The organism is bacterium, assembly GCA_035703895.1.
Lineage (GTDB): Bacteria > Sysuimicrobiota > Sysuimicrobiia > Sysuimicrobiales > Segetimicrobiaceae > Segetimicrobium.
Window position 1 is genome coordinate 1 of record DASSXJ010000058.1, and the last position, 48,584, is coordinate 48,584.

Annotated in this window: 43 protein-coding genes, 2 pseudogenes and 1 riboswitch; of the genes and pseudogenes, 29 read left to right on the forward strand and 16 right to left on the reverse strand. The window is 63.6% G+C overall.

Annotated elements, in window-relative coordinates; genetic code table 11:
• The first annotated feature begins 845 nt into the window (after positions 1–845).
• The 14 genes and pseudogenes from VFP86_04105 to VFP86_04170 all read left to right on the forward strand — a co-directional run bounded on the left by VFP86_04105 (position 846) and on the right by VFP86_04170 (position 15,915).
• The gene (locus tag VFP86_04105; protein HET8998808.1) at positions 846–1,145 is read left to right on the forward strand and encodes a metal-sensitive transcriptional regulator; all 300 of its coding nucleotides are present in this window, start codon (positions 846–848) and stop codon (positions 1,143–1,145) included.
• A gap of 5 nt (positions 1,146–1,150) precedes the next feature.
• The gene (locus tag VFP86_04110; GenBank protein ID HET8998809.1) at positions 1,151–3,964 is read left to right on the forward strand and encodes a heavy metal translocating P-type ATPase; all 2,814 of its coding nucleotides are present in this window, start codon (positions 1,151–1,153) and stop codon (positions 3,962–3,964) included.
• Positions 3,965–3,999: 35 nt separating this feature from the next.
• Entirely contained in the window at positions 4,000–4,221 is a 222-nt protein-coding gene (locus tag VFP86_04115; GenBank protein ID HET8998810.1) for a heavy-metal-associated domain-containing protein, read from the forward strand.
• A 43-nt stretch (positions 4,222–4,264) separates the two neighbouring features.
• Positions 4,265–5,779 carry an ABC transporter substrate-binding protein gene (locus VFP86_04120; GenBank protein HET8998811.1) on the forward strand — a complete coding sequence of 505 codons (1,515 nt, stop codon included), beginning with the start codon at positions 4,265–4,267 and terminating at the stop codon, positions 5,777–5,779.
• A gap of 24 nt (positions 5,780–5,803) precedes the next feature.
• The gene (locus VFP86_04125; GenBank protein HET8998812.1) at positions 5,804–6,751 is read left to right on the forward strand and encodes an ABC transporter permease; all 948 of its coding nucleotides are present in this window, start codon (positions 5,804–5,806) and stop codon (positions 6,749–6,751) included.
• 30 nt (positions 6,752–6,781) lie between these two features.
• Positions 6,782–7,663 carry an ABC transporter permease gene (locus tag VFP86_04130; protein HET8998813.1) on the forward strand — a complete coding sequence of 294 codons (882 nt, stop codon included), beginning with the start codon at positions 6,782–6,784 and terminating at the stop codon, positions 7,661–7,663.
• A complete protein-coding gene (locus VFP86_04135) occupies positions 7,660–9,714 on the forward strand; it encodes an ABC transporter ATP-binding protein (GenBank protein HET8998814.1) in 2,055 nt (684 codons plus the stop codon). Before VFP86_04130 ends, VFP86_04135 begins: the two co-directional genes overlap by 4 nt.
• Before the next feature lie 23 nt (positions 9,715–9,737).
• The gene (locus tag VFP86_04140; GenBank protein ID HET8998815.1) at positions 9,738–10,400 is read left to right on the forward strand and encodes a haloacid dehalogenase type II; all 663 of its coding nucleotides are present in this window, start codon (positions 9,738–9,740) and stop codon (positions 10,398–10,400) included.
• Positions 10,397–11,710, forward strand: coding sequence for an FAD-binding oxidoreductase (locus VFP86_04145; protein HET8998816.1), 1,314 nt, complete (start codon positions 10,397–10,399; stop codon positions 11,708–11,710). Before VFP86_04140 ends, VFP86_04145 begins: the two co-directional genes overlap by 4 nt.
• A gap of 2 nt (positions 11,711–11,712) precedes the next feature.
• Complete coding sequence (locus VFP86_04150) at positions 11,713–12,474, forward strand: nitroreductase family protein (protein ID HET8998817.1); 762 nt, start codon at positions 11,713–11,715, stop codon at positions 12,472–12,474.
• Positions 12,475–12,802: 328 nt separating this feature from the next.
• Positions 12,803–13,960: pseudogene (locus tag VFP86_04155) on the forward strand (FAD-binding oxidoreductase).
• A gap of 17 nt (positions 13,961–13,977) precedes the next feature.
• Positions 13,978–14,313 (forward strand): (2Fe-2S)-binding protein, encoded by a 336-nt coding sequence (locus tag VFP86_04160; protein ID HET8998818.1) that lies wholly within the window; start codon positions 13,978–13,980, stop codon positions 14,311–14,313.
• Entirely contained in the window at positions 14,313–15,548 is a 1,236-nt protein-coding gene (locus tag VFP86_04165) for an FAD-dependent oxidoreductase (GenBank protein ID HET8998819.1), read from the forward strand. Before VFP86_04160 ends, VFP86_04165 begins: the two co-directional genes overlap by 1 nt.
• A 178-nt stretch (positions 15,549–15,726) precedes the next feature.
• Positions 15,727–15,915, forward strand: a complete 189-nt coding sequence (locus VFP86_04170; protein HET8998820.1) for a hypothetical protein — start codon at positions 15,727–15,729, stop codon at positions 15,913–15,915.
• A 170-nt stretch (positions 15,916–16,085) separates the two neighbouring features.
• Here the strand turns inward: VFP86_04170 and VFP86_04175 are convergent, their stop codons facing one another.
• The 5 genes from VFP86_04175 to VFP86_04195 all read right to left on the reverse strand — a co-directional run bounded on the left by VFP86_04175 (position 16,086) and on the right by VFP86_04195 (position 24,703).
• Entirely contained in the window at positions 16,086–18,701 is a 2,616-nt protein-coding gene (locus VFP86_04175; GenBank protein ID HET8998821.1) for a galactose oxidase-like domain-containing protein, read from the reverse strand.
• Between the two features lie 83 nt (positions 18,702–18,784).
• Positions 18,785–19,210: a hypothetical protein gene (locus VFP86_04180; protein ID HET8998822.1), complete on the reverse strand. Its 426-nt coding sequence runs from the start codon at positions 19,208–19,210 to the stop codon at positions 18,785–18,787.
• A gap of 357 nt (positions 19,211–19,567) precedes the next feature.
• Positions 19,568–21,607 carry a M64 family metallopeptidase gene (locus VFP86_04185; protein HET8998823.1) on the reverse strand — a complete coding sequence of 680 codons (2,040 nt, stop codon included), beginning with the start codon at positions 21,605–21,607 and terminating at the stop codon, positions 19,568–19,570.
• A gap of 328 nt (positions 21,608–21,935) precedes the next feature.
• Positions 21,936–22,014, reverse strand: a riboswitch (cyclic di-GMP riboswitch).
• Positions 22,015–22,482: 468 nt separating this feature from the next.
• On the reverse strand, positions 22,483–23,985 hold the full coding sequence (gene argH / locus VFP86_04190; protein ID HET8998824.1) for an argininosuccinate lyase: 1,503 nt from the start codon (positions 23,983–23,985) through the stop codon (positions 22,483–22,485).
• Between the two features lie 28 nt (positions 23,986–24,013).
• The gene (locus tag VFP86_04195) at positions 24,014–24,703 is read right to left on the reverse strand and encodes a GntR family transcriptional regulator (protein HET8998825.1); all 690 of its coding nucleotides are present in this window, start codon (positions 24,701–24,703) and stop codon (positions 24,014–24,016) included.
• Positions 24,704–24,793: 90 nt separating this feature from the next.
• On the opposite strand from VFP86_04195, the gene ilvE reads away from it, so the two are divergent.
• The 4 genes from ilvE to VFP86_04215 are packed head-to-tail and all read left to right on the forward strand — an operon-like array spanning position 24,794 to position 28,017.
• Positions 24,794–25,690: a branched-chain-amino-acid transaminase gene (ilvE, locus tag VFP86_04200; GenBank protein HET8998826.1), complete on the forward strand. Its 897-nt coding sequence runs from the start codon at positions 24,794–24,796 to the stop codon at positions 25,688–25,690.
• Between the two features lie 43 nt (positions 25,691–25,733).
• Positions 25,734–26,579: a transporter substrate-binding domain-containing protein gene (locus VFP86_04205; protein HET8998827.1), complete on the forward strand. Its 846-nt coding sequence runs from the start codon at positions 25,734–25,736 to the stop codon at positions 26,577–26,579.
• 17 nt (positions 26,580–26,596) lie between these two features.
• Positions 26,597–27,241 carry an amino acid ABC transporter permease gene (locus VFP86_04210; protein HET8998828.1) on the forward strand — a complete coding sequence of 215 codons (645 nt, stop codon included), beginning with the start codon at positions 26,597–26,599 and terminating at the stop codon, positions 27,239–27,241.
• A gap of 2 nt (positions 27,242–27,243) precedes the next feature.
• Positions 27,244–28,017, forward strand: coding sequence for an amino acid ABC transporter ATP-binding protein (locus tag VFP86_04215; GenBank protein ID HET8998829.1), 774 nt, complete (start codon positions 27,244–27,246; stop codon positions 28,015–28,017).
• 56 nt (positions 28,018–28,073) lie between these two features.
• Here the strand turns inward: VFP86_04215 and VFP86_04220 are convergent, their stop codons facing one another.
• Entirely contained in the window at positions 28,074–28,250 is a 177-nt protein-coding gene (locus VFP86_04220; protein HET8998830.1) for a hypothetical protein, read from the reverse strand.
• 24 nt (positions 28,251–28,274) lie between these two features.
• On the opposite strand from VFP86_04220, the gene VFP86_04225 reads away from it, so the two are divergent.
• The 4 genes from VFP86_04225 to VFP86_04240 all read left to right on the forward strand — a co-directional run bounded on the left by VFP86_04225 (position 28,275) and on the right by VFP86_04240 (position 30,035).
• Positions 28,275–28,610, forward strand: a complete 336-nt coding sequence (locus tag VFP86_04225) for a hypothetical protein (protein ID HET8998831.1) — start codon at positions 28,275–28,277, stop codon at positions 28,608–28,610.
• 190 nt (positions 28,611–28,800) lie between these two features.
• Positions 28,801–28,944 carry a hypothetical protein gene (locus tag VFP86_04230; GenBank protein HET8998832.1) on the forward strand — a complete coding sequence of 48 codons (144 nt, stop codon included), beginning with the start codon at positions 28,801–28,803 and terminating at the stop codon, positions 28,942–28,944.
• Between the two features lie 24 nt (positions 28,945–28,968).
• Entirely contained in the window at positions 28,969–29,358 is a 390-nt protein-coding gene (locus VFP86_04235) for a hypothetical protein (protein HET8998833.1), read from the forward strand.
• 203 nt (positions 29,359–29,561) lie between these two features.
• Complete coding sequence (locus VFP86_04240; protein HET8998834.1) at positions 29,562–30,035, forward strand: tyrosine-type recombinase/integrase; 474 nt, start codon at positions 29,562–29,564, stop codon at positions 30,033–30,035.
• Positions 30,036–30,283: 248 nt separating this feature from the next.
• On the opposite strand, the gene VFP86_04245 is transcribed toward VFP86_04240, so the two are convergent.
• The 3 genes from VFP86_04245 to VFP86_04255 form a co-directional block, all read right to left on the reverse strand.
• A complete protein-coding gene (locus tag VFP86_04245; protein ID HET8998835.1) occupies positions 30,284–30,505 on the reverse strand; it encodes a hypothetical protein in 222 nt (73 codons plus the stop codon).
• Positions 30,506–30,596: 91 nt separating this feature from the next.
• On the reverse strand, positions 30,597–33,638 hold the full coding sequence (locus VFP86_04250; GenBank protein HET8998836.1) for a galactose oxidase-like domain-containing protein: 3,042 nt from the start codon (positions 33,636–33,638) through the stop codon (positions 30,597–30,599).
• A gap of 347 nt (positions 33,639–33,985) precedes the next feature.
• Positions 33,986–34,705 (reverse strand): hypothetical protein, encoded by a 720-nt coding sequence (locus VFP86_04255; GenBank protein HET8998837.1) that lies wholly within the window; start codon positions 34,703–34,705, stop codon positions 33,986–33,988.
• Between the two features lie 395 nt (positions 34,706–35,100).
• Between VFP86_04255 and VFP86_04260 the strand changes: the two are divergent.
• Positions 35,101–36,134, forward strand: a pseudogene (locus tag VFP86_04260) (IS1380 family transposase).
• Positions 36,135–36,147: 13 nt separating this feature from the next.
• Positions 36,148–36,429 carry a transposase gene (locus VFP86_04265; GenBank protein ID HET8998838.1) on the forward strand — a complete coding sequence of 94 codons (282 nt, stop codon included), beginning with the start codon at positions 36,148–36,150 and terminating at the stop codon, positions 36,427–36,429.
• Positions 36,430–39,425: 2,996 nt separating this feature from the next.
• Here VFP86_04265 and VFP86_04270 read toward each other — a convergent pair.
• The gene (locus tag VFP86_04270; GenBank protein ID HET8998839.1) at positions 39,426–39,779 is read right to left on the reverse strand and encodes a hypothetical protein; all 354 of its coding nucleotides are present in this window, start codon (positions 39,777–39,779) and stop codon (positions 39,426–39,428) included.
• A 262-nt stretch (positions 39,780–40,041) separates the two neighbouring features.
• Here VFP86_04270 and VFP86_04275 point away from each other — a divergent pair, with 262 nt between their 5' ends.
• The 5 genes from VFP86_04275 to VFP86_04295 all read left to right on the forward strand — a co-directional run bounded on the left by VFP86_04275 (position 40,042) and on the right by VFP86_04295 (position 42,711).
• Complete coding sequence (locus tag VFP86_04275) at positions 40,042–40,443, forward strand: tetratricopeptide repeat protein (GenBank protein HET8998840.1); 402 nt, start codon at positions 40,042–40,044, stop codon at positions 40,441–40,443.
• A gap of 295 nt (positions 40,444–40,738) precedes the next feature.
• On the forward strand, positions 40,739–41,074 hold the full coding sequence (locus tag VFP86_04280) for a LuxR C-terminal-related transcriptional regulator (GenBank protein ID HET8998841.1): 336 nt from the start codon (positions 40,739–40,741) through the stop codon (positions 41,072–41,074).
• Positions 41,075–41,767: 693 nt separating this feature from the next.
• Positions 41,768–42,031, forward strand: a complete 264-nt coding sequence (locus VFP86_04285; protein ID HET8998842.1) for a hypothetical protein — start codon at positions 41,768–41,770, stop codon at positions 42,029–42,031.
• Between the two features lie 133 nt (positions 42,032–42,164).
• Entirely contained in the window at positions 42,165–42,374 is a 210-nt protein-coding gene (locus tag VFP86_04290; protein HET8998843.1) for a CsbD family protein, read from the forward strand.
• Between the two features lie 67 nt (positions 42,375–42,441).
• Positions 42,442–42,711 carry a hypothetical protein gene (locus VFP86_04295; protein HET8998844.1) on the forward strand — a complete coding sequence of 90 codons (270 nt, stop codon included), beginning with the start codon at positions 42,442–42,444 and terminating at the stop codon, positions 42,709–42,711.
• 141 nt (positions 42,712–42,852) lie between these two features.
• Here the strand turns inward: VFP86_04295 and VFP86_04300 are convergent, their stop codons facing one another.
• The 6 genes from VFP86_04300 to VFP86_04325 all read right to left on the reverse strand — a co-directional run.
• Positions 42,853–43,080, reverse strand: coding sequence for a LuxR C-terminal-related transcriptional regulator (locus VFP86_04300; protein HET8998845.1), 228 nt, complete (start codon positions 43,078–43,080; stop codon positions 42,853–42,855).
• 92 nt (positions 43,081–43,172) lie between these two features.
• Positions 43,173–43,694, reverse strand: a complete 522-nt coding sequence (gene rimI, locus VFP86_04305; protein ID HET8998846.1) for a ribosomal protein S18-alanine N-acetyltransferase — start codon at positions 43,692–43,694, stop codon at positions 43,173–43,175.
• A gap of 222 nt (positions 43,695–43,916) precedes the next feature.
• A complete protein-coding gene (ftsH, locus tag VFP86_04310; GenBank protein HET8998847.1) occupies positions 43,917–45,734 on the reverse strand; it encodes an ATP-dependent zinc metalloprotease FtsH in 1,818 nt (605 codons plus the stop codon).
• 7 nt (positions 45,735–45,741) lie between these two features.
• Entirely contained in the window at positions 45,742–46,419 is a 678-nt protein-coding gene (locus VFP86_04315) for a CBS domain-containing protein (protein ID HET8998848.1), read from the reverse strand.
• A 414-nt stretch (positions 46,420–46,833) separates the two neighbouring features.
• On the reverse strand, positions 46,834–46,983 hold the full coding sequence (locus VFP86_04320) for a hypothetical protein (GenBank protein ID HET8998849.1): 150 nt from the start codon (positions 46,981–46,983) through the stop codon (positions 46,834–46,836).
• A 244-nt stretch (positions 46,984–47,227) separates the two neighbouring features.
• On the reverse strand, positions 47,228–48,584 hold a 1,357-nt coding region (locus tag VFP86_04325; protein ID HET8998850.1), incomplete at its 5' end, for an acetate--CoA ligase family protein.

Sequence of the window (48,584 nt, forward strand, 5' to 3'; positions counted from 1 at the left end):
GTACGGAGCGAGCGCAAGAGGCGCCGGGCATGCCGTCGCTCGGCGCCTCTTGAGTTGATCCGCCTTTTTAGCTATCTTCTTAGTCCATTCGGGCCCATCGAAGGAGGTTGGGTGGGCGGGTCCGCATTGGCCAACAGTTGCGTACCCCCGGACGCAGGAGTGAGCCACAAGACACAGGAGACGCTGGAAGAAAGACGAACCGTGCACGGGATGTAAAACACGGAGGGGCAAGGGTCCTGGTGGGCCTCGCAGTCTTCAAAACTGTATTCTCCGTGCGCCATCTTAAGACGAGAATCACCGCAAAGCATTGTCAGACTTGCCTCACAGATGGACGCCAGAAAGCGAGCCCGCCGGCCTGCACTTGATTTGCACTCATTTTGCACATGTTCCAGAACTTCGGAGCCATCAGATCTGAGCTTCCATGAGCGAGGCAGTCGCTAATAGAACGTGTCCTGCGTGCCTCCAGAGGCTCTTGAAAGAGCTCCAGGGGCAGGAGGGGAGGGAAGGTGGCTGCCCAAGTTCTTATAGCGACCCAGGCCCATTTTGGGCGCTGCCTCCGGACCAGACGTCGTCGAAGTTGCGGGTTCGATTTCCGCCGCCTCCAGCTTCCCCGCGGACACCTGCTTCTCCGAGGCCCGGACCACACTGGCTCACTCCTCCACCCCCAGCGCCGGAGAGGCTCACACCGAGGCGACCAGGTTCATCGCGCACCGTCCGGCGCTCAGGCCGGTCGTCGCACTGCCTTGTGGGCGACCGCCTCCGGGTGGGGCCATCTCTTTTGACACGCCGCCAGCGAATGGGTAAACTGGGATTGCAACCCCCCCTATGGGGGGAGGGAGGCGGGCATGCCGAGGACTGTCACAGGAATCGATCCCAAGAGCAAGGAGAAGATCCTGGGGCGGCTGCGCAGCATCGAAGGACACATGGGCGCGGTGATCCGGATGGTCGAAGCAGATCGGTATTGTATGGATGTGCTCAAACAGACCCGGGCGATCCAGAGCGCCATCAGCCGGGCCAACGCGCTCCTGCTCGAGCGCCACCTCAACCACTGCGTCAGCTCGGCCATCCGCTCAGACGATGCCGGGGAGCGCGAGCGTGTGATCTCCGAACTGCTCGAGATCTTCGAGAATGGCCGGCCGAGCTAGATAACATGGCACCTGTAACGCAACAGCTCGGCATCAAGGGTATGACCTGCGCGTCCTGCGTCCGGCGGGTCGAGAAGGCCTTGTCCAAGGTGGCGGGCGTGCGGGAGGCCAGCGTGAACCTGGCCACCGAGACCGCGACTGTTGCGTACGACCAGTCGGTGACCGCTCCCGAGCAACTGCAAAGGGCGGTTGAGCAGGCGGGCTACAAGGTCGACGCGCGGCCCGCGGCACCAGCCTCGACGCAGCCCGGGGCGGGGCAGGGGCCTCCCGGGGCTGCGTCGACGGCGCTGCCGGCAAGCGACCCGCGCGAACAAGATCGGCAGCGCGAGCTCGATGACCTCCGGCAGAAGTGGCTGGTGAGTCTCCTCTTGGGCCTCGGCATGATGGCCGTCATGTACCTCCCGTTCCACGTGGAGATGGAGCTCCTCGCCCCGGCCCTCCTCATCGCGGCCACGGTCGTCCAGTTCTGGGCCGGCGCCGTCTTCTACACAACCGCGTGGGCGGCCGCCAGGCACGGTAGCGCGGAGATGAACACGCTCGTTGCGATGGGCACGAGCGTCGCCTTCGGTTACAGCGCGTTCGTCACGCTGTGGCCGCGTCTGGCCGAGCGCTGGGGGTTCCCGCCCCATCTCTACTATGAGACGGCGGTAATTATCATCGCCCTGGTCCTCCTGGGCCGGTGGATGGAGGCGCGCGCCATGCGGCAGACGAGCGCCGCGATCAAGGCCCTCATGGGCCTCCAGGCCAGGACCGCGCGCGTCGTCCGGGACGAGATCGAGCAGGATATCCCGGTCGATGCCGTGCAGGTTGGCGATCTCGTCCGCGTCCGTCCGGGTGAGAAGGTGCCGGTGGACGGCGCCGTCGTCGAGGGTGGCTCGGCTGTGGACGAAAGCATGCTTACCGGCGAGAGCCTGCCCGTGGACAAAGGCCCGGGCGACACCGTCATCGGTGCAACCCTCAACACAACGGGCTCGTTTGTCTTCCTCGCCACGAAGGTCGGCAAGGATACCACGCTCGCGCAGATCGTCCGGTTGGTCGAGGAGGCCCAGGGCTCCAAGGCCCCGATCCAGCGGCTGGCCGACACCATCTCGGGCTACTTCGTCCCCGCGGTGCTCGCGATTGCGTCCTTGACGTTCGCTGGCTGGCTCGCCCTCGGGCCCGAGCCACGCCTCATGCTCGCCCTGCAGGCGGCGATCGCGGTCCTCATCATCGCGTGCCCGTGCGCCTTGGGTCTCGCCACGCCGACGGCGATCATGGTTGGCACCGGCAAGGCCGCCGAGCAGGGCATCCTGATCCGCGGCGGCAAGGCACTGGAGCAGGCGCGCCGGATCACGGCGATCATCCTGGACAAGACAGGCACGCTGACCCGCGGAAGACCACGGGTCACTCACATCGTCCCGCTCAACGGCCTCGGGGAGTCCGACTTGCTGCGGCTCGCCGCGAGCGTAGAGGTCGGTTCCGAGCACCCGCTCGGCGTGGCGGTCGTCGCCCGCGCGAAGGAGCTAGGGGTGCCGCTCCCCTCGCACGAGCGCTTCCAGTCGCTGACGGGCCAGGGCGTCCAGGCGGTGGTGGAGGGACGCGAGGTCGTGTTGGGCAACCGCGCGCTGATGCAGGAGCGCGGCATCGCCGAGGACGGGTTCGCCGCCGCGGTCGCGCGGTTGTCCGCCAACGGGGAGACGCCGCTCTATGTCGCTGTGGACGGGCAGGGGGCCGGCGTAATCGGAATGGCGGACACGCTCAAGCCTGAATCGCGCGAGGCGGTGGCGCAGCTCCGCGCGCTGGGGCTCGAGGTCTGGATGCTGACGGGCGACATCCGAGCTACTGCCGAGGCGATCGCCAAGCAGGCGGGCATCGACGCTGAGCAGGTGCTGGCTGAAGTGCGGCCGGACGAGAAGGCCGACGTCGTCCGCCGGCTCCAGGGAGGCGGCAAGGTCGTCGCGATGGTAGGCGACGGCATCAACGACGCTCCGGCGCTCGCGCAGGCCGACCTCGGCATCGCGGTCGGCACCGGGACGGACGTCGCGATGGCCGCATCGGACATCACACTCATCGGCGGAGACCTCCGCAGCATCGTGACCGCGATCGCCCTGTCCCGCAAGACCGTGGGCGTGATCAAGCAGGGGCTCGTCTGGGCGTTCGGCTACAACATTGTCCTCATACCGGTCGCGGTCGGCGCGCTCTACCCGTTCTTCCATGTCCTGCTGAGTCCGGTGCTCGCGGCGGCGGCGATGGCGATGAGTAGCGTGAGCGTCGTCACCAACGCGCTCCGGTTGCGCCGCTTCCGCCGGCCCGCGAGCGTGGACGAGATCCTGCACCCGCCTCTCCGCGCACGCGTTGCCGAGTATGCGTACCTCGCCGCGATCGCGGCGTTGGCCCTGGCCGTCGGAGCCGCGGCGCTCATGCTGACGGGGCGGGGGACCGCCGCTGGCACGGCGATGACCTCGGCCGGCGCGGGACCCGCCAAGCCATCGGACCGGACGATCGCCGTCAAGGCGACCGACGGGCTGCGGTTCGTCCCAGGGACCATCACGGTGCGGGCCGATGAGACCGTGGCCTTCGTCGTCACGAACACCGGCCGCCTTCCACATGAGTTCGTCATCGGTACGGCAGCGATCCAGGACACGCACGAGCGCGAGATGGCCAGCGGAATGCACATGACTATGGGCGATGAGGCCGCGTTCAGCCTCGACTTGCCCGTCGGGCAGACGCGCACGCTGGTCTACAGGTTTCGCACGCCCGGCGTGCTGCTGTACAGCTGCCACGTCCTCGGCCACTACGCCGGCGGCATGCGCGGCACCATCACCGTGAAGAACCGGTAGCCACTCGAGAGGCTGCGAGAACAGGAGGAGCGATCATGCGAAGGGTCGTCTTGAGCGTCCCGGGTATTTCCTGCGAGCACTGCGAACGCGTCGTCAGCGGCGCCCTCACCCCGTTGCAGGGTGTCCGGAGCGTCAAGGTCAACATCCCGGCAGCGCAGGTGGAGGTCGAGTACGACGAGGTGAAGGCCGACGTCGAGCGGATGAAACAGGTACTGGCGGACGAGGATTATCCGGTGCAGGCGGTGGTGGAACGGTAAGGGACTGTTGATGCCTGCACTGATGCGTCGAGAGGAGCGTGTCATGAGGAGGATGCTGGTCCTGCTCGTCGCGGTTCTGATGTTCATTACGTCTTGGGCATCGGCGGCCTCGCCGCCGCTCAAGCGGATCACGGTCGCCGAGTCGACCGAGGTCCGACCGTCCCACGCGTGGGCGCTGGAGACCGACGACGCGGAGCACCTTTCGCGGACGAGTGTGTGCGAAACGCTGGTGAAGATCGACGTCGACGGACGGCTTACCCCCGGCCTCGCCGAATCCTGGCAACGGACCGACCAGACGACCTGGCAATTCAAGCTGCGCTCAGGCGTGAAGTTTCAAAACGGGGAACCGTTCAATGCTCAGGCGGTCATCACCGCGCTGAATCATATCCGAAGCGTGCCGACCCTCCCCCGAGGCTTCACGGCCAATACCATCACGTCCGTCAATGCGGCAGGGGATATGGCGGTGGTCATTCGCACGGGCGCTCCGGATACGCTGCTGCCCAACCGGTTGTTCTCGTACAACACCTGCATCCTCGCGCCGTCGGCCTACAAAGCGGGGGCGCAGCCGAATCCGCTGGGCACCGGCACGGGTCCGTTTGTCCTCACGCAGGCGGCCCAAGACGTCTTGAAGCTCATGAAAAACAAGAACTATTGGGGTGGCCCCGTGACCATCGATGAGGCCACTTGGCTGTTCGTGCCCGACGGCGTCGTGCGGGCAGGGATGGTGCGAACCGGTGAGGCCGATATTGCGAACAACGTCCCAGTGTCTCAGGTCCCATTGCTCGAGAAGGACGCGAGAGTCACCGTGATGAGGTCACCGGATCCCCGCACGGTTACCTTTTACTTCAATGTCAGCCGGCGGCCCTTTACCGACGTGCGCGTCCGCCGCGCGATACAGTACGCGATCGACAAGAAGGCGATTGTGAACAGCATCCTCGAGGGCATCGGCCAGCCCGCTGTTGGGCCCTTTGCGCCCACCGAGAAAACGTGGTTGAATTCGCGGCTCAAGGGGTATCCGTACGACCCGCAGCGGGCGAAGACACTACTGGCCGAGGCGGGCTACAAGCCGGGCGACCTGAAGTTCGCCCTGTTGACCTACCCGAGCCGAGCGGAGCTACCGCCGACGGCGGAAGCGATCCAGAAGATGCTGAAAGACGTCGGGATTGTTGCCGATTTGCAGGTGAAGCCTCTCGTCGATGAAGATGCCGTCGCCGGAAAATTCGACACACTGTTGCTCTCGCGCGGTCATCTCGTCGACGTCTACGATCCGGAAGGGTTCCTGACCGCGGACTACTCCTGCAAGGGGACGTACAATATCAGTCAGTATTGCAACCCGAGGGTTGACGCCTTTCTCGCACAAGTCAGGGACGCGCGTGTCCCCGAGGCGCGGTACAATCTGTACCGGCAGATCCAATCCGTCCTCGTCGATGACGAGGCCGTCAGCGTGTTCGTGTACCATCCGATCACGATCGTCGCCCATGACAAAAAGGTGCTCAACTACAGGCAGTATCCGCTTACCCGGTACATCTTGACCCCAACGCTGGACATCGCCCGGTAGGCCGCGGGACGGAGTGTTCGCCTGATGTGCGGTCTGGTGGTCCGACGGCTGGCCGTCTTGCCGATACTGTTGATGTTCGTGTCGCTATTGGTCTTTTTCTTGCCGCGCCTGGCCGGCGTGGATCCGACGTTTGCTATTCTGCATGCTCGCGTACCGGATCGCAACCCGGACCCCGAGGTGCTCCAACGAATCCGCGTGGAGCTCGGCTTGGATCGCCCGATGCCGTTCAGGTTTCTCAACTGGCTCGAGCGTCTTGGGCGCGGTGATTTGGGCTACTCCTACGTGACTCGGCAGCCCGTGGCCGGGCTGCTCCGCGAAGGTCTGTCCGTCACCGCGACACTCGTGGGCCTGTGCCTCGCCCTGGCGGTTGCCGTGGCGATTCCGCTCGGCGTCGTCGCGGCGGTCCGGCCGGGTAAATGGCTGGACAACCTCATTGCGATCGCGTCTCAGGTCGGGGTCGCCGTGCCCGAATACTGGATCGCGCTACTGCTGATCCTCCTATTTGCGCAGAGGTTGGGCTGGCTGCCGTCGGCCGGCTGGCGCGGTCCGGCTTACATGATCATGCCGGTCCTGACACTGGCGTTCCGCCCCATCGCGTACTTCGCATGGGCCACGCGGGCTGCCGTCATCGAGGCGATGAAGATGGACTATATCCGGGCGGCCAGGGCGCGCGGCCTGACCCGGACGCAAACCATTTGGGTACACGCGTTGCGGAACGCCCTGATTCCCGTCGTCACGCTGGTGGCGCTATGGTTGGCCGGCATGTTGGGCGGATCCGTGATCGTGGAGGTCATCTTTGGGATTCCCGGGATCGGGTTGGTGCTCTACAGTGCCGTGCTGGCGACCGACCTGCCACTGATCCAAGCGGGTTTGGTGTTTCTGATCAGTCTGGCGGTGGTGATCAATACGCTGGCGGATCTCGCGTACGTCGCGCTCAACCCGGCGATCCGGCTGGCCCGGCCGCAACCCTAATATGATGGAGCGTGATCGGACGTGAGCGCGATGGCCGGCTACCCCGCCGCGGTGCGCCCGGATGCGGAGATGGGATTGCGCAACGTCCCGCGGCGGTCCTGGCACGCGGCGGCCGTCGCAGGCCTCGGGATCTTTTGTCTCGTCGTGGTCGTCACGGTGGGCGCCCCGCTGCTCGCGCGCTACGATCCTATCGACCAGGTTCTTCGCGATGCCTTCCAGCCGGCATCGGCGGCACATTGGCTCGGGACGGATCGGTTGGGACGGGACCTGTTTGCCCGGATCGCGTACGGTGGACGTTTCCCGTTGGCCATCACGCTTGTCGCCGTCTCGGTGTCTGCCGTTTTCGGCACGCTGATCGGCGCCATCGTCGGGCGGGTCGGCGGCGCGATCGAAGAAATCGCCATGCGGCTGATCGACGTGTTTATCTCGTTTCCGTCTATTCTCGTCGGCTTCGTGATCGCCGCGCTGCTGAAGCCGGGGTTCGCCACACTCGTGCTGGCGATTACCGTGACGGATTGGACGCCGTTCGCGCGCCTGGCGCGGGCCATTACGCTCGAGATCAATACCCGCGCCTATATTGAAGCGGCATCGGCGGTGGGAGCGACGGAGCCGCTCATACTGCGTAAGCACGTCCTTCATCATCTCGTGGGCCCCGTGCTCGCCATGGGCTTCCTTCGATTCGGACACGGCCTGCTGACCATCGCCGGGCTCTCGTACCTCGGCCTCGGTGCGCCGCCGCCGGCGCCGGACTGGGGCGCCATGCTGGCCGAGGCGCAGCCGTACATGGTGCGCTTCCCGATTCTGGTCCTCGCGCCGGGACTGATCATCTTCGTGACCGCGCTCAGCGTGGCGCTGGCCGGCCGCGGGTTGATGCTGATGTTCGATGCGCCGCACGGCGCTCCGCGCACGTGAACCTGCTCGAGGTGCGCGACCTCCGGACGCGCTTCTTCTGCGAGGAAGGGGTCGTCAAGGCCGTCGACGGTGTCGATCTCACGGTCCGGCGCGGCGAGATTCTCGGACTCGTCGGCGAAACCGGGTGCGGAAAGAGCGCGATCGCGTTGTCAATTATGAGCCTGCTCGATCCGCCCGGCCGAGTCGTCGGCGGCTCGATCCGGCTCGGCGGCATCAATCTGCTCGGTCTTCCCGAGGCCGAGATGGCAAAGATTCGCGGAAACCGCGTCGCCATGATATTTCAGCAGCCGCAGTCCTCGCTGGACCCGGTGTTCAAAGTGGGTCAGCACATTGTCGAGGCCATTCGGGTGCATCGTGCCGTCCCGAAATGCGAGGCGTGGCGGCAGGCCGTCGAGCTGCTGCGTGAGGCCGGCATCCCGGATCCTGAACGCCTGGCCCATGCCTATCCGCACGAACTGTCGGGGGGCATGGCACAGCGGGTCATGATCGCCATCGCCCTGGCATGCAGGCCGGATCTAGTGATCGCCGATGAACCCACGACGGCGCTCGATGTGACGATTCAGGCGCAGATCCTGGACTTGCTGCGGAGTCTCCGCTCAAGATTCGGCATGGCCGTGATTGTCATCACGCACGACCTTGGCGTGATTGCCGAGGTGGCCGACCGCGTCGCCGTGATGTACGCGGGGCGTATCGTGGAGCAGACGAACGTCCGCAGCCTTTTCTCCGAGCCACGCCACCCGTACACGCGGGGATTGATCGAGTGCATGCCGCGGCTCGATGAGGTGCGCGACCGACTTGTCGTTATACCGGGCGCCGTTCCCACCCTGACGGACACGGCGCCTGGCTGTCGGTTCGCGTCACGCTGTCAGGCCCGCGTGCTGCACAACATGAGCCGGTGCACGGAGCTCGAACCGCCGCTGGAAGCCGTCTCTCAGGGACATGAGGTACGATGCTGGCTGTACGACCGGGCGGCGGTAGTCAAGCCTGAACTTCCCGAAGCTCCGGGGTCAAGTGCTGATTGCCGCCCCGGCCTCGGCGCGCTTGCCAACGGTTCGTCTGCCGCGCGCGTGTCTGCCGACCGGGATTCCCTCGTGCATCCGCTCCTTTCCGTCACCGATCTCTTCAAGCGCTTTCCCACGAGCAACGGCGTCTTTCGCCGCGGGGGCGGCACGGTACGAGCCGTGGACGGCGTGTCGTTCGAGATCCGCGAGGGCGAGACGCTCGCTCTCGTCGGCGAGTCGGGTTGCGGCAAGACCACCGTGGGCCGCGCGATCTTGCGACTGATTCCCTCCACGTCGGGAACGGTGCTCTTCGACGGCCAGGACGTCTTGCGGGCCAATCGGACCCAGCTCAAGGCGCTGCGGCGGCAGATGCAGATCATCTTCCAAGATCCCTCTTCGTCGCTTGATCCTCGCATGCAGGTGGGTGACAGCATCGGCCTGGGACTGTTGGTCAACGGCGTCAGGGGCAAGGAGCGGGACGCCGCGGTGATCGCCACGCTGCGCAAGGTGGGCCTGGAACCGTATCACGCGCGGCGCTATCCCCGTGAATTATCGGGCGGTCAACGGCAGCGCATCGTCATCGCAAGGGCGCTGGCCTTGCGTCCGAAGTTCATCGTCTGCGACGAACCGGTGTCGGCCCTCGACGTGTCCGTGCAGTCGCAGATTTTGAATCTCTTGCGCGATCTGCAGGAAGAGCTCCGGCTCAGTTATCTGTTCATCGCCCACAACCTGAGCGTGGTGAACCACATTGCCAACCGGGTGGCGGTCATGTACCTCGGCAAGATCGTCGAGCTCGCGGACCGGGAGGAGCTGTTCCGCAACCCCCTGCACCCGTACACGCGCGCCCTCATGTCCGCCGTTCCGTCAACGCAGCCATCGGCCGGACGGACGAGGACCGTGCTGAACGGCGATCTGCCGAGTCAGCGCAACGTGCCGTCTGGATGCCGTTTTCATACCCGCTGTCCGCTCGCCCAGGCGCGGTGTGCGCGGGAAGAGCCAATGCTGAAGCAGGTGACGCCCGGACACACGGCCGCTTGCTGGCTGGTGTAACCCGGACCACGATGGGAGGAGCGATGAAACGGCCCAGGTTCGTGACGTTTGATTGCTACGGAACGCTCGTCAAGTTTGAGCTCCACGCGGCGACCCGGAAGGTGCTTGGACGTCAACTCGACGGCATCGACACCGAGGCGTTTTTCGACGAGTTCCACGATCTCCGGTTCAAAGAAATCGTCGGGAAATACCGGTCGTACGATCAAGTTCTGTGCCGGAGTCTCGAGAAGGCGATGCGGGAGTTCGGTCTCGAGTACCAACCGGAATACGGGGCGGCGATTGTCGAGGCGGTTCCGACCTTCGGCCCGTACCCCGAGGTGCCGCCGGCCCTCGAGCGGCTTCGCAAGCATTCCAAACTGGTGATCATATCGAACAGCGAGGATCGCCTGATCGCCGGCAACGTGCGGAACATCGGGGTGCCGTTTGACCACGTCATCACGTCGCAGCAGGCCGGGGCGTACAAGCCGTCGCTGGCGCCCTTACGCTACGCGCTACGCAAACTGGGCTGCGGGCCGGAGGAGATCCTTCACGTGGCGCGGGGATTCGAGTACGATATCCCGCCCGCGCACGCGCTGGGCTGGCCGCGGGTCTGGATCAACCGTGATGGTGAAACGGGCGACCCGGCATATGGGCCGTACGAGGTGCTGCCCGACCTGTCCCGGCTGCCCGATCTGATCGGCGCATGAGCGTCTTGGTCAAACCGCGGTCCGCACTCCGCGAGGTCTGTTTCTGGCGGGAGACCGCGCCGCCCATCCCTTCATACGACGCTCGACCGCTACCCGTGCAGGCCGATGTCGTCGTAATCGGCGGCGGGTACACCGGGCTCTCCACGGCGCTGCACCTGGCGAAGAAGGGCGCTCAGGTGACCCTCCTTGAGCGCGCCACGTTGGGATGGGAAGCTTCGTCGCGCAACGGCGGCTTTTCTACCTGCGGTCTCAGCATCAGTGTGCAGGCAGCGGTCCGTCGGTACGGCTTGGCGCAGGCGCGGCGATTATTTCGCGCGGCGGTCGAGGCCGTCGATTGCGTCGAAGAAATCGTTCGGGCCGAGGGCATCGAGTGCAATTTTGAGCGGTGCGGGGGATTGCGGGCGGCCTCCAAGCCGTCACACTTTGAGCATCTTGGCGACACCCAGGTCCTGCTGGCGCGGGATTTCGGCTACGCGACCGAGCTTATTTCGCGCGACGAGCAACGCCGGGAGGTCGGCTCGGGCTCGTACCACGGCCTGTTGCTCGATCGAAAAGGGGCCGCGCTCCATCCGGGGAAATATGTCGCCGGGCTGGCACACGCGGCCGCCCGAGCGGGCGTGGATCTGCACGAGCGTGCGGACGCCACTGGGATCCGTCGCGTTCGAGGCACGCCTGGCGCCGGCTTCGACGTCACAATGTCGCGGGGTGTCGTTCGTGCCAAACAGGTGATGCTGGCGACCAATGCCCTTGGAGGACCGGTCCATCCCGGCGTTCGGCGGCGCATTCTCCCGGTCGGCAGTTACATCATCGCGACGGCACCGCTCGGCGACGCGCTGGCACGTGATGTCATCCCGCACGGCCGTGTCATCTCTGATACCAAGAACTTTTCGAGTTACTACCGGCTGACGCCGGACGGGCGTATGGCGTACGGCGGGCGGGCCCGCTTCGGGCAGTCCACGGCGGAGACGAATCGGATATCCGGCCGCATTTTGTACGAGACAATGGCCCGCGTGTTTCCTCAACTCGCCGGCGTGGGGGTGGAATACGTTTGGGGCGGAACGGTCGATTTTTCCTTCGACCGCATGATCCATGCCGGACAAATGGATGGCGTGTTCTACGCCGTGGGATACTGCGGCCACGGGGTGCAGATGGCCACGTACATGGGGCGGTGCATGGCCGAGGTGATGGACGGCCATCCCGAAGCCAACCTCTTCGATTCGCCGTTTCCAGTGATCCCCTTGTACAACGGCCGGCCGTGGTTCATGCCCATGATCGGCGCCTATTACAGAGTGCTGGACTGGTTGACGTGACGATGGCAACGGCGATCGATCCGGTCTGCGAAATGGACGTCGACATCGCGACGGCTGCATGGACGAGCGACTACCGCGGCACGACATACTATTTTTGCGCGCGGGCGTGCAAGGGGGCGTTTGACAGCGACCCCGAGCGATATCTGGAGCGAGATCGAAAAACCGCAGTCGCCGCCGTGCTCGATGGGCCTACTATCACCATGCCGGTCGACGTGGCCATCAAAACCCGGCGAAGCATCTCCCGCTTCAAAGACGAGCCGGTTCCACGCGAACTCGTGGAGCGCATGCTGGAAAGCGCCGTCTGGGCGCCCAATCACCATCTCACCGAGCCGTGGGAGTTTCACGTCCTCGGCGGCGAGGCCAAACGCGCCTTTGCCAAACATCGGATCGACTTCCGGCAGACGCTCTTCAAGAACCCGGACGCACCGGAGATTGAGAAGGCGCTTCAAAAGCTGTACGCCGATACCGTCGCCGTCCCCATGATCATCGCCGTCACAACGACGTCTCCCGACGATCCCGATCTCCGGGACGACGACTATGCCGCGACCATGTGCGCCATTCAAAACATGCTGCTCACCGCGGTGGGTCTTGGATTGGGCGCCTACCTCCGGACTGGAGGATTCATCCACCACCGCGGGCTCCGTGACCTTCTCGCCGTTCCGGATGGCCGGCGCGTCGCGGGAATCCTGTACGCCGGTTATCCGGAACGCACGCCCGAGCGCCGGCGCACGCCATACGCGCAGAAGACGCGTTGGCTCGAATAACGCGTCCCGCCCGCGCGGTCGACGCCGCGAGCCACACCGACAGGGAGGGTCCGGATGTGTGCCGTTACGGTCTGCCGATGTGAACTGGTGACGGACGAAGACGTCACGCGGGCGATCGATGACTGGGACGCCCGTACGTTGAATGAGGTGAAGCTTATTACGCGCGCCGGCAAGGGGGCATGCCAGGGTCGCTGTTGTTTCTCCTTGCTGAGAGCGTTTGTGGCCCGACGTCTTGGCATAGAGCCGGCCATGCTCCAGGCTCCTCGTCCACGGCTGCCGGTGCGCCTGGTGCCGATGGTGCGTCTAGCCGGGCCGGCGGAGCGCTGCGAGCATGAGTAGCGTGCGCAACCACGACGTTGTGGTCATCGGCGGCGGCATCATGGGCTGCTCGGCCGCGTATTTTCTGGCCCGAGAGGGCCTGGACGTCGCGCTCGTCGAGCGAGCGGTGCAGGTCGGCACCGAGGCCTCCGGACGGAACGCCGGGGGAATTCGCCAGAATGCCCGGCATCCTGCCGAGGTGCCGTTGGCCATGGCGAGCGTGAAGTGGTGGGAGTTTTTTCGCGACGAGCTTCGCGGCGCGTTTCATTACGAGCAGCACGGCAACCTTTCACTAGCTTGCACGGAAGAGGAGGTTCGCGGCCTTCAACAAGCGGCCGTGCGCCTGCGGAGCATCGGACTCGATGTTCGCCACATCCAGGGCGCGGACTTGAAGGAACTGTGCCCCAATCTTTCAGAGATGGTCCTAGCCGCGAATTATTGTCCGACCGACGGACAGTCGAACCCCATTCTTGCGACGCGATTCATCGCCCGCTGCGCGCGCGATCTCGGCGCAACTATATACCTTGACACGCCGGTCGTCGGGCTCGCCGTGCGCGGCGGGCAGGTCACCGCGGTGCAGACCACTCACGGAACGATCGGCACGGACGCAGTGGTCAACACGGCCGGGCCGTGGGCGAACGAGATTGCCGCGATGATCGGAAGCCGGTTGCCCATCCTGGCTCGCCCGACGCAGGTCGCGGTCACCCTCCCCATGCCCCCGGTGCTCCGCCAGTTCATCAGCGGGAACACGGTTTACATCAGGCCGACGCGGACAGGAAACCTGTTGGTCGGGGGTGGGGGGGCGTGGGACGTACTTGGGTTTACGCGGGAAAACACGTACTCGTCTATCCGCCGCTTCGCCGTGCGGGGCATGCAAGTCTTGCCGGCCTTGAAGCACACGAGCATGCTTCGAGCCTGGGCCGGCATTCTCGCCGTCTCGCCGGACCGCGTCACCATCGTAGACCGCATGCCCGGTGTCGAGAACATGGTCGTCGCGACCGGCTGCACCGGCCACGGCTTTTGTCTGGGTCCCGGCGCGGGGCAGACGCTCGCCGAGATGGTCCAGGGCCGCGCCCCGAGCATCGATATCGAAGGCCTGCGCCTGAGCCGGTTCCCGCCCGGCCTGGACATCAACTCCGTGTATAAGACCGAACCGGAACCGATGTAGCGCGGGAGGGTGAGATCGTGGCGAATGGACGAGTGCTGGACCACCCTCTCCTGGGTCCGTTGCCGGACGTTCCGGCCGTGACATTTTGTTTCAACGGACAGCCTGTCCAGGCACGAGAGGGCGAAACGATCGCAGCCGCCCTCTGGGCGGCCGGCATCAAGACGCTTCGGTACACGGGCTCCGGGAGGGAGCCACGCGGCGTCTATTGCGGCATCGGACACTGCTATGACTGCCGTGTCACCGTGGACGGCGTTCCCGACGTGCGCGCCTGCCTCGAACCCGTGCGCGCGGGGTTGCAGGTCGAAGGCCTATGGGAGCGGCAAGGCCCGTCGGCCGACAAAGTGAGCGACTGATGCAAGTCGACGTAGCGATCATCGGCGCCGGACCGGCGGGGCTCGCAGCGGCCGCCGCGGCAGCCGAGCACGGCCTCAACACGATTATCCTCGATGAAGGCCTCGAGCCCGGCGGACGCCTCTTGAGTCAGGTTCACGAGATCTCGGAAGCGGGCCGTGCAGGCCATGTGTGGAACGGACCTCGGGTGGCCGCGGATCTCGCCGCCGCCGCGAAGAACGCCGGCGCTCAGTTCTGTCTGCGATCGACGGTATGGGGACTGTTCCCGGGATGGCGGATCATGCTCCACGGGCCCGGCCCGGCAGAAATCGAGGCTGCTCGTCTCATCGTGGCGACCGGAGCCATGCAACTGCCCGTCGCGCTTCCGGGATGGACCCTGCCGGGAGTCATGACCGTTGGCGCGGCCCAATCGATGATTAATCACCACCGGGTGCTGCCCGGCAGGCGAGCGGTACTGATCGGCATCGACCTGCTCGCGTTGACCGTTGCCCAGCAACTGACCTCCGTGGGTGTTGAGGTCGCAGGCGTCGTGATGCCGGCTCCTGGGCCGCTTACCGGGCCGCCGGCCGATCTCGGTCGGGTTGTGGACGAGTTGTTGCGATTGGGGGCCTGGGCGCCGGCCGCCGGACTGCGGCTGGCGGGGTGTGTGCTGCAGGGTTTCGCGGCGTCGCATCTTGTCGCCCGTCTCTTTCCTCCTGACGGCGTTAGAGTTTGGGATATTGCCGTCATGCCCCGTCGGGCCGCACTGGAGATCCGCGGTAATGGATCGGTGAAGTCAGTCATTCTCGCCGACCTGACGCCGGCAGGTGAACCCGACCTGGAGACCGCCCGCGAGGTTGAGGTCGACCTCGTCTGTACCTCAGGAGGTCTCGCCCCGTTGACCGAGCTGCCGGAGATCGCCGGCTGTCGGATCTCCTACGTGGCTGAGTGGGACGCATCTGTGCCCCTGCACGGTCCCGCGCTTGAGACGACCGCCGAGGGCGTCTTCGTTGCTGGGAGCGTCACGGGGGTCGAGGGTGCGCCGATTGCAGCGCTTCAGGGCCGTCTTGCCGGCTATGCGGTCGCTAGTGCCGCGGGACGGATGCCGCGCGGCGAGTACGATGCGGAACTCCAGCGGGTACAAAAGGAGCTCAACGATATTCGCCGCCACGCGATCCCCTTGTGGCGCAACATTGCCGCCGGCCGCGCCGCGATCGCCGGCTCGTGGCAAGAGGCGCGCCGCGGCGCGCAGGCGTGAGGAAGACCGTGAAGTCGCTCGTGACCGAACGATTTACCGAGGCCGTGGCTCAGGAAGTCTTGGAGCACGTTTACCGGCCCAGGCTTCAGACGGAATTCAGCAGCACCCTCGGCTACATGTCGGTCGCCAACAAGGCGCACGTGATCATGCTGGCCGTGTCGCAGGCACGTCGAACATCATGCCGCAGAAGAAACACCCGGTGGTGCTGGAGCATCTCAGGGGCAAGCCGCCGCATCTCATCGCCGGGTTCGTTTCGGCCGGGTCGGCCGTCAAGAACACCAACTTCACCAACACGATTGATGGGAACCGCGAAGCGGTCGGCGCCCTGTACCCATTCTTCCATGTGCGGCTGAGCGAAGCGGGATGACACAATACCTCGTCCAGTTGGGGCGCTGATCCCTTGCTCTTGCCATGGGCAGCGCCTGCGTCCCTTCGATTTCCAGGTCCCTGGTGCGCCCTTAGCTCCACCTCCCTTCTTGGGTGCCTCGTTATCTGGGCACGCCGCAACCGGGGCAACTTCACTGTGGAGTTTTTGGATCAGCCGCCAATCCGCAGAAAAGTCGCGTATAGACTTGGCCGACCGCCGTCATCGAGAAGCCAGAGCATATAATTGCCTGGAGCAGCAATGTTCCCATTTGGCGGGGATTGCACCCGAAGATAGCCAACGGGTGAGCCAAGTGTAGCAGCCGTCGTAGTCTCGAATGCCAGCGCGACATAGCGCTGATCATAGTTAAACCCGTGAGTTACTGATCCGACTCTGATGACAGCCACTCTAGAAATGGAATGAAACCTCGACTCCACTTGACCTGCTGACCCTAACGACAATTGGAATGAAACGGTGAAAGTTTCACCATAGCCGATTTTGGACGGAGCTAAGCTAATCACAAGCCGGTCGCATTCGGCAATATAGTCCGGATTGAACACTTCAATCCTGAACTCGGAAGAAGGTGCGCCGAAGGTATTGTTTACCTCTGACCCAGCCGTCCAAACACGCCCGTCAGCCATAAGAAGCGCAACGGAATGGTAACCGCGTGGGACTCTGGCTGGCGCGTCATTAAGCGCCCGCCAAGTAGTAGTGCTCGGATCGAAGATTTCCGGAACCTGCTGGCCATTTGTTGCATCGGTGCCTGGACCGCTCAGGGCCGGATCCTTCATCCCCCCGTTGACAAACACTTCACCGGTTGGAAGCAATGTTGCGTTGCAATGGTTTCTTTTCCCCTTCACCTGACGCGGATTCGTCACTTGCCAGGATGCAGAGGACTCGGCACCCGCCTGCAACGTGGTAATCAGCGCCTGCTCCCCGCCACATAGCAGGATCCTAACACGATATTTGTCATCGGGAAGCAACGGTAGCAGGACGGAACTCGTATATTGAGCCAGTGTATTGCTATTGAGGTAGTCCTCTTCGCTATTCTGGGGCCCCGGGAAGCTGGCGGTAACGGCTTGCGACGACGCATCATAAATCAAGCTCCGCATCGCAAAGGCAAGCGTGTTTTCCTGTGACGCAACGTCCGAATAGAGAGGTTGAACAATGAGAATTTTCCCAGACGGCAAGACGTGCAGCCTTGGATAGAATACAGCCATGTTTGGATTAAGACCCTCGCCTAGCGCGTCCAACAACGTCCAGGCTCCGGTCACGAGAGAGAACACCTCGGGGGTATTGTTGTTGTGCCGCTCATCATCCCAAGGAAGGACCGAGAATGGTGGAGGAAAGGAAGACCCGGGCGGGGCACTGTATTGATCAATTGGAACGCCTTTGAATTTTGCGGTTGCCGAGTAGATTCTCGGATGTCCGCACATCGCGATTACGGAGCCATCACCGAGCGTCAGGAGGCTCGGATACCATCGTCCACCACCCTGTTTGGTTTTGCCGGGAGTGTAGGATTGTGGAGCGTAATTCATCGGCGCGATGGAGACCCAACTCGGCGTAGCGGCCGGGTCAAAGATCCAGGCTTCCCGCAACCCGCCCCAATGCCCCGCATGTGGATTGCTGGACGTTGGAATGGACATCATACTCGTGCCGCCAGCTACCAAAAGGCGACCATCCGCGAGCAGAGAATGACCGCTGCAAAAGAGGTCAAAGAATTCATTCTGAGCCAAACCTCCTGGGCCTCTTGGCGTGCCAGGCCTGGTTACTGCTTGTGACTGATAATTAACTAACACGGTGTGATTGACCATGCCCGCATCGTGGTTATTGGCGTCCCATCGGTTGCCCGAGAAATATAGTATCGAGCCCAGTATTCCTTCTCCGACGGGTAGCAGAGCAGCGTGAACTGCAAGGGTCCACTTGCTTTTATCCGGTTCGCCGAAACTGGCTTCGGGCTCGAAAGGTGAGGACCAATAAGCCATTCTTGCCGGGTCAATCGTGATGCTCGGCTCGTTCTCGATCGGGTTGTTTTGCAGCGAGCCGCCGAACGCGGTTCGCATGATCCACAACGTCTGGTTGCTGACCACTGGAGCGTTGGCCGTGACGGTGAAGTGCAGGCTTGCATTGACGCTGGCTCCGCGTGGAACGTGAACGGTCGTCGGCTGCAGCGACACCCCTTGCGGGCCGGGCCCGGTGTCCAGGGTGTAGGTGACGTCGGTGTCTGGTCCGGCCAGCGACTGCACGACGATCGGTAGATCGCCCGAGCCGCCTTGCGGGATCGTCAACAAAGTCGCTCCCAGATGTGTCGCGATCTCACCGAGCGAGAGGGAGAGCGGAATCTGCACTGGGTTCGGAGACCAGGCATCGCCTGCAATCAAGAGCGTTGCGCCGAAGGCGTCGCCCTTTTTAGGAGCCGTGTACCGAATGCTGACGAGCACGAACTGGCCTTGCCTGACGGGGAGCGAACTCGTGCCATCCGACTGCGCGACCAGCTCGAGGACGCGCTCTCCCCGTACTGGAAAACGGGGAGAGATTGGCGCCTGAGGTGGGCCGGGAGGGAGTGGTATCACGACCCAATGATATACGGCGACGCTCGCGATCTTGAAAACTCCGGCAGTGTTGTCGGAGAGCTTGGCCGTCACGTTCGCGGGGGGCGCATTATCAAGAAACACGCCACCTGACAAGTCGACATTCTCGCCGGGCGGCCCGGGCGGCGGGCCCGTCGACCCCGGCGAGACCGACCCAAAGTTCACCGCTTGCGGAGTGAACTTGACGGGAGCGCCCACGCGTCCTCCTTTGTAGCGACTGCTAGCATAGCGCCTGAGTTGCGACTCTCCACGTAAAGCTTCGCTATGACAGTGAGGCTTCGCTAACGCATCAGGATGCGCTCCATATGGGAGCGCACGTCGGCTGGAAGCTCCTCCAGCCTGATGCCAGACAGCCGTCCGATCTCGATCGCCTTGACCCCAGCCTGCGTATGAAGGGGCTCCGGCGTCAGGGGTCGGTCCGGGGCTTCTCCCACTTGATGGAGCACGATCGTCAGACGCGGGAGCGTGGCCGCCTGCAGTTCCCGCTTAGGAACGCGAACGAAGAAGTCGAAGCTGGGCTCGGCGATGAACCGATGTTTGCCCTCGGGGCCCGGCACGTCGCGATTGGCGAAGGCGCGACGCACGCCGAGATCCGGAATAGAGCCGAGGCCGATTCGTCGAGTGTCGATGGAGGCTTCATACACGTAGCCGCGGGCTACGGCGCTTGGGAGGTCGATGGGCCCTGCCACTTCGTGCACGCCAACCACGGAGAGCCTGCCGTTTTCGACGTGCACCTCAAGTCGAACATACGCTTCTGGAGGCGCGGTCTCAACCGGCGTACTTCGCCGCTCTTGCGGTTTCCCCGGTAACGGCTGTGGGACTGATGGCTGCTGCGGAACGGCCGCCATGCGGGGTTGACCAACGATGGGTGCCGTGGTGTCCTTCCCCATTACGGGGCCGTCAGTGATTCTCGGGACAGGTTCGACATCACCGATCCGGGCCATCGAGGGCAGACCGCGGACGGCCACGACCGGGTCAGCGCCCGCGCGCTGTTCACGCGGCAGATCGGGACGGACATCGACCAGCCTCTTACTTTCTTGGTTTGCCATGGCGCGCTCCCGACTTCAAAAATTATGTCCGTACTTGTAGTTGTGGATCCACCTGTAGTATATCCTGTCGAGCGCGTACGGTGCTGCACTTCTGAGCATCCCGAACCAATCTTGATTGTGAACGAAGAGGTCCGACCGCCGCCCACTGCCCTGATAGTCGCACGGCTCGAAATGGTCGACCGTGCCGAGATGCCAGCCGCCGATCCAATCGGCCGCCCAGTCGCAGTTCAACCCGACGCCTGTCGAGAGCATACGGCCCAGGTAGACGGGCCCCCAGTCGTTTGCGTTGAACACGGCCAAGTCTGCCCTGCCGTCCGCATTCAGATCCGCGACGTAGTGGCGGTCGTGGGTGCGCATCTGCCAGCCCGGCGCGTTGCCGTCGTACCGCTGCACCATGGTCAGCGCGGAGCCCGTAGATTCGAGCATCCCGAGGTAGGCGATCGCCCACGCGTCCCCATTGAAGACGAAGAGATCCGTCTTCCCATCACCGTTGAAGTCGCCGATGAAGTGCTGATCCGACGGGCGCATCTGCCAGCCGGGCATGGTGCCGTCATAGCGCGTCGCCATGGATAGGCTTGCCCCGTTGGAACTGAGCATCCCAAGATAGGGGAAAGCCCACGCATTCCCGTTGAAGACGAAGAGATCCGCCATCCCATCACCGTTGAAGTCGCCGATGAAGTGCTGATCCGACGGGCGCATCTGCCAGTCGGGCAAGTTGGCGTCGTAGCGCTGGACCAACGATAGCCCCGTACCGTTCGACCGCAGGAGCCCCAGATAGGGGATCGCCCAGTTGCTGCCGTTGAAGACGAAGACATCGGCCCTCCGGTCGCCGTCGAAATCGCCGACGAAGAACTGATCGCCGCTCGTAAACTGCCATCCCGGCATTGCCCCGTCGTAGCGGGCGATCAATCGGAGGCCACCGCTTCCGTCATCCGCGAGGAGCCCGAGGTACGGCATGATCCAATCCGTGCCGTTGAACACCAGGACCTCGTCCTTCCCGTCTGCGTTGAAGTCGGCTACCCAGTACCGGTCGCCGGGCTGGAATTGCCAGGAGCCGGGTACGAGATTCACCACGCTGAACTGAACATCCAGTTGGCTGCTATTGGACCGGTACAGCATGATGCCGTTGCCGTTGTGCACAAGGAGGCCCGACCTGCGATCGCCGTCAAAATCCCCCGGATAGCAGTCCCAGAACGTGCGCCCCGTTTTCGAGTCGTTGAGTTGTTTCATGGACGTGTAGCACACGGGGCAGTACGGCGGCAAATTGGAGTTCATGCGACAGTTGATGACGGGCCGGTACACGCCCCGGGTGACGGTCCCGCCGCCTTCGAACAGGCCGACGCTCTGGTTGTCGTCCCAATCAGCAGGGCGGGCACCCTGCGTGTAGCCGGCGCACTTGCCGACCCCGGTCGGAATGGGTGTCGCCGGATTAACGAATCTGCCCCATTTCAGCGTGGCCCGGTTGGTGTTGATCGTAAGGTCGACGCATCCGGGCTCGCCGCCAGTGTACGTCGTGTCCGTTTCGCAATACTCGTCGCAAAAACCGCCCAGCCCGTGGCCGAATTCGTGGGCGATGGTGTCCCACGTGATCCCGAGCGGCAAGACGGCGAACCCGCCACCCCCACAGCCGCCGAACCCGGGGTTGTTCAGCAGGATCAGGACCAGGTTGTGGTCGGGGACCCAGGTGTTGAGCGCGTTTTGCACGAGCGTTCCAGTGTTCGGGCCGCCCTCGAGCCAGCAGTGTGACCAGGAACCGCTATAGTAGTACCCGAGCGCCGTGTTCCGTGTCGTCGTGCTCAACAAGGTCCCGTTGTTGTACGTTTTGGTGCCGACGCCAGAATCGACGGAGATGAGGTTGACGCGGTAGATATTGAAAGCTTGAATGTCCTCAAAGTAGTAGTCGTGCTTGAACAGGCCATTGATCAGCAACTCATTGACTTTCGCGTTGTAGACATCTTGATCCGCGCCGGCCGCGAAGCCATCCCCCAGGACGGCGATATTGACTTTAGTGCCGGGCGCCCCCGAGGAGAGGATTTGCGTCATGCTATCGGGCATGGCGATCCTCCCAAGTGAATTCCGCTCGTGAGATTCCGCGATCGGTGTCAGTATCCACGAAACCACCTCCCCTCCGGCACAGCATCAGCGCCTTCATGCCGGTTCGAGGCACGCGGCGAAATACGTGCCGGGACGTTGCCGAGACGTTCAACTGACCCAGGGACCGGGCGCTACGGCGTTTTTCTGGTGGGTCCTCAAACTGGCGCAGCGTTCGCTGTGAGTGCAAGCGCAAACGCGAGTGTTGAGAGGGTCAATGGACGAGGGATCAAAACGAAACGCGGCGTCCCGCAAGGGACCCCGCGTCAGATCACGCCAATCATCCATCACCTCCGGCAGCCCGGCCGACCTCTGATCGAGGTCCCGTGGCTTTGCGTCCCCGAATTGCTTCGAGTTTGCCCGTGCGGAGGAACGTGCTCTCTCCGATGCTAGTATCGCGGTCGGGGCGCACGAACGTCAAGGCGAAATCTCCTTCATCTGGGCATTCGAATCGCACCCTGGAGCGGCTGTGGCGATGACGCTACCGCTCTCGCCGTCTTGCTCCTCAGTGGGACCGCAGCAAAGTCACGCTTCGGTTAGCGGGGTCGTTTGTGCGCAACCCTCGCGAGGAGATGACATTTCCAGAAGTTCGTGGGAGACGTGATGGCGGTTCGCGAACGCAATGCAGCGCGGACAGCCGGGAAGCAGGGCAAATGACCGTCAGGGGAGCTGGGCGACGATCGTGGCAATTGGGGGGCGATTCCGCCGGTCGGGAACGGAGGGTTGGCCTCGCCGCTCCGGGAAATGTGTGACCACACGTTCGTGTGCTTCAGCACAGGAACTCCCTTGCCAGGCCAAAGGCGCCTTTACCGGGATCGTCGGCGCCGAGGACATTCGGACTAGGCACCGAGGAGCGCTTTGACTGCTTCATCAAGCCCGCGCCTCGCGCGTGCGAGTTTGGCCTTCCGGGCGGCATGCGCCCTCTCCTCGGAGGCGAGCCGTCGTTCGCCCTCGCGGGCCATTCGACGGACCTGCCGCGGCCCGGGTCCCCCGATGGTATTCCGCGCGCGAACCGAGCGCACAGGATCTAGGGCCTGCTTCACCACGGACTCCGCAAGCCCCGCGGGGCGGCCGAGCACCTTCCGGGCAACCTCGTCGACGAGTCTGGAGCCGATACGGTCGGAACTGAGGCCGCGCCTGATCGCTTCCCGAACGACCGCCCCCACCACATGATGGGCCTGCCTGAACGGCATGCCGCCGTGACGCACGCAGGCATCCGCGAGGTCCGTGGCGGTGCAGAAGTTCTGCCGGGCTCGTTCAAGCATCAGCGATGCGCGTGGGAGTACTGTGGAAAGGCTGAGGCGCAGCAGGACCGTACAGGTCTCGGCGACGTTGGTGGCGCGCCAGAGGGCGTCGGCGCATTCGTGGTTGGCATCGATGACGTTCGTGAAGTGCGTGTTTTTGACCGATGACGCCGCCCAGGCAAATCCGGCGACGAGGGCTGAGGCCTTGCCCTTAAGGTGCTCCAGGACGACCGGGTTCTTTTTTTGGGGCATGATGCTCGAGGTGCCCGCGACGCGGTCGGGAAAGTCAATGAGGCCGAGTTCGGGAGTGAACCACACATGGAAATCCTGCGCGAGGCGACTGCACGTCAGGCCGAACACAGCCCAGGCCGCCAGCAGCTGGAGGGCGAAATCTCGGGAGGCCACCGCGTCTTGTGTGTGCTCCACCAACCCATCGAATCCCAAGAGGCGGCATGTATAGGCTCGATCGATCGGAAAGGTCGTCCCAGTCATGGCCGCGGCGCCCAGGGGGCACCGGTTCGTCACAGGGTAGCCGCCGGTGACGCGATCGGTGTCGCGTTCCAGTGCCGCCGCCACGCCAAGGAGGTAATGGCCGAAGGTGGTCGGCTGCGCGGGCTGGAGATGTGTGTAACCCGACATTACGACGTCCGCACATCGTTTCGCCTGCGCCAAGGCGGCGCGTCTCGCCTCGAATAACGAAGCCAGAAACTTGAGGACGAGGTCACGCGTGCGCAACCGAGCGAGCGTGGCGTTGAGATCGTTGCGGCTTCGGCCGGTGTGCATCTGTCCGCCGATCTCCGGGCCCGCGAGCGCGATGACGGCGCGCTCATAGTTGAAGTAGATATCCTCCAGTGAACGATCGAGCGCAACGGACTCGGGCCCTCGGCGCTCCAATGCGAGGATGGCGCGCAGGAGCTTGCGGGCTGCCGGCTTAGTGATGACCGCCTGTCTCGCAAGCATCAGGACGTGGGCTTTGTTGACCGCCGTCATATATGGGAACATGGGCGCGAAGTCGGCGTTGATCTCCGGGGCATAGAGGCAGTCGACGATCTCTTGGGCGGGACCTTCTGCCAGACGTTCTGTGACGCGTGACTTCACACGAACACCTCCGGTCGTTACCTCGTCCCTACCCCTGCTGTTCCTTGGCGGGGGCGGTCTGCGCGCCGAGCAACCTCGTAAGGCCATTGTGCCAATTCGTGGCCACTGCGCCGACGGCGGCGTCGATGTCGCCCTTCTGCAGCGCGCGAATGATGGCCAGGTGCTCTTCCACGGAGCGGTCGGCGAGGGCGCACCGGTCAAAGTAGGCGATCTCAATGCGCCGCAACTTGACCCTCAGCTGATCGAGGATCGCCGTGAGCTCAGGATTCCCCGCGGGACGTACGAGGGCGAAATGAAAATCGCGATCGGCTTCCGTGGCCTTGGCCGCGTTCCGAGTCTTCAGCGTCCGGGCCAACTGCTGGTTGGCGTCGGTCAGCTTCGTCAGGTCGATCTCGGATGCCCGCGGGCCGGCTGAGCGTAGCGCAAACGCCTCGAGGGTGCTCACGATCGGGTAGATACGCATTGCATCGTCGAGGTTGAGCGGGGAGACGCGGGTCCACCTATTCGGGGCCGTCTGCACGAGGCCGTCTTCCTCGAGACGTTGAAAGGCTTCCCGGACAGGCATTCGGCTCACGCCAAACCGGGCCGCGAGGTCCACGTCCCGTACTTTCTCATCCGGCTTGAGCGTGCCATCGACGATCCAGGTCCGGAGGGTTGTATAGAGCTGCTCCTTTACGAATTTCCGTTCGATACGGCCGACGGTCTTCGGTACAGGCATGCGGTCGTTTCCCCCTTGAAAAGTGCCGAGACAACTGATATGTTACATATTACTATCCCAATTATCAAGGGGACCTCGCGGAGGGATCCCATGCGCGTCGCGTCCGGGGACCAGGAATCAATCGTGTATATCGACGGGGAGTATCTCCCCGAGAACCAGGCCAAGATCTCGGTCTTCGACCATGTCGTGCTGTACGGCGACGGCGTCTACGACACGTGTTGCGCCTGGGGTGGCAAAGTCTTCAAGCTGGACGCCCACCTGGACCGGTTGTTCGAGTCGGCCCGCGCGGTGAAGTTAGACGTTCCCGTTGAGAAGTCCACACTCAGACGCGTGGTGCTGGAGACGGTCAAGAGGAATCACCTCGAGGAGGCGTACGTCAAAATCATCGTCACCCGCGGGGTGGGGAAGCTCCCGTTGCTCAGCCCGTACCATTGCGTGCCGACCGTGATCGTGTTCGCGAAACCGTACATGCGTCTCGCCGATGGTGATGACGAGAAGAGTATCCGGGTGAAAATCGCCTCGCTGAGACGCATCCCGGATGAAAGCCTCTATGCGAAGGTGAAGTCCTCGAACTATCAAAACCACGTCCTCGCCAGGATGGAAGCCAATGAGGCCGGGTATGATGACGCGATTGAGCTGACGATTGGCGGGTACGTGGCGGAAGCCCCCGGATACAACGTGTTTGTCATCAAGCACGGCGCCCTTCTTACCCCGAGGGACAACATCCTTGTGGGGATTACCCGACAGACCGTTCTTGAGTTGGCATCGCGCCACGGCATCGTCAGCCACGAATGCGCCCTCACGCCCTTTGACCTGTTCAATGCCGACGAGATTTTCTTCAGCAGCACGGCGGGGGGCATTTTCCCCGTGGGGGAGGTCGACGGGCGGCGGATCGGCGATGGTGCGCCCGGGCCTGTCACGAGGCGGGTGCGGTCGCTCTACCATGAGCTGCTTGAAAGCGGTGAGGCGAGTATACCCGTGTATTGATCCGGCAACGCGGAAGCACTGACGTCTGGCCTGGGGGCGTGCGATGGGCACAGGTTCCAACTGGTCCGGGGTTATGCGGGTGATGCTCGCGGGGTCGCTCGCGGTGATCGTGGTGGCCCTGACTCTGCCCGCGGCATGGAGCGACGACCCGCTTAGCCGACTCAAGGCGGCCGGGGTGCTCCGCGTAGCCAACACGCAGGCGTCACCTCCGTGGAGTCTCCTCGACGAGCGTAACCAGCCCGCCGGATACGACATCGACGTGGCCCTCGATCTCGCGAGGCGCCTCGGGATCCCTAAGGTGTCGTTCATCCAATCCACCTTTGCCGACTTCATTCCCGGCGTGCAATCGGATCGGTACGATATCGTCATCTCCGGCCAAACCATTACCGACGAACGGCTGAAGCAGGTCGACTTCTCGGTCCCCTACGAGGTCAACGGCGTCGCCATCTTCGTCGGGTCATCGAACCAGTCGCTCAAAACCCTGGCCGACCTCTCGGGCAGGCGGATCGGCGTCACCGCTGGCGGCACGCAGGAGACGTTTGCGCGGGAGAGCATCCCCCGAGCCGATGTGCGCACCTATTCGAACGCGATCCTGGCGCTCACCGATCTGCACGTCGGCCGGATCGACGCGGCCCTCTACTCGAAGTTCACAGGCGCCTTCCTCGCGGAGCGCCACGGCCTCAAGGTGCGGCCGCTGCCGACCCTCTTGAATTATGAAGTCAACGGCATGTCCTTCAAGAAGGGACAGGCCGATCTCAAGGCGGCGGTCGACAACGCGGTCGTGGCGATGATCGCCGACGGTACGCTGACCAAGATCTCGAAGAAGTGGCTGGGCGGACTCGACATGGCGGCAGACCTGACCGCCCGGGGCCTCGTCAAGGTGAAGTAGGCGCCGGGAGCATAGCGATGGATCTGGTCGGGCGCGCGCTCCCGCTCCTCTTACGCGGCCTCGCCGTGACCGTGGGGCTGGGCATATCGGCCTTCGTCATCGGCTGTGGTCTCGGCCTCGCCATCGCCCTGGCGCGGTTTTCCGGGGGGCGCCTGTTGCGCTTTGCGGCGGGCGCCTATGTGTCGGTCTTTCGCGGCACCCCGTTACTGGTGCAAATTCTCCTCATCTACTTTGCCCTGCCGCAGGTGGGCGTGCGCCTCGAGCCCATTCCGTCGGCGTTGCTCGCCTTGTCGCTGAACGCGTCCGCGTACCTCGGGGAGAACTTCCGCTCGGGCCTGGTCGCGGTGGACAAAGGACAGTGGGAGGCCGCGCTCTCGCTCGGTATGGCGTCCGCCCGCATCCTAAGACGGATCATCCTGCCGCAGGCGATCCGCGTGGCGCTGCCGCCGATCGGGAGCCGGTTCATCGCCCTGATGAAGGACACGTCGCTCGCGTCCGTCGTCACGGTCGTCGAGCTCACGCGGGTGGCGGAAAACGTCGGGTCGGCGACGTTCCGGTACATGGAGATGTTTGTCATCGTGGGCGTGATGTACTGGATCGTGAACACGCTGCTGCAACTCGTGCAGGAAGGCCTCGAGCGACGGATGCAACGGGCGTATTGACCATGGGGACGCTCGAGTGCCAGATCCGGACCGAGGGATTGCGCAAGCGGTTCGGGCCGCTCGAGGTGCTCAAGGGCGTCGACATCAGCGTGACCCGCGGCGATGTCGTCGTGATCATGGGGCCGTCCGGGTCGGGGAAGACCACGCTGCTTCGGTGCATGAACCTGCTCGAGGAGCCCGACGCCGGCCGCGTCACCGTCTGCGGCCTGGAGGTCCCGGGACGATCGGTGTTGCGGGGACGCGAACGCGCGCGCCGGATCCGGGAGATCCGCATCCGGGTCGGCATGGTGTTCCAGCAGTTCAACCTCTTTCCCCATATGACGGTGTTGCAAAATATTGTCGAGGCGCCGCTCTCGGTGCAGGGCGTGCCGCACCGCGAGGCCCGCGTCCTCGGGGAGGCCCTACTGGACCGTGTGGGGCTCGCGGACAAGCGGGACGAATACCCGTCGCGACTCTCCGGAGGCCAGAAGCAACGCGTTGCCATCGCGCGGGCGCTGGCGATGAAGCCGGAGGTCGTGCTGTTCGACGAGCCGACGTCCGCTCTCGATCCGGAGCTGCACGAGGAGGTCCTGCAGACTATGCGCGAGCTGGCCCGCGACGGCATGACCATGGCGGTCGTGACGCATGAGGTGGGCTTCGCGCGAGAGGCGGCCGACCGCGTCTTCTTCATGGACGATGGGGTCATTGTTGAGGAGGGGGACGCGGCGCAGTTCTTCGCCCACCCGCAGCACCCCCGCGCCCGGGCGTTCTTGCGCAGCGTCGTCCACAACGTGTAAGTTGAGGCGCTGAACTTTTTCCCGCTGCGACATCGCGGCGACCACCCTTCTCCGCTTCAAATCCTTGTTAGGTGCCGCTCAGCGGTCTTCAGCAGCACCGCGTTGGTCGCGACGATGATCGAGGAGGCCGACATCAGGAGCGCCGACCACTCCGGGCGCAGCATGATGCCGAAGCGTGGGTACAGGATCCCCGCGGCGACTGGGATGGCGAGGACGTTGTAGCACGATGCCATCCGCCCTACCCCGCCGACGCCCCAATGGTTGGGAAGCTCAAGAAGCTTGGCATTGAGCCAGACCAGGACTTCGACATCTATAAGATCGATCCGGCTGTTGCGAAGGGACTGAACCGCGTGCCGCAGAAGGTCTGGGACATTTTCCAGTCAGCCCCACAGCAGACGAACGCGCAGCAGACGAACGGGTGGCTTCTGTTTCTCAGGCTGGGGAGGTACGGTACCGACTACAATACCCGTGCCCTCATCGCCTGGCTCGGGCTCGGCGCGGCGACATTGGACGACGTGATTTATCCCACCGCGTTTGTGGATGGTGGCGGAAGGCTGCTGGATGGTGCCCCGCACCTACGTGATGCATTTTGAGAAGGGCGCGATATTCCCCTCGCACAGCGGGGTCTGGTCCATTTCGCCGTATCGAGAGAACTTTTAGGTGCGCAACTCCATCGATCGCTACGCGATCGCCCTTGGGATGCCTCTGAGGTACAATGCGGACGGCTCGCTGGAGGTGTATATTTAGGCCAAATCCCCTAGCGCGGGTAAAGAAGCAAACTGGCTGCCGTCTCCCCCGAGCGGCCCCTTCAATCTGAGCATCCGTGTCTACCAGCCGGAACAAGTGATGCTCGACGGGCGTACGAAGGACGGGCTTGTGGTTGAGTTTGGAACGTACAAGATTCCCCCGATCCGGCAAGTGCCATAAGCGGCGCGCACAGTTCGAATCGCGGTGAAACCATTGCTGGCGCTGGCCGCGGGGACTGAGGTGGTCACCGGCCTGGCCTTGATCGTCGCCCCCTCCGTCGTCGCGCGACTGCTCTTCGGCGGGGACCTTTCCGGTCCGGGCCAGGCGCTGGGGACGCTCGCAGGCTTCGGACTGCTCGCGCTGGCATTGGCCTGCTGGCCGGCGCGTGATGCTGCCGGCTCCGCGGCCCCCGCGCTTCGGGGCATGCTGCTGTTCAGCTTGCTCGCGGCGCTCTATCTCGCCTATCGGGGTGTCGTTGGCGGAGCGGTCGGGCTCCTGTTGTGGCCGGCGGCCGCGTTCCATGCGGTGCTGGCGCTGCTCCTCGCTCGCGTTTGGCTGAGAACACAAGGCGCGTTGAGGCCAGACGAGGCTTGAGAAGCCAAAATGTCATAGCTTACTCTGTAGGCGAGAGGCAGCTCAAGCCGGGCGTGGGCCAGGAGGTCAACTGCCTGCCCACACCCGCAATGGGCCGTTCAAAATGGACGATATTCGCGGCGCATCGCGATGATGAAGCGCAGCCAAAGATCGGTTCTCACCCCGTTGCGCCACTACCGGCTACCTCGATCGTCAAGGAGGAGGTGCTCCGGCTCCTCGAGGCTGGCAAGCGGCATGGTCCCCGCGCTCACGCCATGGTGCTCTTGGCGATCCGGCACGGCCTGCGGGTGTCGGAGGTCACGGGCCTGCGGGTCAAGCACGTCAACGTGAAGGAGGGCTGGATCCGCGTCGAGCGGCTGAAGGGCAGTCTCACCACGGTGCAGACGCTCGAGCGCCACCCCGGCCAGCCGCTGCTAGACGAGGTGCGCGTGCTCAGCCGGTGGCTGCGGGAACGGCGGGACGACGGCAGCGGCGTCCTGTTCGTCTCCTCGCACGGCGGCCAGATGAACCGCTCGACCTTCGCCCGACTCTGGCGGCGCCTGGCCGCGGCGGCCGGCCTGCCGCCGGTCGAGTGGCATCCGCACGTCGCCAAACACCCGACCGGAACGCTGCTCGCCCGCTCGGGCGCGAGCGCGTTCCTAATCCGGCAGTACCTCGGCCACCACAGGCTCCTTTAGGGTAATCCGTTGGGGCCTGAGACTGACCGGGGGCCGTTGCCCTGATCCAACGCCGTCCTCTGTTGCGAAACCAAATCCTTGTGAGATGGCCAAGACATCCCCGCTCCATGCCGGGACGCCCCGCACGCGCCACGACGTTGTGCGGAGACGCGCCCGGCGTCCCCAAGGGGCAATTGCCGGGGCCCCCCCTTTCTCGACGCTCTTGGTGTTGCGCCACCAGTTTCCTGATCGTCCGCTTCACGCGCCTTTCACCCCCACCGTTCCATCCGTGTTCTGCTGGCGTCCAGTTTCTCGTGGAGTGCGACCAAGTGAACCTCGCCCCCAAGCCGGCGACGGTGGAAGGGCTCATGGCGCTCCCGGTTCCGGACGAGTTCGGCCGCGACGCCGAGCGGCTCGAGCCGGAGTTCCAGGTGTACACCGTCGCGGCGACGCTCGTGGAGTTCAAGGAGGAGGCCAACAACGACATCCATCTGGTGATGCCTGTTTCCGCCGCGTCGCAGGCACAGAAAGCCGCCGACTTTATCCAAGGCAAAACCGCCGCGCTTCAGTGTTGTTTCTGGGTCAGTGGAGGCGAATCCATCGGGCTACCGACGGAACGCGGCCGCCATCGACGAGGAAGAGTAGGTACCAGCCCGGAGGGGCGTACGTGCCGTCAGGCGGGGCCTTCGCGTCGATCGACGTCGCGCTAACCGCGGAGATAGCGCAGCCGACGAAGCGCTGTGACTGGTTGAAGCCGTGAGTGACGGCGCCTGGCCGCAGCAATACAACCTCGGCGATAGACGCTGCGTTCGGAGTGTCGACATTGAACGTAGCGCCATACCCTATGGTGGCCGGGGCCCCGACGATCGATGGCCGCGGTTTGAAGAAGTAGCCGGGGAAGTAGCGCTCAAGGGGTCTCTCGACCGTCGCCCCCTCCGGTTCGCCACCCCCCATGAGCACGCTGCCGTCGGGTAGCAGGATCGCGGAGGAGTGGTAGCCGCGCGCGTACTTCATGGTGGGGCCGAGCGTCCATCCAGCGGCCAGGTTCTCCGGATCGAGAATCTCCGATGGGCCCACGGTCCCGAAGCTCGTGCCGGGGACGCCGCCCGCGACGAACACTCGCCCGTCGGGCAGGATCACCGAGTTGACCTGCTCGGGCCGCGGCACGTTGAGGTCCTTCGGCACCACCGTCCAGGCGGGCGTCGCGACCGAGAGGTCGATCACCTCGGCGGTACCTTGTGCGTCGGGTGTGTTGCCGCCCACCATCAGGACGCGCGGGGCGTACGCCGGCGGGCGCAGCGGCAGCAGCACCGACGTCCCGCTCTGGGCGAAGATACTGCGGTTGCCCTTCTGGCTGTTCCAGCGCTTGGCCGGATCGTCGATAGGCGCGGCCCAATTGTAGCGGCGCGAGACGCTCGGTCCAGCTCCGGGCGGGGTGCCCGGCACCACGTGGTCGGCATTGCCGGCGGAGAAGAGGTCGCCGCCTGGCAACAGATAGGTCCAGGGGTAGTAGAGGTAATCGAAGGACGCTGGGATGTCGATTGGCGGCTTCTGCCATTTTTGCGTCACCGGGTCGTACACCTCGATGCGGTATCCATGCCCCGGGCTGAGCGGCGTGCCAAAGAGTGTGAGGATCTTCCCGTCGCCAAGCGTGAGGCTGGTCGAGTAGAAACGGCCATCTTCCGTCGGGTCGGTGATCTTCCATTCGTTCGTCGCGCCGTGGAAGAGGAACGACTGGCGGTGCGCGACCGTGCCGCTGGGGTCGGACTCGCCACCGTGCGCGAGCAAGGTGCCTTCGTCAGTGTCGAGATAGGCGTGTCCGGCGGAGTGGAGGTTCGAGAACAGCGTGTCGCGCGGCGTTTGGGAGTCGGCGGGCTGCTTGGCCGGATCGCTGTAAACGCCGGTGGCGCTGTCCCAGAGCTGCGTCTCCTGGTACCAATAGCCCCAGAAAAGCACCTTGTCGGTCTTCGGCACCAGCGTGGAGTGCATCAGCGTGGAGTGCAGCTTGGGCGGTGTCCCATCAGGAACCTCCGTCCACTTACCGTTGTCCAGGGTGTGACAACGCTCCAGGTCGATCGGCGCACAGTCGTTGCCGCCTGGATCGACTGGAAGCCCGGTCGCGTTGCGCAGGATGTCGGCCTGGGCGTCGGTGAGCCACACCGTCTGGCGGGAGCGCACTAGGCCGGCTAGTCCTTGCATCATGTGCATCTCAACATGGCAGTGGACGAGGAAGTCGGCGCGCAGATGATAGGCCTTGGCGTGCTTCGGCCGGGACTCAGGTGGCTGCGTCTTCTCGATCTCGGGCGGCAACAGAAGAACGGGCGGCGCGGTGGTCTCTGCGACGAACGACTCGGCGGGGCTCAGGCTGCGCACGTCGATCGTCTCTCCGCCGAACTGCCAGCGCTGCGCGTGCGGATGGAAGTTGTGCCAGATGGTGCCAAGGTCGAGGTCGAACACGTACCAGCGGATCTTCTGGCCTGTCACCGCCTCGATGGTGGGTGTATTGCCGACGAAGGAACGACCATTCAGGCAGAAGCTCGGGATGCCGGCGCCATCTTCAGTGACGCTGTGGGTTTCCATGCTGGCGTGGACCCATTGGACGGTGCCGCCTGGGCGCACCGTCGCGGTGTTGGTGTTGGTGGCGGGGTTGACGAACTTCATGGGGGGTCCGACGAGGTTAAAGCTGGCCGTGTCGGCGCCGCCGACGGCGACAGTAACCGTGCCTGTCATCACTGCGTGGAAGTTGCAGTGGAAGTTAAATGTGGCGGGCGCGCCGAACGTCACAACGAAGGGCGGGTCGCCTGGGTTGAACGGGTTCTTGTTGAATGCCGGCTGCCCGCTAAGGCCGGCCATGAGGTGGAAGAACAGCGGCACATGTAGCATCGGGTGGTGCTCCATGGGGGCGTGGCGCACATGTGGGAACTCCGCCCATTCCTTGAGGTGCTCGGCGAGCGCGGTGATCTGCTGTGCAGGCGGCAGCTTCCCCCGCTTTTCGTGGAGCTCGAGGAATTCTTCGAGCTCCGGAAACAGCGCCATTTCAGGCGGCTTATGGTGCTTGCGCGGGAGAACGACGATCCCTCCGAACAGCCCGCGGTTTATGAAGTCGCCGATAGTCTTGTAGTGGTCATGGAAAGGCCATGCGCCGACCATGTCGTCGGTTATGTCATACGTGTAGGTCCAGGTCTGGCCGGGACAGATTTCGTCGGAGCGGCGCCCGTCGCTGCTTTGAACCCCGAGCGGCCACGCGCCGTCGCCATCGATTCCGTACCGGAGGCCATGGAGATGGAAGCTGTGCGGCTCGGCGGCGCCGTTTAGCACGTGAATGTGTAAGCGTTCCCCCGGGTGCGCGTAGATCACCGTTCCCGGCACGCGCGCGTAATAAACTGGTTCGTTGATGTCGGCGAGCACGAGCTTGTCGGGTTTCGGGATCGTGTAGGCTGAATCGAGATACTCGCGGTAGACGAGGGCGGTTAAGCCGCGCGCCAGTATCTCCGACGGCGGGATGTTGCCGTCCTCATGGCCCATCCCGCGCATGCAGTCGCGCCGATAGACTTGCATTGGTTTGGGCTGAGGGTTGACCGGGTTGTAATTGGCGATCGACTCGATCTTCAAATAGACGTCCATGGCGATCCCCCCCGAGCTAGGCAATGCTCGGCTCTATGGCAATGTGATAACGACAGACCGTCCAGAAGCTATGGCCCCTCCTCGCCAAACTTCTCTTCCGTTAAGCGAGAAGCTTACTAAGTACCTGCCGCTTTGAATTCCGAAGAACGCAAACCTACCAAGACTGTCTGTAATGCTGGGTCCTATCCACTGCGTTGAATCGCTATAGATGTAGACCTCGTAGCCGACTGCGGAGGAGCCATCTCTGTGATGGGCGACGCCGAAAAGATCCACTGTTGCAGCACTCGCGGAGTGCACAAGTAATATACTGAGGACTGCGCTGAAGATCACCAACCCGATGAGCCGTGTCATTGTTCCATCCCAGCTTGGATCCCAGGGGGCGTGCCCGCATTTGGAAAAAGGGGCGGGGATTGCGATCCATTCGACGATACTATTTCGGGGCTAGTGTCCGTAGGGCTCCTCCTAAGTGGGAGCGAGATAGTTGTGATCTCGGCTGAGCCATGATCAAGTGCGATTGGGCCAAGGGGAGGTCGCTTCGGTATCGTGGGAAAGGAAACTGTCACCTGGGCGGGTATGCTCACCTTATTGATCGTCACTTCAATCGTGACCGGTTCAAACATTCCTCCAGCAATATTAAATCGACTAGGGCGATTAACATAGGGTAAGGGGATACGGAAAGAACCCGTGTCTGGATCCACCCCATTCGGCAACTCAACATTCAGGTTCTGAAATGGCTTTTCCGCGTTAGCGGGCTTTTCGATGAAGCCTGCGAGCTCAACCACGGTCGTGTTCGACTCTTCGCTTATGAACCCCCAAACTAGAAGGAGTGGAATTGCCAACGCTACAATGGCCGCGGTCACGTAAAATCCTACTGCGGGCACTGTCGACGTCAACTTTATCTTGTCCAGAATCTCCAATCGGATTGCTTGAGCGTCAGCGAATTTTTCCGCTTTAAGAGCATCGCTGATTGTGTCTCCCTTTCGGGTCAGAAGCCACGTCGCAAGCACGGCGAAAACCACTCCGGTAGCGAGGCATGGAATGAGAAACTGTGTGAGCAGGGACGCCATAGACTGCCTCCCATTGAATCTTTGGCACGCGCACCGAACCCGCTGCAATGCTTGCCTGCCAAGATTCTATTCAGCGATTCCCAGTTGAGGGAACACTGAACCTACTACAGCATAATCGCCAGAGCGGTCCAGAGCAGTGAACTGCTTCACATCTGTCAGCCATTCACCCACAACTCAACTGGGAGCGGCCCGTCACCCAGTAGCACGCCGCGCCGTGCCACGTGGGTGGGACTTGGAGCCAGTGACAGAAATGCAACCCACAACTCTGGAACAGCGGAGACGATGTTGACCCGGATTTCCGATTTGACCGCGCACTGAGAATCCCGGGGCTGCGTCGAATGTCTTTGTTGAAGCGGGTTTGCGCACGACGATGACGGGGCGGAGGCCGACACCCAATGGGTGAACCAGCAAACCAGCCTTTTCAGCTCTCTTTCAACGCTGCATTGAAGGTCGAGTTCCAGGGATCACGGGTCACTTCCGATGGCGGCCTGATCCTCGTACGCGAGCTGGACGAGCGGTTGGGTTTCAGCGACCTGATCGCGCAGCACATCACCGATCCGCGGGGCAAGAACACGCAATTCCCACTTACCGACCTGGTCCGGCAATCAGTCTACCGGCGGCTGGCGGGCTATGAAGACGTGAACGACGCGGAGCGACTTTCCCACGATCCCACGTTCCACCTGATCGGGTCGGAGCAGATCTGGGAGCGCGGAGCTGCTTTGACGTCTCGAGTGCACTCGTTCGAGACGGAGCTGTTGACCCAAGGCGACAACCTCACAGGATTGGCGGCGATCAACCGGGAGCTGATCGCAAGAGTGGAGGCCCTAGCCTCCCCGCAGCGCGTGGTGCTCGATCTGGACAGCACCGAGATCCCGTCTACGGCGAGCAGGAGCAGAGCGCCTATAACGGCCACTTCGAGTCGACCTGCTATCATCCGCTGCTGCTGTTCAATCGGGAGGGCGACTGCCTGGCGGCCAAGCTGCGACCAGGCAACGTCCACAGCGCCGCGGATTGGGATCAGGTGCTTCTGCCGGAGATCGAGCGGCAGCAGAAGCAGGGCAAGGACGTGGTCGTTCGCCCCGATGCCGCCTTCGCCAAACCGGAGATCTATGAGGCCCTGGAGGGACGGGATGTGAAGTACGCTATCCGCATCGCATCCAACGACATTCTGGAGCGGGAGGTCGCGGAGTTGCTGACGCGGCCTGTGGGCAGACCCAGTCACACCCCGGTGGTCCGCTACAAGAGCTTCCGCTACCAAGCCGCCAGTTGGGAGACGGCACGGCGGGTGATCGCGAAAATCGAGTTTCACTGCGGGGAGCTGTTTCCCCGGGTGGGTTTCATCGTGACGACTCTGGAGATGGACAGTCGGGCAGTCGTGCGGTTCTACAATAAGGCGGGGGACGGCGGAGCAATGGATCAGGGAAGGTAAGCAGGCGGTGAGGATGACGCGGCTGAGCTGCCACAGGTTCCGGGCGAACGAGGTGCGGCTCGCCCTGAGCGTCATCGCCTACAATCTCGGGAACCTGTGGCGGCGACTCGCCGTGCCGAAGCGGGTTGACACCTGGTCGCTGACGAGTCTACAGCAACGGTTGATGAAAACGGGTGGCCGTCTCGTGAAACACGCGCGATACTATTGGCTGTTGCTTGCGGAAGGGCACCTGACACGGCGGCTGTTCGGAGCGGTCGTGCAGCGGCTGGCGATGCTGCCGGGGCCCGCCGGGTAGCGGACGGTATCGTTGCAGCCAAAGCGAGCGGCAAGGAGGCCGACAGGAGCGGTGTCTGAGAAATCGGTTGCCAGCGCGACCATGCCAAGGGTTGGGCTCCTCGGAAAGGCCAGATCGAGCGTTTGGGGTCGCAGAGCATACTCTCCACCCGAAGCGGCAGTCAAATTTCTTCCACGGGAGGTGTTCAGGAACCCATAGCGGAAATTCCGATTCAAGTACGAAAATCGAGAGTTCGACCAAACCGGGCAGATCGGTGCTAGCTCGGTGAAACCGTCTGCCGGAAGGGTGGACCCAGAATGTTTCTCCCCCAGATTAAAGGATTGGTCCGCGCCATGTCGGCTCGAGCCCGAGCCAGCGATGTACCCACGTTTGCTATTCCTACCTATGTTGAGATGGTAGAGATGGGGACGGCGCTCAGTCGTTACTGGAGCGATGCATCCAAAGGTTCGCTGAATCTTGTTTTTCACGCGTATGCGCGCGAGGTGGCTCTTCCCCAAACGGCGAGCGTGCTGGCCGGCATGAGCCGCTACGCCATCGCCGACGCGATTATTGCCGCCGCATCTCCAGATATCAGCGCGGGAGATTTCGACATTTTTGTCGGATTCGTGAATACGCCCTGTGGGGGTGGCGCGCAAGGCAACCGGGTCATCGCCGGGATCTACCAAGAGCTCGGACAGCGGGGGTGGGCTTGGTGCAACAAGTGCCAATCCCTGGCGTTCTGGGATCAGAGTAGGCCTCCAGGCTGGTGTGCTGGAGGTAACCGCCATGACCACTCGCAGAGTGGTTCATATGTCGCGCGCTTCGAGCAGCAAGCGCCGGGAGAGACAGGATGGAGATGGTGCTCGAAGTGTGAATGCCTGGCACGTCTCGATGGTCAAACACCAGGCCCCTGCGCCGCAGGGGGCCAACATAATCACGGGGCAAGTGGGGCTTATGTTGTTGCAACAGCAGCGACGCCCGCAACGCAAGACAAGTGGCGGCATTGCACCCGGTGCCATGTCCTTGTCTACGGTGGTGGGCCGACTACTGCACCTTGCCCTGCAGTTGGTCAGCACCAGCTGGTTGGCGACTACTATGTCGGAGTCGATCAACGGCCCTCGCTGGGATTCTTCTCGCATGAGACGGGCCATACTCTCGGTCTCGATCACTCTTTTAACGATAGTCCCCAGCCGCTCGACCCGGGGGACGATAGTCGGCCGGGAGCTTATGGTGATCGGTGGGACATCATGTCTTTTTCGAACACGAACAGCTACCGGTCAGTTCAGTTCGGAAGCTCTGGCCCCATGTTGGCCGCCCCGACCCTATACAAGAACGGATGGATTGACTCCGATCGAGTATGGACGAACAGCCAGGGGCCTGGTGTCACGCAGGTCGAACTCGTGTCGACCTCCGAGGCGATTGCCACTGGCTACCTAACGGCCATCGCTCCGATTCGGAGCCGTGGAACCCTTTACAGCATAGAATATCGAACACCTCAGAACTGGGATCAAGCTATCCCCGGCAACGGTGTCTTGATTCGGGAGCACCGGGCATTACTGGACACGCCGGTCCTCGGACTAGTAGCCCAAAACGCGTGGCGATGGTGCATCCGCTGTAGCAGTCTTGTCTTCCGTGGCAACCGCGCTTGTGGGGCGGGCAACGAACATGTCACCGATGGTTCGCAACTCTCAATCGCGCTCGGGGCGGCGCCGAGCGCACCCAGCCAGTCCGGTTGGCGTTGGTGTTGGCGTTGCCAATCGCTCGTCCAGGAGGAATCGGGCTCGGGGATCTGCGCCGCTGGTGGTAATCACGATACCAGTCTGAGCGGTTCGTACTGGGTTCAATGGTCGGGCGCGAATGATCCCCCCGGGTCGTTGTGGCTTTGGTGTGAGAACTGCAAAGCGCTCTACCACTACGACCCAGTGGGTGGCAAATGCCCGACCGGAAACCAGCATGCCGGCGCACAAAGCGGACACTACCGAGTTTTTTCCGGTGGCGCCGGCACGCAGGGTCAGTGGACAAACTGTCAGCGCTGCCTCGCTGTGTTCTTCGATGGAATCGGCGCCTGTCCCGCTGGAGGAGTACACGATTCCACACAAAGCTCCGATTATTTCCTGGTTCATGACGTTGACTGGGCTCCAGGCCAAACTGGATGGCGGTGGTGCTCCAAGTGTTATGGTGTTGCCTATCTCGATCAAGCGCGGGGCCCTGGTCGGTGCGCGGCGGGTGGCCAGCACGATCACAGCATGAGTGGCGCATACGCCGTTGAGTTTGTGGCCCCACATGCACCCATGATTCCTCAGAACATGATTGATCAAGTCGAGCAAACGGGCTGGTCGTGGTGCTCCAAATGCGAGATGCTCGGTTACCAACCACAGCCGTCGCGCTGCCCCGCCGGTGGGCAGCACGATTTTTCATCTAGTGGTAAGTACCGGATGAGGTATTCTGTTGCTGCCTCCGGCGACCATGGCCTACTCCAACAGACGCGGAGTTGGCAACAAGGCCAGAGCTATACCAGTCCTGACGGAGTGCTCACAGTTGACGTCGTCTCCGTCCTCACCCAGCCATCACGCGCACAAGTGAGACTGACGGTCAAATCCTAGTCTTAGTCTTTCAAAGCCTTCCGTGGTCTATGGTCCGCCGCCGCGCCTCTCTTGGCTGCTGCTGCAGGCTTCGTAGCGAAATGGCTGTTCGATCAAATCAGCGGGCATCTGACCTTATACCAACCCCGCACGAAGGTTCCTGTGCTAGACCGAGCGAGTTGGTATTCTGGAGGTATTCATTTACTCTCGACGGTAAACAAAGTCCTTAGGGACTACACGTAGCCATTGATTGATCCGCGGTGCACCCGCAGTTCCCAGGGATCGCTTGTCCCTTTGCCTTCCGGCAAGGATCGTGGGTATATTGAGTTGAGAGGGTTAGTTGCGGAACGTGAATAAATCCGTCGCTGACTAACGATGCGGCGTGGCCCGAAAAAGATCTCTTGCCAGGCCACCCGGGCGGAGACTGAATCGCCTTTACAAGCGGGTTTGCGCGGTGCCGTTTCCACCACCATTCCGGGCCACGACGAGCTTTTCACCCCACCGTTCCATCCGCGCTCTGCTGGCGTCCAGTTTCTCGTGGAGTGCGCTGCAAGCTGCCTGATCGGCCCGCTCGCTTCGAGCACGCAGGCGCTCGTAGGTGCGCTCTGACATGTCAGGCGGCTTCCCGGGAAACTCCTCCAGCAGACTGCCCGTGCCACCGAGACGCACGCGCAGGCGCTTCGCCTTGAGAATCTTCCGGCCTGTCCGAGTCTCGTTCTCCATCTGGTAGGCGAGATTGCCGCACTGCCGACAGAAGAACCCGTCCCCGGCGTCATAGAGAACGCCCACCCTCCGACCGCAACCTGGGCATAGAAACCACGGACGTTCCCCGCCGAAGTGGGATGGTGTCCACTCGAGTTCCACCGTCTGCATCCCGCCCCTGCCGCGCCGGGTCGACAGGGTCGCCGTCGTGCGGCCGGCTTCGGCCCACGCCCGCGCCTCCACCCGGTCACACTGCTCCACTGTGTGACGTTTGAGCGCGAGCCGCGGTGTTGTCGCCCAAATCATCTACAATCCGCGTCGCTCGCGACTACCTGCGGGAGGGGCGCCGGTGGTTGGAGCAGGCCTCGCGCTGAGCCCGGATGGCCCGCCGCGGCCCTGCGCCAAGGCGCTGGTGGGCGCCGGCACCCTTGCCGGGACGCTGGGCGACTACCCGGCAGCCCGGGGGTTCTTGCAAAACGCGTTGAAGCTCGCCGTCGGGGACCCGGTCACGACGACTCGTGCCCTCACCCGGCTTGGCATGGTCGCCATGTTCGCGGATGACATTTCGGGGGCAAGGGCGCTGCAGGAGCGGAGCCTCGCCCTTTGCCGAGAAATCCAGGATCTCCGGTGGCAGGCTCTAACGCTGTTCCTGTTGGGGTTGGCGCGCATGCTTCTTGGAGATCTCGACCGGGCCGAGGCCACCCTCACAGAAAGCCTGGACCTCTGCCGCACCGTGGGAAACGGCGCCTGACGGTGGTCGCCATGAGTTATCTCGTCCGAGTCAAGCTGAAGCGGCGGGATAATGCAGGGGCCGCCGTGCTGGCGGCCGCGGCGCTGACGTCCGCACGAGAAACAGGCCAGTCGCGCCCCTTATGGGGGGCGGTGGCGACCGCCGCGTTATTCAGCCCGCACCGAGGTGACCTCGACCGCGCCGTCCGCCTGTTGGCCGCGGTGGACGCGGGAGCGAGTGGACGGGTGACGCCTTTGTCTTTGGGCCCGCGGTTCAAGAGGCCCGAGAGGAGATCACCGCCCGCGCACGTCAGCAGATGGGGGACTCGGCGTACCGCACGGCCGTCGCGGAGGGGCGGGCGCTGTCGGCGGACGAGGCGGTCGACCTCGCGCAAGCTGCGCTCGAGCCGCTCACGCGCACCGGGCCGGATCGGGCCGCCGCGACCGGCGAGGCGCGGTCGCCCGCGTTCCTCAGCGACCGCGAGCAAACCGTCCTGCGACTCATCGAGGGGCTGCCCAACAAGCAGATCGCCACCGCGCTGAGCATCGGCGAACGCACGGTGAAATCGCACGTCGCCTCGGCGATGAACAAACTGGGCGTCGACAACCGCGCGCACGCTGCGGTCGTGGCGATCCAGCGCGGGCTGCTCTAAGATCCCGCCCCCAACGATACCGCAGGCTGCTCCGGCGCTCCAATCGTGATGGCTAAGCCATAGGCACGGTTTTTCAGGCGCGGGTTCGATTCCCGCCGCCTCCACCACCCTCACCTGGCGAGTAATCCGCAAGATCATGGCCGAATCCGTGTGGTTGCCGTCGGTGCTCTGTAGCGTATCGTGGACGGCACCGGATCCTGTGTATTCGCGCACCCGCCTTGCCGTTCAAGGTGAGGTGGGCGAACTCACGCTCACTATCGATGACGCGGGCCGTCTCAAAATGATCAACCAGCCGCGCTGGGGCAACCCCAAAGGTGCAGCGTTCCACTGCGTGGACTTCGGTTGGTGTTATGGAGGAGGAGCGTACGTTTGGAGGTTATACTGTTCCGAGCCGCCTGCGAATCGGTTACTATGTCGGCACAGACAGGTTTGTGCTGGACGGCGAGTTCTTCCGTGCCGCAATTGACGAGGCGGCGTATCGGTAACGCTCTGTGGCGGCGCGGTGGAGGATTGGATTCCGCCGGTGGTCATGGAGGCTCTCCGGTAGTGGTGGTGGCGTATCTCGTAGATCTCTTTTGAATCAGGTCTCGAACCGATAGCCTGTGTCTAGGCAGCTGTGTATCCTTGTCCCAAGGCTGTGTGCCTTTGCGGTGTGATTCGACCGCTACAGCAAGAGAGAAACGCGGCAGTTAGGTGGAGGAACGGCGATGGCAGCGCAGCGCCGGCGTTTGGCCGTTGGAGACCCAAGAGCGGTGGAGGTTCTCGACAGGAAGATCCAACACGAAGGCCCGGGACGAGATCGCGTGGCGGCGGCTCCTGCATGGAGCGGCCGCAGCCCGGCAGAGGCACCGGCAGGTTCGGAGCCGCGCCGACCTGGGGTTCTACCATGGGCTCCTGACGGGATACGCCGTAGCGCTCAAGACGCTCGAGGGCAAAGTCGGACAGAGCCGCCGCTAACGACCTCGATTGGGTGGCTGCAGGAACGACGAAAGGGAGGGGCGAGTATGAAGAACGGAGAACAAAGCCCCACGCTGGGAGAGCCGGTGCCGCCACGCAGCCCCATGCCCGTGTGACACGTTGGAGGTGACTGATGGACAAGGATGAGTTCGCACGGCAGTGGCCCGTCATTCGCGCTCGCGCGAAAGCCCGCTGGAGCAAGCTGACCGATCGCGATCTCGAGGCCGTGCGGGGAAACCCCGAGTTGCTGATTGGGATTATCCAGGAGAAATACGACGAAGCTCGCCAGGCCATCGAAATCGAGGTCAAATCGCTCCTCCAGCCCAAGGCGCCCACCCAGTAAAGCATGCGCGTGAGGTCCAACTTCCGCGGACACCGCTCTCGACAATCGAGCCCGAAGGAGGGCGAAAATGGCGACGACCAAGCAGCTGGAGAAATATCGTCGCATGGTCGAGGAGGCCGTGGCAGCCATCGGCCGTGACGATATTGGAGTGAACGTGGGGGACGAGGGTGGAGGCATGCTTGCAGTCACCTTCTCTCGAGGATCGCGCGAACACATCGCGCACGTCCCCGCTGCAGAACTCGAGGACCGTGAGCGCGGTCATATCGCCGTAAACACGGCCCTTTTGGCTTTCAGCAAGCGGATCGCTCAGGATGCGTTGACCAAAGGCTCGCCCTGAGCACGCGCGGCCGCGCGCTCCCACGCGGAGATGTTTCACGATCCGTAGACGGTGATGTTCGAGCCCGAGTGGCCTGGGTTTCGCCCTGGACCTCGGGTCTATCTTGATCGGGGTAGGGGACGCCGGAAGATGGAGCGGCCGTTACGACTCGGTCAAACCTTTCTGAATCGCGTACCTGACGAGCATGGTGCGGTCGTGAAGTTTGAGCTTCTCCATGATGTGCGGCCGGTGCGTCTGGAGGATTTTCACGCTGATGTATAGCTTTTGGGCGATGTCCTGGTTTGTCGCGCCCTCGGCCACCAGAGTGAGGATCTCATTCTCCCGCTCAGTGAGGCCGTCGTAGGTCTCGCGCCCCTCGCCGGTCTCCAAGCGCCTCAGGTAGTCGCCACGACGGCCGCAGGCATGGCCAAGTCCTGGGCCAAGGTTGCTGACGGGGTATGCCGTGGTGTTGATCTCGCAGCTCAGGCCGAGGGTGAATCGAGGCTGGCGCGGTTCTTACGATACCGCTCCTGGAACGCCTGCTCCCAGAGGTTGCCCGTCCACATCACGATCGCGTCCTGGCGGTTGTCACTGTAGTACCCTTTCCGGATGGCGATGTCCTTGAACCCGTACTTCCTGTAGAGGCTGTGGGCCCCCAGATTCGACTTGCGGACCTCCAGCGCGACCCGCCGCGCCTGCCGCCGCATCGCTTCATCGATGAGCGCGGCGAGAAGGCGCTCGCCGATCCGCCGCCGGCGGTGCAGAGGGTCGACGGCGATCGTGGTGACGTGCGCCTCATCGAGGAACACCCTCATCCCGGCGTATCCGACGATCCGGTGGAACTCCCGCGCCACCAAGTAGCAGGCCTGGCGGTTGTTTTTGAGTTCGTGCATGTAGGCGGCCCGGGCCCAGGGCGTTGGGAAGGACATCTGCTCGATCTCGAGCACGCTGCTGACGTCCTCGAGCCGCATGATCTTGATGGTGATGTGATCGGTGATGACCATCTTACCTCTGGTTTCCGCCTGGATTATGGACTCCTGCGCTGGGCCAAGCGACCGGGCGCCGAACACAGACCCGGAGCAGCGCGGCGAGGTCTGTTCGCTTGCTGTGCATGAGACGCATGGGCGCCACAGAACCGATTGGGGCTGCGCGCCGATGGAGATGCATCCCGCCGACGAAGCGCTGCGTTAGGCCTCGTCGGGTGCTTCTGCCGAACCCCACCGTACTCATGCAGCCGCCGCGGGCGTCTGCGAGGCGAATGATCGGGTGGAAATCAGGGCGTCGAGATCGTCGCCCGTGAGCGATTCGCGCTCCAGGAGCGCTTTGGCGATGCGGTCGAGGACCTCTTGGTGGTCGGTCAGCACTTGCCGCGCGCGGCTGTAGCACTCATCGATGATCCGGCGGACTTCCTTGTCGATCTCGTAGGCGATCTCATCCGAGTAGTTCCGGCTTTCCACGAGATCCCGTCCCAGAAACACCGGCCCGTGCTTGGTGCCGAGCGTCAGGGGCCCGAGCTTATCCGACATCCCGAACTCGGTCACCATCTTGCGGGCCAGTTCGGTGGCTTTCTCGAAGTCGTTGGCCGCGCCGGTCGTGATCTCCCCGAAGACGATCTCCTCGGCCACCCGGCCGCCCAAGATCGCCGTGATGTTCGCCAGAATCTCGCTCCGCGTGATGGTGTACTTGTCCTCCTGCGGAAGCGGGAGCGTGTAGCCGAGCGCCATGCCGCGAGGTAGAATCGTGACCTTGTGGGGCGGGTTCGCCTGCGGCAGCAGCTTGCCCAACAGCGCGTGCCCGCCCTCGTGGAACGCGGTCAACTCTCGCTCTTTGGGGGACAGGATCCGGCTCTTTCGCTGCGGACCCGCGATCACCCGCTCGATCGCTTCGTCAAACTCGGACATGCCGACCCGCTTCTTTCCCCGCCGGGCCGCCAGCAACGCCGCCTCGTTCACCATGTTCGCCAGATCGGCCCCGCTGAATCCAGGCGTGCGCTTGGCCAGAACGTCCAGGTTGGCATCGTCGCCGATCGGCTTGCCGCGCACATGCACATCCAGGATGGCGCGCCGCCCCTTCGTGTCCGGGTTGTCCACGACGATGCGGCGGTCGAACCGACCGGGACGCAGCAGAGCCGGGTCGAGGATGTCCGGCCGGTTGGTGGCGGCGATGACGATGATCCCAGAGTTGGGATCGAACCCGTCCATCTCCACCAGCAACTGGTTCAGCGTCTGCTCCCGTTCGTCGTGCCCGCCGCCCAATCCGGCGCCGCGCTGCCGTCCCACCGCGTCGATCTCGTCGATGAACACGAGACAGGGCGCGCTCTTCTTTGCCTGGTCGAAGAGATCTCGAACCCGGCTCGCCCCGACGCCGACGAACATCTCCACAAACTCGCTGCCGGAGATCGAGAAGAACGGCACCCACGCCTCACCCGCGATCGCCTTGGCCAGAAGTGTCTTGCCGCTGCCTGGCGGGCCGACCAGCAGCACCCCGCGAGGAATCTTGGCGCCGAGCGCCTGAAACTTATTGGGGTGGCGAAGAAACTCGATGATCTCCTCGAGCTCCTCCTTGGCTTCATCCACCCCGGCGACATCGCCGAAAGTGACCCCGACCGTCGATCCTACAAAGAGACGCGCTCGGCTCCTGCCGAATCTCAGGGCCGGATGCTCGCCTTGTTGCCGCGGCTGGCGGGGCCACAGGAGGAGCATGAACAGAACGGGCAGCGCGAATGGGAGCAACGACGACAGCGTGACGCGCGGCTGCGGCCTGACGTCGACGGTCACGTCCTTGTCCTTGAACAGCCCCGGGTAAATGGGATCGCCGCTAGGGAGATAGGTGAGAAAGCGGCGGCCATCGGGTAGTATCCCGCTGGCGGTATCGTTCTGGAGCGTGACCGACGCGATCGCCCCTTGGCGTACTAGGTCCAGGAACTCGGTGTAGGAAATGGCAGTCGGCGGCTGACCGGACTCGTGCACAATGATCGCCAGTGCGGCGGCTGCGATAATCAGCGTGCCGATGATCTCTACAACCCGTCGCGGTCCCGGGTTCATCCTCCGATCATGCCCCCACGCGCGCAAGGTCGATGACGACCCTGCCGCCATCGGCGGCGTGAACGATCTCGAGACCTCGCTCCTTTAGAGCGTTAACCAGACTTGTGAGCGGGATCGCCCGCCCGACGCGCATCACTACTTCAAACCGCCCTTGCTCGGCGGAATAGGTGGACACGCTATATAGCGGAAGCCCGAGGGTGAAGAAGACTGCCGTGATGTTGGGCAGGGCGGCTGCGCCATCGTCGACATCCAAGGTGAGTCGGTACGAGGGCCACCGAACTCCCAGCAGCTCAATGAACGCATCGAAGATATCGCTCTCGGTGACGATCCCCACCAGGACCCCGTTCTTTACTACGGGCAGCCCACCGATTTTGCGCCGGCGCATGCAGACGGCGGCCTCTTCTAGCGGGGTTTCGGGGCTTACGGTCTCGGGAGACGGCGTCATTACCTCGTGCACCTGCGCGTCTTGCATGAGCGCGGGGATCTCCAACCGCCTCAAGAACGTGGCCGGCGGAGGTTGGGCGCGCATCAGGTCGGTCAAAGTGACGATCCCCACGAGACGGCCCTGCTGGAGCACCGGCAGGCTGCGAATGTGCCGGCTGCGTATCAACATCAGGGCGCGCTCCAATGGTGTGTCGGGAGAGACGGTACAGACGCTGGTGGTCATCCGGTCGCGAACCAGCATCTCTCCTTCCCCCTTCACGCGCCGACCCAGCGGGGACCGTTGCCCCGCCGCCGCCGCGCCTCTGTTTGGCGGCCCTGGGCTAAAGGGCCTGGGTTCGAGACAAGGATAGCGCTGGCGTCCCCCCGGAAACCATCGGTTCGGGACAGTATTTCAGGCGCCTGACGGATCCGGTTTTGAGGATGCTGGTGCGGGTTGCCCGGCCTGAGGGGGAATCAGGGCGGACGCCCCATTCTGACAACCGCTCTGACGGCCAGCCGAGAATTTGGTAGCGGCCCGATACCTAGGGACGAGCACATTTCACCCCGCGCCGCCAGAGGGCAAGCCTATACTTCTTGACCATGAACCTTCAACCCGTTGTCACTTTAGCTTCCCGAGCGCTCCCCCCGGAGGCTAGTTGCCACGCCCAAGGGGCGGTTACGCTGCTCGCTTCGGCTCGACCTCCCAGTCTATGTTCTCGTCGGCATCCCACCTGGCGGCAATGAGGACGCTCAGGAGCTCGAACGCCCCCAGAACCATGATCAGCCCGATGCTGGCCAGAACCGGCCGGACCCACTCCGCGTCCAACACATGCCCCTCCTCCTTCCTTTACCTCACCTTCCATATTGAGGGTAGGCTTCTGGGTCGGTTTGTGCATCGGGTCACCGCCCGATTTGTCATGCGTGAACAATTGGGGGCATCTCCGGCATTGCCCGGGATCGCCGGGCGCCTGCTGGACTCAGGAAGGCCAGGTCATGGCATCGGGTAGGGGCCCGATGCCAAAGGCCCGACCCGTTCGATCCTAGGGAGCCGAGCTCTGTGGGTCTGCGAGCTAGCGCCGCCGGGCAAACAAGGAGGGTGGCTCGAAGGCGACAATTCGAATGCGGGCATCGACGATGGCGGCTCCATGCTCGTGAACGATGATCGGATTGCAGTCCAGTTCTGCGATCTGAGGAAGGTCCTCGACCATTATGCCGATCCGCAACAACACATCCTCGAGCGCGGCCACGTCGGCTTTCGCCGCACCTCGAAACCCGGTCAACAGCGGGGAGGTCTTGAGTTCCCGAATCATCTCCGAGGCATCTTCCTGCGTGAGAGGGGTCAGGCGCACGGACACATCCCGCAGCAATTCTACGAGGGTGCCACCGGCGCCGCAGGCGACGACCGGACCGAACTGCGCGTCGTGAACGACGCCCGCGATCATTTCGACACCGGAAGCCGCCATCTTCTGCACCAGGAATCCCTCGGGGGGGTGTCCTTTAGACGCCAACGTGGCCGCCATCTGCTCTGCCGCAGTCTGCACCTCTTTCGGCCCATGTAGGTGCAGCCGGACCCCTCCGAACTCGGTCTTATGAACGACCCCCGGGACGACCGCCTTAAGCGCGATATCCCCTCCGATGGCCTGCGCCGCCTTGGCTGCCTCCGCCGGCGTGCGCGCGAGCCTTTGGTCGATGGCAGGAAGTCCGTAACAGACCAGGAGCGCGTGAACCTCTTCCGGTGGCATCCATCCATCGGTCCGGGCGAGCGCCCTCGCGACCACGCGCCCGGCCTCGTCCCGTTGCAGGGCTTCGAACCGGGGGAGCGTCCCCGATGGGCGCGCCCGCCATTCTCCGTACCGGGAGATCCGTGCCAGGGCGATCGCCGCCGACTCGGGGAAGGCGTAAGAGGGAATGCGAACGTCGCCGGTTTTGAGTGCGTCGGGAACCCCTCGGGCCGACATGAAAACCGTCAGGACGGGTTTGCCGCCGCCCAACTCGTGTACGCCTTCGATGATCGCACGCGCGACATCTTCCGCCCGCGTCACAAGCGGCGGGACGAAGATGACGATGAGCGCATCCACGCTTGGGTCGGCGGCCACGGCACGAAGGGCCTCCCGGTAGTGCTCCGCCGGAGCAGACGCGATCATGTCCACCGGGTTGCCGACGCTCGCCTGCGGGGGGAGGAACGTACGCAGCCTGGCTCGGGTATCGTCCGTCAAGAGCGGGATCTCCATGCCTTCGGCCTCGCAGGTATCGGCGCACAGGATCCCCGGGCCGCCCCCATTGGTGATAATGCCGACCCGGCGGCCCTTCGGGGGCGGCTGACTCGCGAGGAGCGAGGCGACGTCGAACAGCTCCTCGAGCGTATCCGTCCGGATGACGCCGGACTGCCGAAATAGCGCGTCCACCGTGACGTCGGAGGCGGCCAGC

Bases quoted from the DNA above. Each gene is read 5' to 3' on its own strand.
- VFP86_04130 (HET8998813.1), top strand. From the start codon at position 6,782: ATGGCCGGCTACCCCGCCGCGGTGCGCCCGGATGCGGAGATGGGATTG.
- VFP86_04225 (HET8998831.1), top strand. From the start codon at position 28,275: ATGGTTGGGAAGCTCAAGAAGCTTGGCATTGAGCCAGACCAGGACTTC.
- VFP86_04120 (HET8998811.1), top strand. From the start codon at position 4,265: ATGAGGAGGATGCTGGTCCTGCTCGTCGCGGTTCTGATGTTCATTACG.
- VFP86_04185 (HET8998823.1), bottom strand. From the start codon at position 21,607: ATGCCCGATAGCATGACGCAAATCCTCTCCTCGGGGGCGCCCGGCACT.
- VFP86_04205 (HET8998827.1), top strand. From the start codon at position 25,734: ATGGGCACAGGTTCCAACTGGTCCGGGGTTATGCGGGTGATGCTCGCG.
- VFP86_04265 (HET8998838.1), top strand. From the start codon at position 36,148: ATGACGCGGCTGAGCTGCCACAGGTTCCGGGCGAACGAGGTGCGGCTC.
- VFP86_04195 (HET8998825.1), bottom strand. From the start codon at position 24,703: ATGCCTGTACCGAAGACCGTCGGCCGTATCGAACGGAAATTCGTAAAG.
- VFP86_04315 (HET8998848.1), bottom strand. From the start codon at position 46,419: ATGCTGGTTCGCGACCGGATGACCACCAGCGTCTGTACCGTCTCTCCC.
- VFP86_04125 (HET8998812.1), top strand. From the start codon at position 5,804: ATGTGCGGTCTGGTGGTCCGACGGCTGGCCGTCTTGCCGATACTGTTG.
- ilvE (HET8998826.1), top strand. From the start codon at position 24,794: ATGCGCGTCGCGTCCGGGGACCAGGAATCAATCGTGTATATCGACGGG.
- VFP86_04250 (HET8998836.1), bottom strand. From the start codon at position 33,638: ATGGACGTCTATTTGAAGATCGAGTCGATCGCCAATTACAACCCGGTC.
- rimI (HET8998846.1), bottom strand. From the start codon at position 43,694: ATGGTCATCACCGATCACATCACCATCAAGATCATGCGGCTCGAGGAC.
- VFP86_04165 (HET8998819.1), top strand. From the start codon at position 14,313: ATGCAAGTCGACGTAGCGATCATCGGCGCCGGACCGGCGGGGCTCGCA.
- VFP86_04140 (HET8998815.1), top strand. From the start codon at position 9,738: ATGAAACGGCCCAGGTTCGTGACGTTTGATTGCTACGGAACGCTCGTC.
- ftsH (HET8998847.1), bottom strand. From the start codon at position 45,734: ATGAACCCGGGACCGCGACGGGTTGTAGAGATCATCGGCACGCTGATT.
- VFP86_04170 (HET8998820.1), top strand. From the start codon at position 15,727: ATGCCGCAGAAGAAACACCCGGTGGTGCTGGAGCATCTCAGGGGCAAG.
- VFP86_04105 (HET8998808.1), top strand. From the start codon at position 846: ATGCCGAGGACTGTCACAGGAATCGATCCCAAGAGCAAGGAGAAGATC.
- VFP86_04150 (HET8998817.1), top strand. From the start codon at position 11,713: ATGGCAACGGCGATCGATCCGGTCTGCGAAATGGACGTCGACATCGCG.
- VFP86_04215 (HET8998829.1), top strand. From the start codon at position 27,244: ATGGGGACGCTCGAGTGCCAGATCCGGACCGAGGGATTGCGCAAGCGG.
- VFP86_04145 (HET8998816.1), top strand. From the start codon at position 10,397: ATGAGCGTCTTGGTCAAACCGCGGTCCGCACTCCGCGAGGTCTGTTTC.
- VFP86_04255 (HET8998837.1), bottom strand. From the start codon at position 34,705: ATGGCGTCCCTGCTCACACAGTTTCTCATTCCATGCCTCGCTACCGGA.
- VFP86_04110 (HET8998809.1), top strand. From the start codon at position 1,151: ATGGCACCTGTAACGCAACAGCTCGGCATCAAGGGTATGACCTGCGCG.
- VFP86_04290 (HET8998843.1), top strand. From the start codon at position 42,165: ATGGACAAGGATGAGTTCGCACGGCAGTGGCCCGTCATTCGCGCTCGC.
- VFP86_04220 (HET8998830.1), bottom strand. From the start codon at position 28,250: ATGGCATCGTGCTACAACGTCCTCGCCATCCCAGTCGCCGCGGGGATC.
- VFP86_04245 (HET8998835.1), bottom strand. From the start codon at position 30,505: ATGGATGTCGTTGTTGGCCTCCTCCTTGAACTCCACGAGCGTCGCCGC.
- VFP86_04295 (HET8998844.1), top strand. From the start codon at position 42,442: ATGGCGACGACCAAGCAGCTGGAGAAATATCGTCGCATGGTCGAGGAG.
- VFP86_04210 (HET8998828.1), top strand. From the start codon at position 26,597: ATGGATCTGGTCGGGCGCGCGCTCCCGCTCCTCTTACGCGGCCTCGCC.
- VFP86_04280 (HET8998841.1), top strand. From the start codon at position 40,739: ATGGGGGACTCGGCGTACCGCACGGCCGTCGCGGAGGGGCGGGCGCTG.
- VFP86_04115 (HET8998810.1), top strand. From the start codon at position 4,000: ATGCGAAGGGTCGTCTTGAGCGTCCCGGGTATTTCCTGCGAGCACTGC.